Source organism: Streptomyces sp. NPDC052225, assembly GCF_040679615.1.
Taxonomy (GTDB): domain Bacteria; phylum Actinomycetota; class Actinomycetes; order Streptomycetales; family Streptomycetaceae; genus Streptomyces.
Genome location: NZ_JBFAVD010000027.1, coordinates 1 through 55,196, shown reverse-complemented (window position 1 = coordinate 55,196; position 55,196 = coordinate 1). Strand labels below are relative to the sequence as shown.

54 protein-coding genes (1 of these 54 running past the window's edge) are annotated in these 55,196 nt (G+C 73.0%); 24 read left to right on the top strand and 30 right to left on the bottom strand.

The features are described 5' to 3' along the window. A protein-coding gene (locus AB0L37_RS31110) for an enoyl-CoA hydratase/isomerase family protein (protein WP_365512836.1) crosses the window boundary here: on the top strand, positions 1 to 946 show its 3' portion. The gene continues 68 nt to the left of window position 1, outside the view; 946 of the gene's 1,014 nt are visible here — the last part of the coding sequence; its start codon lies beyond the left edge, outside the window; the stop codon is at positions 944 to 946. Here the strand turns inward: AB0L37_RS31110 and AB0L37_RS31105 are convergent. Both AB0L37_RS31105 and AB0L37_RS31100 read right to left on the bottom strand, forming a co-directional pair. After that, positions 869 to 1,825 carry an SGNH/GDSL hydrolase family protein gene (locus AB0L37_RS31105; RefSeq protein WP_365512833.1) on the bottom strand — a complete coding sequence of 319 codons (957 nt, stop codon included), beginning with the start codon at positions 1,823 to 1,825 and terminating at the stop codon, positions 869 to 871. The genes AB0L37_RS31110 and AB0L37_RS31105 overlap by 78 nt on opposite strands. Before the next feature lie 109 nt (positions 1,826 to 1,934). After that, on the bottom strand, positions 1,935 to 2,897 hold the full coding sequence (locus tag AB0L37_RS31100) for a LysR family transcriptional regulator (protein ID WP_365512831.1): 963 nt from the start codon (positions 2,895 to 2,897) through the stop codon (positions 1,935 to 1,937). A gap of 93 nt (positions 2,898 to 2,990) precedes the next feature. Here AB0L37_RS31100 and AB0L37_RS31095 point away from each other — a divergent pair, with 93 nt between their 5' ends. From AB0L37_RS31095 to AB0L37_RS31080, 4 genes are all read left to right on the top strand, one after another. Beyond that, positions 2,991 to 3,686, top strand: a complete 696-nt coding sequence (locus AB0L37_RS31095; protein WP_365512828.1) for a type 1 glutamine amidotransferase domain-containing protein — start codon at positions 2,991 to 2,993, stop codon at positions 3,684 to 3,686. A 90-nt stretch (positions 3,687 to 3,776) separates the two neighbouring features. Next, positions 3,777 to 4,010: a hypothetical protein gene (locus AB0L37_RS31090; protein WP_365512826.1), complete on the top strand. Its 234-nt coding sequence runs from the start codon at positions 3,777 to 3,779 to the stop codon at positions 4,008 to 4,010. 44 nt (positions 4,011 to 4,054) lie between these two features. Next, on the top strand, positions 4,055 to 4,612 hold the full coding sequence (locus tag AB0L37_RS31085) for a DNA starvation/stationary phase protection protein (protein ID WP_365512824.1): 558 nt from the start codon (positions 4,055 to 4,057) through the stop codon (positions 4,610 to 4,612). Between the two features lie 182 nt (positions 4,613 to 4,794). Beyond that, entirely contained in the window at positions 4,795 to 5,313 is a 519-nt protein-coding gene (locus AB0L37_RS31080; protein WP_365512821.1) for a DUF4232 domain-containing protein, read from the top strand. A gap of 5 nt (positions 5,314 to 5,318) precedes the next feature. On the opposite strand, the gene AB0L37_RS31075 is transcribed toward AB0L37_RS31080, so the two are convergent. The 10 genes from AB0L37_RS31075 to AB0L37_RS31030 all read right to left on the bottom strand — a co-directional run bounded on the left by AB0L37_RS31075 (position 5,319) and on the right by AB0L37_RS31030 (position 13,867). Then, complete coding sequence (locus AB0L37_RS31075; protein ID WP_365512818.1) at positions 5,319 to 6,056, bottom strand: nitroreductase family protein; 738 nt, start codon at positions 6,054 to 6,056, stop codon at positions 5,319 to 5,321. Between the two features lie 66 nt (positions 6,057 to 6,122). Beyond that, positions 6,123 to 7,490, bottom strand: a complete 1,368-nt coding sequence (locus tag AB0L37_RS31070; protein WP_365512815.1) for a diaminopimelate decarboxylase — start codon at positions 7,488 to 7,490, stop codon at positions 6,123 to 6,125. A 100-nt stretch (positions 7,491 to 7,590) separates the two neighbouring features. Then, positions 7,591 to 9,216 carry a helix-turn-helix domain-containing protein gene (locus AB0L37_RS31065; RefSeq protein ID WP_365512812.1) on the bottom strand — a complete coding sequence of 542 codons (1,626 nt, stop codon included), beginning with the start codon at positions 9,214 to 9,216 and terminating at the stop codon, positions 7,591 to 7,593. A 73-nt stretch (positions 9,217 to 9,289) separates the two neighbouring features. After that, the gene (locus AB0L37_RS31060; RefSeq protein WP_365512809.1) at positions 9,290 to 9,709 is read right to left on the bottom strand and encodes a hypothetical protein; all 420 of its coding nucleotides are present in this window, start codon (positions 9,707 to 9,709) and stop codon (positions 9,290 to 9,292) included. 244 nt (positions 9,710 to 9,953) lie between these two features. Then, positions 9,954 to 10,358, bottom strand: a complete 405-nt coding sequence (locus AB0L37_RS31055; RefSeq protein WP_365512806.1) for a hypothetical protein — start codon at positions 10,356 to 10,358, stop codon at positions 9,954 to 9,956. Positions 10,359 to 10,422: 64 nt separating this feature from the next. Beyond that, positions 10,423 to 10,686, bottom strand: a complete 264-nt coding sequence (locus AB0L37_RS31050) for a GlsB/YeaQ/YmgE family stress response membrane protein (protein WP_365512803.1) — start codon at positions 10,684 to 10,686, stop codon at positions 10,423 to 10,425. 174 nt (positions 10,687 to 10,860) lie between these two features. Next, positions 10,861 to 11,208, bottom strand: a complete 348-nt coding sequence (locus AB0L37_RS31045; protein ID WP_365512800.1) for a hypothetical protein — start codon at positions 11,206 to 11,208, stop codon at positions 10,861 to 10,863. A 296-nt stretch (positions 11,209 to 11,504) separates the two neighbouring features. Then, on the bottom strand, positions 11,505 to 12,503 hold the full coding sequence (gene gap, locus AB0L37_RS31040; protein WP_365512797.1) for a type I glyceraldehyde-3-phosphate dehydrogenase: 999 nt from the start codon (positions 12,501 to 12,503) through the stop codon (positions 11,505 to 11,507). A gap of 109 nt (positions 12,504 to 12,612) precedes the next feature. Then, a complete protein-coding gene (locus AB0L37_RS31035; RefSeq protein ID WP_365512794.1) occupies positions 12,613 to 13,569 on the bottom strand; it encodes a helix-turn-helix domain-containing protein in 957 nt (318 codons plus the stop codon). Between the two features lie 25 nt (positions 13,570 to 13,594). Continuing rightward, positions 13,595 to 13,867 (bottom strand): hypothetical protein, encoded by a 273-nt coding sequence (locus tag AB0L37_RS31030; RefSeq protein WP_365512791.1) that lies wholly within the window; start codon positions 13,865 to 13,867, stop codon positions 13,595 to 13,597. 130 nt (positions 13,868 to 13,997) lie between these two features. Here AB0L37_RS31030 and AB0L37_RS31025 point away from each other — a divergent pair, with 130 nt between their 5' ends. Further along, complete coding sequence (locus tag AB0L37_RS31025; RefSeq protein WP_365512788.1) at positions 13,998 to 14,408, top strand: SseB family protein; 411 nt, start codon at positions 13,998 to 14,000, stop codon at positions 14,406 to 14,408. Here AB0L37_RS31025 and AB0L37_RS31020 read toward each other — a convergent pair. From AB0L37_RS31020 to AB0L37_RS31010, 3 genes are all read right to left on the bottom strand, one after another. Next, entirely contained in the window at positions 14,368 to 17,472 is a 3,105-nt protein-coding gene (locus AB0L37_RS31020) for an FAD-linked oxidase C-terminal domain-containing protein (protein WP_365512785.1), read from the bottom strand. The two genes, AB0L37_RS31025 and AB0L37_RS31020, sit on opposite strands and share 41 nt — an antisense overlap. Before the next feature lie 229 nt (positions 17,473 to 17,701). After that, on the bottom strand, positions 17,702 to 18,055 hold the full coding sequence (locus AB0L37_RS31015; RefSeq protein ID WP_365512782.1) for an ANTAR domain-containing protein: 354 nt from the start codon (positions 18,053 to 18,055) through the stop codon (positions 17,702 to 17,704). A gap of 134 nt (positions 18,056 to 18,189) precedes the next feature. After that, positions 18,190 to 19,212, bottom strand: coding sequence for a LacI family DNA-binding transcriptional regulator (locus tag AB0L37_RS31010; protein ID WP_365512779.1), 1,023 nt, complete (start codon positions 19,210 to 19,212; stop codon positions 18,190 to 18,192). Between the two features lie 187 nt (positions 19,213 to 19,399). Between AB0L37_RS31010 and AB0L37_RS31005 the strand changes: the two genes are divergently transcribed. The 5 genes from AB0L37_RS31005 to AB0L37_RS30985 are packed head-to-tail and all read left to right on the top strand — an operon-like array spanning position 19,400 to position 26,010. Next, positions 19,400 to 21,238 (top strand): sugar-binding domain-containing protein, encoded by a 1,839-nt coding sequence (locus AB0L37_RS31005; protein ID WP_365512776.1) that lies wholly within the window; start codon positions 19,400 to 19,402, stop codon positions 21,236 to 21,238. Positions 21,239 to 21,292: 54 nt separating this feature from the next. Next, on the top strand, positions 21,293 to 22,636 hold the full coding sequence (locus AB0L37_RS31000; RefSeq protein ID WP_365512773.1) for an extracellular solute-binding protein: 1,344 nt from the start codon (positions 21,293 to 21,295) through the stop codon (positions 22,634 to 22,636). 50 nt (positions 22,637 to 22,686) lie between these two features. Then, the gene (locus tag AB0L37_RS30995) at positions 22,687 to 23,586 is read left to right on the top strand and encodes a sugar ABC transporter permease (RefSeq protein ID WP_365512770.1); all 900 of its coding nucleotides are present in this window, start codon (positions 22,687 to 22,689) and stop codon (positions 23,584 to 23,586) included. Positions 23,587 to 23,588: 2 nt separating this feature from the next. Then, positions 23,589 to 24,530, top strand: a complete 942-nt coding sequence (locus AB0L37_RS30990) for a carbohydrate ABC transporter permease (protein ID WP_365512768.1) — start codon at positions 23,589 to 23,591, stop codon at positions 24,528 to 24,530. A gap of 43 nt (positions 24,531 to 24,573) precedes the next feature. Continuing rightward, positions 24,574 to 26,010, top strand: a complete 1,437-nt coding sequence (locus tag AB0L37_RS30985) for a family 43 glycosylhydrolase (protein ID WP_365512765.1) — start codon at positions 24,574 to 24,576, stop codon at positions 26,008 to 26,010. Here AB0L37_RS30985 and AB0L37_RS30980 read toward each other — a convergent pair. Further along, positions 25,998 to 26,822, bottom strand: coding sequence for a methyltransferase domain-containing protein (locus tag AB0L37_RS30980; protein ID WP_365512762.1), 825 nt, complete (start codon positions 26,820 to 26,822; stop codon positions 25,998 to 26,000). The two genes, AB0L37_RS30985 and AB0L37_RS30980, sit on opposite strands and share 13 nt — an antisense overlap. A gap of 79 nt (positions 26,823 to 26,901) precedes the next feature. On the opposite strand from AB0L37_RS30980, the gene AB0L37_RS30975 reads away from it, so the two are divergent. Both AB0L37_RS30975 and AB0L37_RS30970 read left to right on the top strand, forming a co-directional pair. Then, positions 26,902 to 27,483, top strand: coding sequence for a TetR/AcrR family transcriptional regulator (locus AB0L37_RS30975; RefSeq protein ID WP_365512759.1), 582 nt, complete (start codon positions 26,902 to 26,904; stop codon positions 27,481 to 27,483). Positions 27,484 to 27,842: 359 nt separating this feature from the next. Continuing rightward, positions 27,843 to 28,088 (top strand): hypothetical protein, encoded by a 246-nt coding sequence (locus tag AB0L37_RS30970; RefSeq protein WP_365512756.1) that lies wholly within the window; start codon positions 27,843 to 27,845, stop codon positions 28,086 to 28,088. A 72-nt stretch (positions 28,089 to 28,160) separates the two neighbouring features. Here the strand turns inward: AB0L37_RS30970 and AB0L37_RS30965 are convergent, their stop codons facing one another. Beyond that, the gene (locus AB0L37_RS30965; protein WP_365512753.1) at positions 28,161 to 30,371 is read right to left on the bottom strand and encodes an MMPL family transporter; all 2,211 of its coding nucleotides are present in this window, start codon (positions 30,369 to 30,371) and stop codon (positions 28,161 to 28,163) included. Between the two features lie 467 nt (positions 30,372 to 30,838). On the opposite strand from AB0L37_RS30965, the gene AB0L37_RS30960 reads away from it, so the two are divergent. Beyond that, the gene (locus AB0L37_RS30960; RefSeq protein WP_365512751.1) at positions 30,839 to 32,119 is read left to right on the top strand and encodes a phytase; all 1,281 of its coding nucleotides are present in this window, start codon (positions 30,839 to 30,841) and stop codon (positions 32,117 to 32,119) included. Here the strand turns inward: AB0L37_RS30960 and AB0L37_RS30955 are convergent. Next, on the bottom strand, positions 32,097 to 32,546 hold the full coding sequence (locus AB0L37_RS30955) for a helix-turn-helix domain-containing protein (protein ID WP_365512748.1): 450 nt from the start codon (positions 32,544 to 32,546) through the stop codon (positions 32,097 to 32,099). The two genes, AB0L37_RS30960 and AB0L37_RS30955, sit on opposite strands and share 23 nt — an antisense overlap. A 114-nt stretch (positions 32,547 to 32,660) precedes the next feature. Here AB0L37_RS30955 and AB0L37_RS30950 point away from each other — a divergent pair, with 114 nt between their 5' ends. From AB0L37_RS30950 to AB0L37_RS30940, 3 genes are all read left to right on the top strand, one after another. Next, a complete protein-coding gene (locus tag AB0L37_RS30950) occupies positions 32,661 to 33,218 on the top strand; it encodes a quercetin 2,3-dioxygenase (protein ID WP_365512745.1) in 558 nt (185 codons plus the stop codon). After that, the gene (locus AB0L37_RS30945; protein ID WP_365512742.1) at positions 33,215 to 34,108 is read left to right on the top strand and encodes an alpha/beta hydrolase; all 894 of its coding nucleotides are present in this window, start codon (positions 33,215 to 33,217) and stop codon (positions 34,106 to 34,108) included. Before AB0L37_RS30950 ends, AB0L37_RS30945 begins: the two co-directional genes overlap by 4 nt. Before the next feature lie 75 nt (positions 34,109 to 34,183). Further along, complete coding sequence (locus tag AB0L37_RS30940; RefSeq protein WP_365512739.1) at positions 34,184 to 35,347, top strand: alpha-hydroxy-acid oxidizing protein; 1,164 nt, start codon at positions 34,184 to 34,186, stop codon at positions 35,345 to 35,347. Here the strand turns inward: AB0L37_RS30940 and AB0L37_RS30935 are convergent. The 5 genes from AB0L37_RS30935 to AB0L37_RS30915 form a co-directional block, all read right to left on the bottom strand. Beyond that, complete coding sequence (locus AB0L37_RS30935; protein ID WP_365512736.1) at positions 35,328 to 36,128, bottom strand: SGNH/GDSL hydrolase family protein; 801 nt, start codon at positions 36,126 to 36,128, stop codon at positions 35,328 to 35,330. The two genes, AB0L37_RS30940 and AB0L37_RS30935, sit on opposite strands and share 20 nt — an antisense overlap. Positions 36,129 to 36,133: 5 nt before the next feature. Beyond that, positions 36,134 to 37,243 (bottom strand): hypothetical protein, encoded by a 1,110-nt coding sequence (locus AB0L37_RS30930; RefSeq protein ID WP_365512733.1) that lies wholly within the window; start codon positions 37,241 to 37,243, stop codon positions 36,134 to 36,136. Further along, positions 37,234 to 38,442 (bottom strand): hypothetical protein, encoded by a 1,209-nt coding sequence (locus AB0L37_RS30925; protein ID WP_365512731.1) that lies wholly within the window; start codon positions 38,440 to 38,442, stop codon positions 37,234 to 37,236. Before AB0L37_RS30925 ends, AB0L37_RS30930 begins: the two co-directional genes overlap by 10 nt. 71 nt (positions 38,443 to 38,513) lie before the next feature. Next, entirely contained in the window at positions 38,514 to 39,017 is a 504-nt protein-coding gene (locus AB0L37_RS30920) for a flavoprotein (RefSeq protein WP_365512728.1), read from the bottom strand. Continuing rightward, positions 39,010 to 39,819: an N-formylglutamate amidohydrolase gene (locus tag AB0L37_RS30915; protein ID WP_365512725.1), complete on the bottom strand. Its 810-nt coding sequence runs from the start codon at positions 39,817 to 39,819 to the stop codon at positions 39,010 to 39,012. Before AB0L37_RS30915 ends, AB0L37_RS30920 begins: the two co-directional genes overlap by 8 nt. A 190-nt stretch (positions 39,820 to 40,009) precedes the next feature. Between AB0L37_RS30915 and AB0L37_RS30910 the strand changes: the two genes are divergently transcribed. Further along, positions 40,010 to 40,330, top strand: coding sequence for a hypothetical protein (locus AB0L37_RS30910; protein WP_365512722.1), 321 nt, complete (start codon positions 40,010 to 40,012; stop codon positions 40,328 to 40,330). Between the two features lie 183 nt (positions 40,331 to 40,513). Here AB0L37_RS30910 and AB0L37_RS30905 read toward each other — a convergent pair whose 3' ends face one another. Then, positions 40,514 to 43,696 carry an amidohydrolase family protein gene (locus tag AB0L37_RS30905; protein ID WP_365512720.1) on the bottom strand — a complete coding sequence of 1,061 codons (3,183 nt, stop codon included), beginning with the start codon at positions 43,694 to 43,696 and terminating at the stop codon, positions 40,514 to 40,516. A gap of 288 nt (positions 43,697 to 43,984) precedes the next feature. Between AB0L37_RS30905 and AB0L37_RS30900 the strand changes: the two genes are divergently transcribed. From AB0L37_RS30900 to AB0L37_RS30880, 5 genes are all read left to right on the top strand, one after another. After that, positions 43,985 to 44,809 carry a hypothetical protein gene (locus tag AB0L37_RS30900; protein ID WP_365512717.1) on the top strand — a complete coding sequence of 275 codons (825 nt, stop codon included), beginning with the start codon at positions 43,985 to 43,987 and terminating at the stop codon, positions 44,807 to 44,809. Positions 44,810 to 44,874: 65 nt separating this feature from the next. Continuing rightward, positions 44,875 to 45,615 carry a hypothetical protein gene (locus AB0L37_RS30895; RefSeq protein ID WP_365512714.1) on the top strand — a complete coding sequence of 247 codons (741 nt, stop codon included), beginning with the start codon at positions 44,875 to 44,877 and terminating at the stop codon, positions 45,613 to 45,615. 50 nt (positions 45,616 to 45,665) lie between these two features. Continuing rightward, complete coding sequence (locus AB0L37_RS30890; RefSeq protein ID WP_365512711.1) at positions 45,666 to 47,102, top strand: GDSL-type esterase/lipase family protein; 1,437 nt, start codon at positions 45,666 to 45,668, stop codon at positions 47,100 to 47,102. 72 nt (positions 47,103 to 47,174) lie between these two features. Beyond that, on the top strand, positions 47,175 to 47,522 hold the full coding sequence (locus AB0L37_RS30885; protein WP_365512708.1) for a tetratricopeptide repeat protein: 348 nt from the start codon (positions 47,175 to 47,177) through the stop codon (positions 47,520 to 47,522). Positions 47,523 to 47,642: 120 nt separating this feature from the next. Then, positions 47,643 to 48,788 carry a methyltransferase gene (locus AB0L37_RS30880; RefSeq protein WP_365513021.1) on the top strand — a complete coding sequence of 382 codons (1,146 nt, stop codon included), beginning with the start codon at positions 47,643 to 47,645 and terminating at the stop codon, positions 48,786 to 48,788. 117 nt (positions 48,789 to 48,905) lie between these two features. On the opposite strand, the gene AB0L37_RS30875 is transcribed toward AB0L37_RS30880, so the two are convergent. Continuing rightward, positions 48,906 to 49,319: a VOC family protein gene (locus AB0L37_RS30875; RefSeq protein WP_365512705.1), complete on the bottom strand. Its 414-nt coding sequence runs from the start codon at positions 49,317 to 49,319 to the stop codon at positions 48,906 to 48,908. Continuing rightward, on the bottom strand, positions 49,316 to 49,900 hold the full coding sequence (locus AB0L37_RS30870) for a dihydrofolate reductase family protein (protein WP_365512702.1): 585 nt from the start codon (positions 49,898 to 49,900) through the stop codon (positions 49,316 to 49,318). The genes AB0L37_RS30875 and AB0L37_RS30870 overlap by 4 nt, the downstream gene beginning before the upstream one ends. 146 nt (positions 49,901 to 50,046) lie before the next feature. On the opposite strand from AB0L37_RS30870, the gene AB0L37_RS30865 reads away from it, so the two are divergent. Continuing rightward, positions 50,047 to 50,724, top strand: a complete 678-nt coding sequence (locus AB0L37_RS30865) for an AIM24 family protein (RefSeq protein ID WP_365512699.1) — start codon at positions 50,047 to 50,049, stop codon at positions 50,722 to 50,724. A 15-nt stretch (positions 50,725 to 50,739) separates the two neighbouring features. Here the strand turns inward: AB0L37_RS30865 and AB0L37_RS30860 are convergent, their stop codons facing one another. The 4 genes from AB0L37_RS30860 to AB0L37_RS30845 all read right to left on the bottom strand — a co-directional run. Next, positions 50,740 to 51,183: an SRPBCC family protein gene (locus tag AB0L37_RS30860; protein ID WP_365512696.1), complete on the bottom strand. Its 444-nt coding sequence runs from the start codon at positions 51,181 to 51,183 to the stop codon at positions 50,740 to 50,742. A gap of 90 nt (positions 51,184 to 51,273) precedes the next feature. Beyond that, on the bottom strand, positions 51,274 to 53,652 hold the full coding sequence (gene treY, locus AB0L37_RS30855; RefSeq protein WP_365512693.1) for a malto-oligosyltrehalose synthase: 2,379 nt from the start codon (positions 53,650 to 53,652) through the stop codon (positions 51,274 to 51,276). Positions 53,653 to 53,710: 58 nt separating this feature from the next. Next, positions 53,711 to 54,529 (bottom strand): VOC family protein, encoded by an 819-nt coding sequence (locus AB0L37_RS30850; protein WP_365512690.1) that lies wholly within the window; start codon positions 54,527 to 54,529, stop codon positions 53,711 to 53,713. Between the two features lie 76 nt (positions 54,530 to 54,605). After that, positions 54,606 to 55,196 (bottom strand): alpha amylase C-terminal domain-containing protein (locus tag AB0L37_RS30845; protein ID WP_365512686.1); only part of this gene is annotated, 591 nt, incomplete at its 5' end.

Sequence of the window (55,196 nt, the reverse complement as noted above, 5' to 3'; positions counted from 1 at the left end):
GGACCGGCCGTCGGCGCTCAACGCCCTCGACCTGACCATGGTCGAGCTCCTGACGCGGGCCCTCGAAGGGTGGCGGGACGACCCGGCCGTGCGCTCGGTCGTCGTGCGCAGCTCGTCACCGAAGGCGTTCTGCGCGGGCGGCGACATCCGGGCGGTGCGCGCGGCGGCGCTGGCCGGGGACGACGCGGCGGTACGGGGGTACTTCGCCGCGGAGTACGCGCTCAACGCCCTGATCGCCGCGTACCCGAAGCCGTACACCGCGGTCATCGACGGCTACGCGATGGGCGGCGGGCTGGGCATCTCCGTGCACGGCTCCGCGCGGGTGGTCAGCGACCGGGCGACGCTGTCCATGCCGGAGACGTCGATCGGTTTCTTCCCCGACATCGGCGCGAGCTTCTTCCTGCCGCGGCTGCCCGGCGCCGTCGGCCGCTACCTGGGCCTGACGGGGGCGCGGATCTCCGGGGCGGCGGCGGTCGAGTGCGGCCTTGCCACGCATTACGTCGCCGCCACCGAACTGCCCGTACTCGTCGAAGAATTGCTCGCCGGGGCGGTGCCGGAGCCGCGGCCCGCGGGCCACTCGGAGCTCACCGGCCTGTACGAGGCGATCGACCGCTGCTTCGCCCCCGGAAGCCTCGACGAGGTCGCGGCGCGGCTGCTCGCCGAGGACAGCGCCTGGGCCCGGGAGACCCTGCGCACCCTGCGCGAGGTCTCCCCCATGAGCCTGGCCGTCACGGACGAACTCCTGCGCACGGGCGCCGAGTTGTCGCTGACCGAGTGCCTGGCGCACGAACTGGAGCTGGCCTGCGAGGTGAGCCGCTCGCACGACTTCGCCGAAGGCGTGCGAGCGGCCCTCGTGGACCGCGACAGGTCACCGCGGTGGGAGCGCCGCGGCGACGGCGGCCGCCATCCCTTCATGCCCGACGGCGTTGGGGTGGAAGGGAGTTGAGGGGTTCACACCCTCGACCCAGCGCCCCGTGGGCTGACAGGCGTCGTGCCCGACGCTCGGCCCGTACACGTCCACGTACCGCGCGCCGTTCCTGCCCGCCTGGGCGGCGATCATCGCGTTGAGCCGCTTCTGCGTGTCGCGCAGATACGGTGCGTCGCCCATCGCGACGGGCACGGTGGGGAAGCAGCCGACGCCGCTGTCCGGCAGGATCGCCGGGTAGCCGAGGACGAGGATCCGCGCGTGCGGCGCCCGCCACCGGATGCCGCGCACGACGGACGCCACCTTGGCGGCGGTGGCGTCGATGCGGCCGGCGAGCTGGTCGGTGCCGCCTGCCGTGTACAGCTTGTGGCAGGGGTCGCCGAACGGGTCGGACGCGCTGACCGACGCGCACGTGCCGATGATCTCGCCGAAGCCGATGTCGTTGCCGCCGATCTGCAGCGTCACCACGGAGGTGTCGGCGGTGACGGCGTTCAGCTGCGCCGGGTTGACCCCGCCCGTCACCGTCTGCGGCTGCGTCATGTCCACGGTCTTCGCGCCGCCGCAGGTGACGTCGGTGAACCGGGCGAAGCCGATCCCCTTCGCGGTGAGCGACGCGTAGTTGTGGTTCGAGCGGCCGCAGCCCGCGGGCATCCCCACGTTGTCGGGGATGCCGATGCCCGCGGCGTACGAGTCGCCGAGGGCCACGTACTTGTGCGTGTTCAGGTGCGGGTGCCGGTGCGGTGCCGTACGGCCGTCGTGGTGCCCGCCCGGCGCGGCTGCGGCGCTCCCGGACCCCGCCGCGAGGGCGAGCGGGAGGACGAGGGCGGCGGACAGCGCGAGGGCGGCGCCGCGGGCCCGGCGGGCGGGTCTTGCGCCTGTAGGTACGTGGGGCTCTGGCACGGGGAACGTCCCTTCCCGACATGGAACTTCACGGTCCACACCGGTGTGGACCGGTACTGGTTTGTACCGGTGCCGACTGGTCGGTAACAAGAGGCGTGCACCGAGTGGTTCAAGCGGATCGCGCTGCCCGGATCAGATGGTCGCGTACGAGGGTGACGTGCGGGTTGGCCGACGATCCCGGGCGCTGCACGAGGAACCCGGTGTTGATCGGGGCGTCGTCCGGGTCATTGAGGAGGACCAGGCTGCCCGCGGCCAGCGCGTCCTCGCACAGGTAGCGGGGCAGCACGCTGAAGCCGCAGCCGCCCTCGACGGCCCGCCGCACGGCGCGCAGATCGGGCACCGTGACGGCGGGGGTGCAGGTCAGCCGGGTGCCGAAGACATGACGCCAGTAGCGGCGGACGATCGGCAGGTCCTCCGCGTACGCGACGAGGGGGACGCCGTGCAGCGCGGCGGCACCCTCCGTGGCGACCCGCGCGCCGATCCGGTCGGCCCACACGGGCGCGGCGACGAGCACGAACTCCTCGTCCTCCAGCGGGACCGCGGCAAGGGTGCCGCCGCGCGGCCGGGCCGTCGCGACGACCAGGTCGTGGCGTCCGGCGCGCAGCGCGTCGAGCAGCGGATCGGTGAGCCCGCAGACGATGCGCAGCCGTACGCCACGGTCGAGGAGCGGGGCGAGCGTCGGCAGGACGCGGTGCGCGAGGTACTCGGCGGGGCCCGCCAGGTGGACGGGGTCGGCCTCGCCCTCGCCGAGCAGGCCGCCGGGGCCGCTGACGGCGCCGAGGGCGTCCATCGGCTCCACGATCCGGGCGGCCAGCTCGTCGGCGAACGGGGTCGGGGCGACACCGCGCGGCAGCCGCTCGAACAGGTCCCGGCCCAACTGCCCCTCCAGGGCGCGGATCTGGGTGGTGACCGTGGGCTGCGACAGACCGAGCATGCGGGCGCCCGCGGTGAAGGCACCGGAGCGGTACACGGCGAGGAACGTGCGCAGCAGGTTCAGATCGGGCGGGCCGCCGCCCGCGCCCCCGTGCGGTGCGCCTCTTCCCGAGGTCCCATTGGGTTGCCTATCTCTCACATGGCCGAGCCTATTGGATTCCTATGGGTGCGTCGTCCTACGGTCGAGGCCATCGCCGTACTCCGGCCGTCCCCCTCGAAGAGAGCACTCACCATGTCGAAGATCCTTTTCGTTCTCACCGGCGCCGACCACTGGACGCTCGCCGACGGCACCGAGCACCCCACCGGCTTCTGGGCCGAGGAGGCCGTCGCCCCGTACGAGGCCTTCAAGGCCGCCGGGCACGAGGTCGTCGTCGCCACCCCCGGCGGTGTCGTACCGACCGTCGACCGGGGCAGCCTCGCACCGCAGTTCAACGGCGGCCAGGAAGGCGCCGACAAGGTCGCCGCCGCCCTCGACTCCTTCACCGAGTTGCAGTCGCCGCTGAAGCTGACGGACGTCGACCTCGGTGACTACGCGGCCGTCTTCTACCCCGGCGGCCACGGGCCCATGGAGGACCTCGCCGTCGACGAGACGTCCGGTCGCCTGCTCACCCTGGCGCTGGAGTCCGGCAAGCCGCTCGGCGTGGTCTGCCACGGCCCGGCCGCGCTGCTCGCCGCCACCGGCGCCGACGGCACCAACTCCTTCAAGGGCTACGACGTGGCCGCGTTCACCAACGAGGAGGAGATCCAGGGCGGCCTCGCCGACAAGGCGAAGTGGCTGCTCCAGGACCGGCTCACCGAGGCCGGCGTGCGGGTGAAGCCGGCCGAGCCGTGGGCGCCGCACGTCGTCGTCGACCGCAATCTGATCACCGGCCAGAACCCGGCCTCCTCCGCGCCGCTCGCCGCCGAGCTCCTGAAGAAGCTGGCCTGACGTGTGACTCCGCGGGCGGCGGGTACCTGACCGCCGCCCCGGGTTCCGGGCCGAAGGATCCCGCGGGCCACAACACCGAGGAGGTCCACGATGACGCACACGACCGAGACCGGTGAGGTCACCGGCACGCTGGACAAGGACTACAACCTGGTCTGGTTCGTCGAGTCGTGTCTCAGCAACACGCTGCGCCTGGGCACCTGCATCCAGGACGCGGAGCGCGAGAAGGACACCGAGCTCGCCGAACTGTTCCGCAAGGCGCAGGCCGACAGCCGCAAGGGCGCCGAGCTCGGCAAGGCCCTGCTGCGCGCGCGGCTGCACGACTGACGGCCGGAAGGAACCGTCGAAGCCGCCGAAGGGAGACAGAGAGCATGCCGCTGCAGAGCACCCCGAAGTACACCGTCCCCGGCCTCACCGTGGAGCAGGCCGGAGAGCTGATCGACATCCTCCAGATGCGCCTCCACACGCTCAACGACCTGCATCTGACGCTGAAGCACATCCACTGGAACGTCGTGGGACCGCACTTCATCGCCGTGCACGAGATGATCGACCCGCAGGTCGACAAGGTCCGCGCCATGGCGGACGACGTGGCGGAGCGGGCCGCGGCGCTCGGCGGGGTCAGCGTGGGCACGCCCGGCGCGCTGGTGACCGCGCGGACGTGGGAGGACTACAGCGTCGGCCGCGCCGACGCGATCGCCCACCTCGGAGCGCTCGACGTCGTGTACACGGGCGTGATCGAGGACTACCGCAAGGCGGTCGAGCAGACCGGGCGGATCGACCCGGCGACGCAGGACCTGCTGATCGGCCAGCTGCGCGACCTCGAGCAGTTCCAGTGGTTCGTCCGCGCCCATCTGGAGACCGCGGGCGGCACGCTGCGCACCGGCGGCGCCGACTCGGAGGCCGAGGCGGCCCACCGGGCCGTGCGGTAGCGGTGCGCCACGCATCGCCGCGATTCGGATGTCCGTTCGCGGGAACGCGGTGACACATGAAGCCGTCAGTCTCAGCAGATTCAGTCTCGACAGATTCGGACTCGGCAGATTCCGGCGCAGCGTTCACGGTCGACGCCGCAGGGACCCGCGGCGGACGCGGCAGGCCCGCGGCGGCCGCCGCCGTGGCCCTCGCGGGGACCGCCCTCCTGGCGCTCTCCGCCTGCGGCGGCGGTCCCTCGCGGAGCGCCGCCCCGCACGCCTCACCGGTCGGCCACGCCGTTCAACAGCAGGCGGCCGGCCGGTGCACGGCCGCGCACCTCAGGCCCGCCGTCGCCGGGAGCGAGGGCGCGGCGGGCAGCGTCTACTACGACCTGACGCTGACGAACACGGGCAGCGCCGCCTGCGTCCTGAAGGGCTACCCGGGGGTGTCCCTGATCCAGCGCGACGGCAGCACTGTCGGCGCGCCCGCCACCCGCGAGGGCGGCAAGGGCGCGCCGGTCACGCTCGCGCCCGGCCGGGCCGCGCACACCACGCTGCACACCCTCAACGAGGGTGTCAGCGACGCCGGTTGCTGGAGGGGGCACGACCTGATCAAGATCTACCCGCCCGGCTCCTACGACCCGCTGACGCTGCGCGACAGCCACGTGCGGGTGTGCGGCGGCCGGTTCACCGTCACAGCGATGACGGTGTCGCGCGCATAACCGTCCTACCAGCGGTCGCGGTGCACGACCTCGGCGACGGTCCTGCGGCGCACCGGACCGAACCTGCCGAGCGGCAGGCCGACCGGGATCGCCGCGAACGTCCGCATGTCGGCGGGTATGCCGAGCGCCGCCTTCCACTCGTCCTCGAGCATCAGGTGCCAGATGGTGATGTTCGCGGCGAGGCCGAGGCCGCGGGCGGCGAGCAGCAGGTTCTGCACGCCCGGGTACACGCAGGACCCTTCCGCCAGTGCCATGAAGCGCTCCTGCGTGCTCCCCAGCGCGGCGGTCGCCTCCGGGCCGAGCGCGGCCGCCGACGCGGCGAGCCCCTCCGGCTCGATCCGCGGCGGCGGGAACTGGTAGCAGGGGATGATCAGCGCCGGGGTGTCGGCGAAGTGGTCGCGCTGGTACTCGATGGCCGCGACCATCCGCCCGTACGCCGCCTCGTCCATGCCCTCCGGCGCGTACTTGCCGGTGGTGGCCAGGTACGCGTCGACGCAGCGCCGCCACAGCGGGGCGAGTTCGGCCATCACGGCACGGTCGGTGACGACCACGTACTCGTAGCGCTGCATGTTGCCGCCGCTGGGGCCCCACACCGCCGCCTGCACCAGCTGGTCGAGGAGTTCGTCGGGTACGGGGTCGGGGCGCAGCCGGCGCATGGCCCGCATCGTGGACATGGTGGCGAAGAGCGCGGGATCGCCGGACGGGGCGTCGGCGGCACGGGTGTCCGTGGTCGTCTCGGTCATGATCGCGAGTGTAGAGGCGGCGTTCCGGACCGAACCACCGCCCCCTGAACAGCAGATGACGAGCCGTCAGCCGGCGGCCGGTTCCGGTACGAGGCCGAGCAGGCGGTCGGCGTGCCGGGCGCCGGACTCCGCGGCGATCTCGTCGAGCGTCTGCGCGTCGCGGACCGGCGCGCAGCGCACCGTGTCGCCGTCGAGGGCGTAGCCGTGAACTGCCGGGCGGGGCAGGCTGTTGTACGCCCACGGGGTGGAGAAGTAGTAGGCGCCGGTGTCGTACAGGACGACGAAGTCCCCCTCGTCCAGGGGCGGCAGCTCACGCGCCTCGGCGACGACATCGCCCGCGAAGCAGCACGGTCCGGCGACGTCCTGCACCTCGGGCGCACCGGTCTTGGGGCGTCCGTCGGCGTCGAAGGCGCCGACGCGCAGCGGCCAGGAGCCGGGCATGAGGACGGTGCGGGTCGCGGTCTGCGCCCCGGCGTGGGTGATGGCGATCCGGCGGCCGCCCGACCGCTTGGCGTACTCGACGCGGGCGGCGATGAACCCGTTCTTGGCCAGGAGCGAGCGGCCGAACTCGGTGACCAGGCCGTAGCGCCCGTCGAACAGTCCGGGCACGGCGGTGCGCAGGGCACCGACGTAGTCGTCGTACGTGGGGCGCACGGTGTCGTCGCCGAAGTTGACGGGCAGGCCCCCGCCGATGTCGAGGCTGGTGATCTGCCGCCTGCCGAGCCGGGCGTTGATCTCCTCGGCGAGCCGGTACGTCTCCGCGATGCCCTCGGCGATCAGCTCCAACGGGCAGCCCTGCGAGCCGACATGGGCGTGCAGCCGGGTCAGCCACGGCCGCTCGGCGAACGCTTGGTGCACGCGCTCGCGCCCGCCCTCGTCGCGCAGCGCGACGCCGAACTTGGAGGTCTTCGTGGCGGTGCTCATCGCGCCGATGGAGCCGCCGCCGACCTGCGGGTTGACGCGCAGCCCGATCACGGACGCGCTGCCGGCGGGCCGCAGGGCGTCGATCCGGTCGAGTTCGTCGAGGTTGTCGGCGTTGAGGGCGACGCCGAGGGCGAGGGCTTCGGCGATCTCCTCGCGGGTCTTGGCGGGTGAGTCGAGGACGATGCGCGAGGGCGCGCACCCGGCGTCGAGGGCGAGCCGCAGCTCCCCCGGGCTGGCCACCTCGCAGCCCATGCCGAGCCCCGTGAGCAGGCGGAGGACCGGAACGAGCGAGGAGGCTTTCACGGCGAAGGTGTGCAGGACGTCGGGGACCGGCTCGAACGCCGTGTGCAGGGCGCTGACCGTGTCCCGGATCCCCTCGGTGTCGAGGAATCCGGCCACCGGCTGAGCCGTGCCGAGCAGGTCGTGGTCGAGGGCGTGGCGCAGCACGCGGCCGGCGCGGTCGGCGGCGGGGCGGGGTGCGGCAGGGGCGTCATCGTCATACGAGGTCACGTACCGAGCCTGCGCGCGGGGCCGCCGCGGCGTCTTCGTCGGCCCGGCCAAAAGCGCGACGCCGATTGGTCCGCGAGGCACAACACCCGGACGAACCAGGTCAGATCGCGCTCTCGGCGAGACGGACGGCGAGCATTACGGCGAGCCGGGTGTCCGGGTCGTCCAGGTCCACGCCGAAGCGCTCGCGCACCCGCCGCAGCCGGTAGCGCAGGGTGTTGGGGTGCAGGACGAGAAGCTGTGCGGCGCGCGGGACGTCGCCGCCCGCGTCCAAGTAGGCGCCGAGCGAGCGGACGAGGTCGCCTCCGGCGGCGAGGTCGGCGCGGACCATGTCCTGGACCGCTCCCCCGTGCCGGTCCCACAGCGGCCGGATCGCGTCGAGGGCGCTCAGCACGGTCACGGTCTCGGCCACGTCGCCGGGGCCCGCGCACCGGACCGGCGGGGCCGGCTCCGCGTCCGCGGGCGTGCGGGCGGCGCGTGCCGCGCGGTCCCGCAGGGCGCGCACGACGAGCCGGGCCCGCCCGAAGGACTCGGCCGCCTCCAGCGGCGAAGAGACCTGGTGGCCCGCGCCGATCCAGACGGCGGGTGCGGCGGCCGGGGAGTCGAGTTCACGGGCGAGGGACCGCGCCTCCCGCTCACCGTCGGCGGCGACGGGCAGCAGCAGCGTGACGCGGTCGCTCTCGCGCAGCACGCGCACGGTCGAACGGAGGGCCGTCGCCTGCAACGCGAGCGTCTGGAGGCTGCGTTCACCGGCGCCTTCGCGCGCGCCGTCCCGCTCCACGACCAGGACGACACACGGCTCTTCCGGTGCGAGGCCCAAGGACCAGACGTGGGCGTTGAGGTCGCCCTCGCCGCGCAGCAGGGCGCGCAGCGCGTGCTCCTCGCGGCGCCGGCTGCCGCTCGTGCGCAGCCGGTCGCGCAGCAGGTGCGGGACGGCGAGATCGGCCGCTGCCCGCAGCGCCTCGGCGGCGTCCGGCGCGAAGCTGCGCCCGTCGGCCGCCGCCCAGATCGAGCCGAGGATCTCGCCGCCGCTGCGGATGGCGACGATCAGGCGTTCCGGATCGTCGCCGTCGGCCGCCCGGTGGATGACGTCGCGGGAGGCCCACAGGGCGCGCAGCAGGCCGCTGCGCCGCAGGTGGGCCACGCGCCCGTCGGGCACCTTGCCGCTGAGGATCGTCGAGCGGCGCACCGGGTCGGCGTCGGGGCTGGTGTCGGAGTGGGCGAGGACCCGGAACCGGGTGTCCTCCACCGTGATCGAGGCCTGGCAGTGCCGTGCGGTCTCCTCGGCGAGCGCGGCGAGGCCGCCGTCAGCGAGGTCCTCCGCGGGCCCGGGTCCGGTGCCGGCGCGGGCGAACGCCGTGGCCGAGCGGAGCAGTTCGAGCGTGTCGGACCAGTCCGCCCAGGCGGCCCTGGCCAGCACGGCGATCCCGGACTCCTGGGCCGCGGCGACGACGTCGGCGGGCGGCTGTTCGTGCTCCGTGCAGCGCACCACGACCGCGGCGGCGCCCCGCCGGGCGGCCTCGCGGACCGCCGCGCCCCAGTCGGCCGACAGCCCCGTCACGAGCACGATCCGTCCGTCGTACGGCCGCCCCGCGTCCTCGTCGCCGATGACCAGGCCGCGCACGGCGACGTCCGGTCCGGCCGGGGCGAGCACCAGGCGCAGGATGCCCTCGTCGTCGTAGGCGAGGAGTCTGCGCAGGGTGACGTCGTGCGCGGCGCCGGGGCTCACGCGGTCCCGGCCGTGCGGAGGGTGCCTGCGATCATCGCCCCAGCATACGAACCGCGCCCCGGCCCGGCGCCGGTCAGCCCGCCGTGCTGTCGATGCGCAAGGCGCGCACGAAGGCGTCCTCCGTCTCCGCGCTGAAGAACCCCGAGATGCCGCGCAGGAGTTGCAGTGCCGTGCGCACCCCGGAGGGCAGGGGGCGGGGCATGTCGGTGGCGGGGACGGCGAGCTTGTCGGGGGCCGAGCGGGCCGCTTCGAGATGGGCCTGGGCGCGCGACAGATCGCCGCTGCACGCGTGGCGGACGGCGCAGGTCACGTCGTAGGAGGCGCTGCGCGAGACCTCGAGCAGCGACTGGATCCCGGCGGCGTGACCGTCGTCGGGAGGCGCGGGCGTCAGGCCGCGCTCGTGGACCGCGGCGCTGAGATGGCCGCCGGCCCGGTCCAGGATCTTCGCTATGGCGGACAGCCGCCCGGCTTCCAGAGTCGCCTCGTGTGCCATGCCGAGTCCTTTCATCACCCCGTCCGGTGAGCCCGTGTCTCCAGCGTTATCACCGGGCCGCACCCGCGGCGAACCCCTTCGCGGGGGCGCACAGCACGCGCAGAGGGAGAGGCGACGGCGCGGGGAGCGGAGGTTGATGCACGGGGCGGCGCACGCGGTCGGCAGCGGCGGGGCGCACGGGAGCGCCCCGCCGGATGGTCCGGCGGGGCGCTCCCGTGTCGTGCTGTCGCTCTGTCCCTGCTGGTCAGACCCGGCCACCGGTGAGGCGGGTGAGGGGGCCCTGGGTGCCGCGTTCCGCGCGGCGTCCTGCCGCGTACGACGCCGCGGTCAGCGCGGCCATGGAGGCCGTCGCCCCCGCGGCGACGATCTTGCGGTTCTTCAGTACGGTCCACGCCGTGGTGGCCGCCGTGGCCACCTGTCCCGCCGTCGCGACCACGCCCTCACGGGCGCTGGTGAGCGCGGCGCCGGTCGTCGTCGCCGCGCGCCCCACGGCCTCGCCCGCGCCGGTCGCGGCACGCGCTCCTTCGGCGCCCGCGGACCGCGCCTTGGCCGCCGCGTTCCGTCCGGCCCCGGCCGCGCGGCCGGCTCCTTCCTTGACGTCCGTGGTGTCCTTGACGTCCTTGACGTCCTTGTCCTGTGAGTTCGCCATAGTGGCCGGTTAGCCGCATCCGGCCGCCACAAACACATCCGCGGGACGGCCTTCGACCGCGAGGTCAGCGGCGCCCCTTCGCCTGCTCCACTCCCACGACGCCGAGCGCGGCCAGACCGATCTGGATGGCGAGTTCGATCCAGTCGATGCCGGCGGTGTCGGCCACGTCGAACGCGGACGCGACGGCGGTTCCGACGAAGGCGGCCGCGATGCCGACCAGGATCGTCCACAGGATGCCGATGCGCTGCCGGCCGGGGATGACGAGGCGTCCGAGGACGCCGATGATCACGCCGATGACGATCGCGCTGATGATTCCGGAGATGTCCATGCCTGTTCGTCCCTCCAGACCTCTCGGCCTATTCCGGGACGGCCTCTCCAGGACCCTTCCGGGAGACGGCCGTCGCAGCACAAGTTCCCCGGTCCCGACCGAGCACTCCCCGGGACGACCCTGAGACGCCCCTGAGATCCGTCCACGGAAGGGGAGTTGACCGCTCCGGACGGCTCACAGGGACGGCGGTGCGACCGGTGGCGGCGGGACGGCCGGGGCGGCCGGCTGCTGTGCGGTGTCGTGGACGACGCGGGAGAGGGAGAACCGGTACTCGAAGGTCTGCGTCATCCCCTCGGCGATCAGCAGATACCCCTCGCCCTCCTCGTACACCGTGCGCCGTACGAGGTTGAGCGGCTTCCTCGGTTCGAAGGCGAGCACATGCCGGTACAGGGCGTTCCGCGCCTCGCGCCGCGTCCCGCTCACATGGCCTTCGGCCCGGGTCCCCCAGTGCAGTCCGCCGACCCCGCCGTGCAGACACGACATCATCAGTCCCCACGTGGCCCTGCTCTCGTCCTGCGTCACCGCTCCCCCGTAACCCACAGCTCGGTACTCCGTTCTTCGTTCCGTGACTCACGCCACGGTATCCCCCGTGTTCACGTGGGTAGGCGGCACCGTGCTCACCTGGGCTCCCCTCGCCGGGAAGCTCCACACAACCCACATCACCTGGGAGGTAACGATGTCCTCGAAGCGACGCCGTAAGAAGAGGGCCCGTCGTAAGAACGGCGCGAACCACGGCAGCCGTCCCCAGTCCTGAGGGCGCACAGACGGCAGCGGGGCGGCACCCGAGGGTGCCGCCCCGCTCGTGTGCGCGGACGCGGTCAGTGTCCGGCGAGGAGTTCCAGGGTGTCGATGACGCGGTTCGAGAAGCCCCACTCGTTGTCGTACCAGGCGACGACCTTGATGTGGCGGCCGTCGACGCGGGTGAGCTCCGAGTCGAAGATCGACGAGGCCGGGTTGCCGGTGATGTCGGAGGAGACCAGCGCGTCCTCCGAGTACTCCAGGACGCCCTTGAGCGGGCCGTCGGCGGCCGCACGGTAGGCGGCCAGGACCTCTTCGCGGGTCACGTCGCGGGCCACCGTCGTGTTCAGCTCGACGATCGAGCCGACCGGGACGGGCACGCGGATGGAGTCGCCGGAGAGCTTGCCGTCCAGTCCGGGCAGCACCTTGCCGATCGCCTTGGCTGCGCCGGTCGTCGTCGGCACGATGTTGATCGCGGCGTTGCGGGCGCGGCGCGGGTCGCGGTGCGGGCCGTCCTGGAGGTTCTGCTCCTGGGTGTAGGCGTGCACCGTGGTCATGAACCCGTGCTCGATCCCGGCGAGTTCGTCCAGGACGGCGGCGAGCGGCGCGAGCGCGTTCGTGGTGCACGACGCGTTCGAGATGATCGTGTGCGCGGCCGGGTCGTAGGCGTCGTTGTTCACGCCGTAGGCGAGGGTCACGTCGGCGCCGTCGGACGGGGCGCCGACCAGGACCTTCTTCGCGCCCGCGTCGAGGTGCGCGCGGGCGGCCTCGGCGGAGGTGAAGCGGCCGGTGGCCTCCAGGACGAGGTCGACGCCGAGTTCGGCCCACGGCAGCTTGGCCGGCTCGCGCTCGGCGAGGACCTTGATGCGGTGTCCGTCGACGACGAGGGTGTCGCCGTCGACCGTGACCGGGCGCCCCAGGCGTCCTGCGGTGGAGTCGAAGGAGAGCAGCCGGGCCAGGGCGGCGGGCTCCGTGAGGTCGTTGACGGCCACGATCTCCAGCGCGGTGTCGCGCTCCAGCAGGGCGCGCAGCACGTTGCGTCCGATGCGGCCGAATCCGTTGATGGCGATGCGAGTCATGAGTGGTGTCCCTTCCGTTCGCCCTTCAAGGCTCGCGCGCGGCGACCGCCGTCGACAGTGGCGTGATCGCCACGATCCGCAAGGATCCCGACACCCTCTTGCGCCGGCTCTACTCGCCCTGGGTGAAGGTGCGTCGGTACTCGCTGGGGGTGGTGCCGAGGATGCGCTGGAAGTGGAGGCGCAGATTCGCCCCGGTGCCCAGGCCGACGTCGGCGGCGATCTGCTCGACGCTGCGCTCCGACCGCTCCAGGAGTTCACGGGCCATGTCGACGCGGGCCCGCATCACCCACTGCATCGGCGTGCAGCCCGTCTCTTTGACGAACCGTCGGGAGAACGTGCGCTCGGAGACCGCCGCGTGCTGGGCCAGGAGCTCCAGGGTGAGGGGTTCGCCGAGCCGGTGCAGGGCCCACTCCCGGGTGTCGGCGAACCGTTCGCCGAGCGGTTCGGGCACGCTGTGCGGGACGTACTGGGCCTGGCCGCCGCTGCGGTAGGGCGCCGCGACCAGGCGCCGGGCCGCGTGGTTGGAGGCGGCGACGCCGAGGTCGCCGCGGAGGATGTGCAGGCACAGGTCGATGCCGGAGGCGGCCCCCGCCGATGTCAGGACCCGGCCCTCGTCGACGAACAGCACGTTCTCGTCGACCCGGATGTGCGGGTGCCTGGCGGCGAGGGCGCGGGTGTAGTGCCAGTGCGTCGTGGCGCGGCGGCCGTCGAGCAGGCCGGTCGCGGCGAGGGCGAAGGCTCCGGTCGAGATGGCGGCGAGGCGCGCGCCCCGGTCGTGGGCGGCGATCAGCGCGTCGACGACGGGCTTCGGCGGGTCGTCGCGGTCCGGGAGGCGGTACCCCGGGATGAAGACGATCTCCGCCCACTCCAGCGCCTCCAGGCCGTGGGCGACGGCGTACGAGAGTCCGTCCCCGCCCGTCACGAGTCCGGCGGCCGCGCCGCACACCCGCACCTCGTACGGCATGCTCGCGCGGGTCGTGAACACCTGCGCGGGGATGCCGACATCGAGCGGTTTCGCTCCTTCGAGGACGAGGACGGCGACGCGGCGCAGGCGAGTGTCGGACACGGGCCCGAGCCTACGCGGCCGCCGGTCAGGGGGTGTCCCCGCGCCACACGAACCGGCCGCGCCCCGCTCCCCCGTCGACCGGCCCGTACAGCGCGCGCCCGCCCGCGCCGAAGGCGCCCAACTCCGTGGGCAGCGCGACCTCCCGCGGCCCGTCCGCACCGTCGGCGTCGGTGACGTCGAGCAGCAGGCCGTCGAGCGGGCCGCCCACCAGTTCCGCGTAGCGGCGCCCCGGGCGCGGGGCCGCGTCGTCGTGATCGGCTCCGTAGACCCTGCCCTGCAAGAACTCCTGTTCGTCCATGGGTTCAGCCTCGCAGCCACCACTGACAGCGGGCCGCGCATGTCCCCGTACACCCTGGGTACGCGACCCGCTTCCCGGCCTGTGGGACGACCCCGGCCGGATCCCGACGAGAAGCGAGGAACAGATCACCATGGACATCAACGGAACCCCGGACGCGTCGGGCAACCCCCCGTCCCCCGCGCAGCAGGCGCTCAGCGCGCTGGCCGAGAACACCGGGGACCAGAACGCGCTCGACACCCTGGCGGGCAGCGAGGTGCTCGTGCCCGTGCCCGACGAAGCCCGCGCGGAGCAGGGGCCCGACGACCGGAGCCTCGCGCTGCCCGTGATCGAGCAGCCGGGCGGCGAGCAGCTCGTGCCGGTCTTCACGTCCGAGCTGCGGATGGCGGAACTGCTGCCGTTCATCTCGGAGTGCCGCCCGGTGCCGCTGGGCGCGCTGGCGGCGGGCTGGCCCGCGGAGCTGTCCCTCACCATCGACGGGGGCTCGCCGGACGCCCTGACCCTCAGCGGCGACGGCGTACGGTCCCTGCTGGCCCGGACCTGAGCCCGCGCAGCCGCCAGGCCCCCAGGCAGGCGGCGCCCGCCGCCGCGACCGCCGCCGTCCTCGTCAGCGCCCGTGCCGCCTTCCCGGGCGGTTCGGGGCGGGCGCCCGGTGCGGTCGCGTAGGCGCTGCCCGTTCCCTGCGCGAGGCCGGTCGCCAGGAGTTCCGCGAGGTGGACGCCCTCGTGGCCGCCGCTGTCGAGGCCGTGGATCTGGGTACGGCAGCTGAAGCCGTCGGCGAGGACGACGGTCCCGGCGGGGGCCTCGCGCAGCCGGGGCAGCAGGACCCGCTCGGCGCACGCCTCGCTGACGTCCTCGTGGCCCCGCTCGAAGCCGAAGTTGCCGGCCAGACCGCAGCACCCGGAATCCAGGTGTTCGGCGTCGACGCCGGCCCGGCGCAGCAGTTCCTGGTCGGCGTCCCAGCCGAGCACGGCGTGCTGGTGGCAGTGCACCTGGGCGAGCGCGCCGGCCGCGTGGTCGGGCACCCGCGGGGGCGTGTAGCCGGGCGTGTGCTCGGTGAGGAGTTCGGCGAGGGTGACGGTCTGCCGCCGCAGGCGCCGTACGTCGAGATCACCCGGGAACAGCTCGGCGGCGTCGGAGCGGAAGACGGTGGTGCAGCTCGGCTCCAGGCCGACGACGAGGCCGCCCGCGCGCAGATGCCCGGCGAGATGCCGGACGGTGCGGCGCACCACCCTTTTCGCGGTGGCGAGTTGGCCGGTGGAGATCCAGGTGAGTCCGCAGCACAGCGGTTCGCCGGGCAGGACGACCCGCCAGCCGGCGTCCTCCATCACCTGGACCGCGGCCTGCCCGACGTGCGGGTGGAAGGCGTCGGTGAAGGTGTCGGGCCACAGCAGGACCGTGCCGCGCGCCCCGTCCCCTCGCGGCTCGTGCCGGGCGAACCACTGCCGGAGCGTCTGCCCGGCGAAGAGCGGCAGCTCGCGCCGGGCCAGCCCGGCGACGGCCGCCGCGGCACGGTCGAACGGCCGGGTGTGGGTGAGGGTGTTGACGAGCGGTGCGAGCCGGGCGTGTCCGACGAACTGGGCTGCGGCCGGGAGCCATCCCATGGCCAGGTCCGAGCGGGGCCTGCGCCACTGGCGGCCTTCGTAGTGGTGGGCCAGGAACTCCGCCTTGTACGTCGCCATGTCGACATCGGCGGGGCAGTCGCTCTTGCAGCCCTTGCAGGCGAGGCAGAGGTCGAGGGCTTCCTTGACCTCCGTGGAGCGCCAGCCGTCCTTGATCGCACTGTCGCCGTGACCGTCGAGCATCTCGAAGAGCAGCCGGGCGCGGCCGCGCGTGGAGTGCTCCTCCTCACCGGTGACCTGGTACGAGGGGCACATCACCGAGCCGCCCTCGGTGGTCCGCTGCCGGCATTTGCCCACGCCCACACAGCGGTTGGCGGCCTCGGCGAACGAGCCGCCGTCGTGCGGGTAGTGGAAGTGCAGGTCCTGGGGGTCGGCGGGGGCCCAGTCGGCGCCGAGCCGCAGGTGCTCGTCGAGGCGGGCGGGCGCGACGACCTTGCCGGGGTTCATCAGGTGGTCCGGGTCGAAGGCTGCCTTCACCTCGCCGAAGGCGGCGACGAGCCACTCGCCGAACATGCGCGGCAGCAGCTCTCCCCGGCTCTGCCCGTCGCCGTGTTCGCCGGAGAGCGAGCCGCCGAACTCGACGACCAGGTCGGCCGCCCGTTCCATGAAGCGCCGGTAGGTGGCGACGCCGTCGGCGGAGTACAGGTCGAAGGGGATCCGGGTGTGCACGCAGCCCTGCCCGAAGTGTCCGTACAGGCTGGGTCCGGTGTCGCTGAGGTAGCCGAACTCCTCGTACAGGGCGTGCAGCCGGCGCAGATAGTCGCCGAGCCGTTCGGGGGCGACGGCGGAGTCCTCCCAGCCCTCGAAGGTGTCGGCGCGGCCCGGTATGTGCGCGGTGGCGCCGAGGCCCGCCTCGCGGACCTGCCAGAGCTCCGCCTCGCGGGCCGCGTCGTCGAGGAAGGCGACCTCCGGGTCGTGCGGGGACTCGTCGAGCGCCGCGAGCATCCGCCGGGCGCGGGCGTCGGACTCGTCGAGGGTCGCGCCGCCGAACTGGGCCATCAAGAAGGCCCGCCCCTGCGGGAGTCGGTCCAGTGCCTTCGGGTTGAGGTGTTTGAGTCGCTCGTCGTGGACCAGGCGCGCGTCGACGCCTTCCAGGGCGATCGGCTCGTGCGGCAGGATCGCGGGCACGGCGTCCGCGGCCGCCTCGATGCTCGGGAAGCCGAGCACGACGAGGGTCTGCTCCTGGACCACGGGGACGAGGTCGAGTTCGGCCCGCAGGACGGTGACGAGCGTGGATTCGCTGCCGACGAGCAGCCCGGCGACGTCGAAGCCGTGCTCGGGCAGCAGCGAGTCGAGGTTGTAGCCCGAGACCCGGCGCGGGATGTCGGGGTAGCGGCGGCGGATCTCGTCGGCGTACGTGTCGCGCAGGGACCGCAGCCGCCGGTACAGGGACGCCCGGAGGTCGCCGCGGGACTCGATCCGGGCGTACTCCTCGTCGTCGGTGGGGCCGCACCAGAACCGGGTGCCGTCGTGCAGGAGGACCTCGAGGCGGCGGATGTTGTCGACGACCTTGCCGGTGCGCTGGGCGGTGGCGCCGCACGAGTTGTTGCCGATCATGCCGCCGATGGTGCAGTTGGCGTGGGTGGCCGGTTCGGGTCCGAAACACAGACCGGTGGGGGCCAGCCGGCGGTTGAGCTCGTCGAGCACGATGCCGGGCTGCACGACGCACGTGCGGGCGTCCGCGTCGACCGACTCGATGCGCGTGCAGTATTTGGACCAGTCGAGGACCACGGCGGTGTTGGTGCACTGTCCGGCCAGGCTGGTGCCGCCGCCGCGCGAGAGGACGGGCGCGCCGTGCTCGTGCGCGACGGCCACGGCGTCGGCGGCGGCCTCGGGCGTGCGCGGGACGACGACGCCGATCGGCGTCCGGCGGAAGTTCGAGGCGTCCGTCGCGTACGCGGCCCTGCTCCCGGCGTCGAAGCGGACCTCCCCGTCGACCCGCTCGCGCAGCGCGGTCTCCAGCCCGCGTGACCCGTCGGCCCCCATGTGTCCTCCTCGCGGCGTCGGCGATCGTCACCGGCGGGTACCCCGGGAGGCGGGGCCAATCGTGGGCCTCAGCGCGAGGCGGCGTAAAGATTCCGAGGATCTTGCGTTTGCCTGCGGCTCAGGGTGTTACTCCGACAGCATGGACGGCCGACCCTAGATGCGGCGGGTTCGGCAGTGAGCCCGCCCTCCGCTCCTCGGTCACCCGGGGAGCGGAGACTCACAAAGAAGCTCAGGACTTCTCCGGCAGGGCCTCGGCGGCCGCCTCGGCCTTGCGGAGCACGAACTGGCGCTCGATCTCGCTGCGGATCTCCTGGTCCAGGTCTCCGGTCCGCGCCCAGACGATGACCTGCGCGGCGACGGTACGCAGCCGGGTGTTGGTGCGCATCGACACCTCGCGCAGGACGTCCCACGCCTCGGCAGGAGGGATGCGCCCCACGGCGGCGACGACACCCATCGCCTGGTCGATCTCGGCGTGCGAGTTCACCGCCTGCTTCAGCTGCTCCACCTGCTTCTCGAGCTCGACGACGCGCGCCGCGTCGTCCCCTGCGGGCGACGCGTGCGGGCGAGGTGTCGCGGGTGCCACTGCCCACCTCCGCACAACGGATTCCGGTCCTCTCTCAGCGTCCATGCCCTGCTTGGTCGACGCAACACACTGCGTGGCCGAGATGTTCCGGTTGTTGGCCGAAGCCGAGGCGGTCGTGCGGCACGGCGGAGGGGTCAGCCTCCGGTGCTCTCCCGCACGATCAGCTCGTGCCCGACGACATGGTCCTGGAGCGGGCCGTGCGCCGACTCGTCGATACGGTCGAGGAGCAGCGCCACGGCGGCCCGGGCGATCTCCGTCTTGTCCGGGGCGATCGTCGTCAGGCTGGGGACGCTGAACCGGGAGGCCTCGATGTCGTCGAAGCCGACCACGTCCAGGTCACCGGGGACGTGCAGCTCCCGCTCGTGCAGGGAGCGCAGTGCGCCGAGCGCGAGGTGGTCGTTGAGGCAGAGCAGGGCGTCGGGGCGCGGCCCTTCGTCCAAGAGCGCGCCGGCCGCCCGGGCTCCGTCCCGCCAGTGGTACGCGTCCACGGGGACCACGAGGTCGGCGTCGAAGGGCACACCGGCCTCCTTCAGCGCCTCGCGGTAACCCTCGGTGCGCAGCCGGTCGGTGCCCTGACGGCCCCGCACACTGCCGCCGACGACGGCGATCCGGCGCCGTCCGCGCGCCAGCAGGTGGCGGGTCGCCTCGCGCGCGGCCGCCACGTTGTCGATGGCCACGTGGTCGGTGCTGCCCTCGGCGGGGCGCTCGCCGAGCAGGACCACCGGGAGCCGGCGGTCCCGGGTGGCCAGGTCGCGGGGGTGGAGGGCGAGCGGGCTGAGGATCACGCCGTCGGTGAACTGCGCGTCGAAGCCGTGCAGCGCGGCGAGTTCACGTTCGCGGACCCCGCCGGTCTGGTGCAGCAGGACGGTCTGCCCGCGGCGGTCCGCCTCCGTCATCACGTGCTTGGCCAGCTCGGAGAAGTAGGCGACGTCGAGTTCGGGCACGGCGAGGGTGATCATGCCGGTACGACCCTGCCGGAGCTGGCGGCCGGCCATGTTGACGCGGTAGCCGAGGGCGTCGATCGCCTCCTGGACCGCCTCCCGGGTGCGGTCGGAGACGTGCTCGAAGTTGTTGATCACGTTGGAGACCGTCTTGGGCGAGACGCCCGCGTACTCCGCCACGTCCTTGATCCTGGGTCTGGCCGCCACGCTGTTCATTCCTTCCGTCTGCCGTCTGTGATCGTACCCAGCGTCACGAATCGGTTTCGGGCCGGATCCTTGACCGTCCCAGGGATTTACATCGATGTAATCGTCATGGTGCCATGAGCCTCGCGCCGCCCGGAACGCCCTTCGCGCCGGACCGGCCGACCATGATCACGCACAGCACCGACACGCGAGGAGCACCATGCCCGTCCCGTCCCTCCCGGCTCAGCCCCGCCCCGAGTACCCGCGGCCGCAGTTCGCCCGCGCGGACTGGCTGAATCTCAACGGCGTATGGGAGTTCGAGATCGACCGCGCCGACACCGGGCTCGAACGGGGCCTGCGCGAGCGCCCGCTGACCGACCGGATCACCGTTCCGTACTGCCCGGAGTCCGAGCTGTCGGGGATCGGCGAGACGGACTTCCTGGAGGCCGTCTGGTACCGCCGCACCGTGACGGTGCCGGCCGCGTGGACGGACGCCCGGGTGCTGCTGCACTTCGGCGCCGTGGACCACGACACGACCGTGTGGGCGAACGGGGTCGAGGTGGCACGCCACCGCGGCGGCTTCACGCCGTTCACCGCCGACCTGGGCGACGTGGCCGAGGCCGGGCGGGAGTTGACGATCGTCGTGCGGGCCCGCGACAGCCGGCACGGGCCGCAGGCGCGCGGCAAGCAGGCCACCTGGTACGCCAACTCGCACTGCCACTACACCCGCACGACGGGCATCTGGCAGACGGTGTGGCTGGAGCCGGTGCCGCGCACCGTGGCCCTCAAGCGGCCGCGCATCACGCCCGACCTGGCCTCAGGCTCGTTCTTCCTGGAGTTGCCGCTGACCGGCAACGCCCCCGGTCACCGGGTGCGCGCCACGCTCCGCGACGCGCGGGGCACGGTGGTCGCCGCCGAGGCGCGCGCCGACCTCGACCTCGTGCCCCGGCTCGCCCTCGCCGTGCCCGAGGACCGGCTGCGGGTGTGGTCGCCGGGGGACCCGCACCTGTACGACCTCCTGCTCGACGTCGTCGGCCCCGACGGCGAGCCGGTCGACAGCGTGACGTCGTACGCCGGTCTGCGCTCGGTGTCGGTCGACGGCAAGCGGCTGCTCCTGAACGGCGAGCCCGTCTTCCAGCGGCTCGTGCTCGACCAGGGCTACTACCCGGACGGCCTGATGACCGCGCCGAGCGACGCGGACCTCGTACGCGACATCGAACTCGGCCTCGCGGCGGGCTTCAACGGCGCCCGGCTGCACCAGAAGGTCTTCGAGGAGCGCTACCTGTACCACGCGGACCGGCTCGGCTACCTGGTGTGGGGCGAGTTCGGCGACTGGGGCTGCGAGGTCGGCGTGCGCGACGACAACCAGCGGCCCGACGCCTCGTACGTCACGCAGTGGCTGGAGGCGGTCGAGCGGGACTACTCGCACCCGTCGGTCATCGGCTGGTGCCCGCTCAACGAGACGTACCAGACCCTGCACGACCGGATCACGCAGCTCGACGACGTCACACGGGCGATGTTCCTGGCGACCAAGCAGGCCGACGGCACCCGGCCCGTCATCGACGCGTCCGGCTACGCGCACCGCGTCCCGGAGACGGACGTGTACGACTCGCACTGCTACGAGCAGGACCCGGCGGCCTTCGCCAAGACGATGCACGGCCTCGCGGAGGACAAGCCGTTCGTCAACTCCGGTCCGGACGGGCGTACTTGGTCAGTCCCCTACCGCGGGCAGCCGTACTTCTGCAGCGAGTTCGGTGGCATCTGGTGGGATCCGCGGGCGGCGGCCGACGTCGCCGGGTCCGAGCGGGACGCGTCGTGGGGGTACGGCGAACGGCCGCGCACAGCCGAGGAGTTCGTCGACCGGTTCACCGGTCTGACGGGCGTGCTCCTCGACGACCCGGACATGTTCGGCTACTGCTACACGCAGCTCACGGACGTCTTCCAGGAGCGCAACGGCGTCTATCTCTTCGACCGCGGCGAGAAGGTCGACACCGCTCTGCTGCGCGCCGCCCAGCTGCGCCCGGCCGCCTTCGAGTCCGGGCGGCGCGACCAGGACTGATCCCGCCACCACCCAGCCATGCCCGCTCTTTACATCGATGCATGAAGGAGAACCATGACCGGCACATCCGTCCCCGTCGGTCGCCCCGCGCTCACCCGGCGCCGCGCGCTGACGGCGGCCCTCGCCACCGGCGCCTCGGCCCTCGGCGCCGGAGCGCTGAGCGGCTGCGGCAGCGCGCTGGCGTCCGACGAGTCGACCGTCCGCCTGTGGGATCCGTTCAGCGGGGCCGACGGCGGCCTGTTCAACGAGATGGCGCGCGCGGCGCGGCCCGACATGCCGGGCACCCGTATCGAACGCACCGTCCTGGAGTGGGGCACCCCGTACTACACGAAGCTCGCCATGGCCTCGGCCGGCGGGCGCGGCCCCGACGTCGCGATCGCGCACATGTCGCGCCTGGCCGGGTACGCGCCGACGGGCCTGGTGGACCCGTGGGACCTGGACCTGCTGGCCGAATTCGGCGTGCGCCAGGGCGACTTCACCGATGCGGTGTGGTCCCGTACGCAGTACAAGGGCGCCACGTACGCCGTCCCGCTCGACACCCACCCGTTCATCGTGTTCTTCCACCCGGAGCCGGTGAAGAAGGCCGGGCTGCTCACGAAGGACGGCACGCTCGACGCGGAGGCGTTCTCGTCCCCGGAGCGCTTCCTCGACGCCGGCCGCGAACTGGCGAAGGCGTCGGGCCAGCAGGGCGTCGCGTTCGGGTACGCCACCGACACCGCGCAGGGCTGGCGGCTGTTCTACGGCCTGTACCGGCAGACCGGCGGCGCGTTCACGCTCCCGGAGGGCGGTCCGGCCGAGGTCGATCCGGACCGGATGGCCGAAGTCATCGCGTTCATGGCCAAGTTGGTGGACGGCACGGTGAACCCGAAGCGGCTCGACTACGCGGCGGCGATCGCCTCGTTCACCAACCGGCAGACGGCCATGATCCTTTCCGGCGAGTGGGAGCTGGGCACCTTCAGGGCCGCGGACAAGAACGTGGGCGCGGCGCCGATGCCCACCGTGTTCGGGACGCCGGCGGTGTACGCGGACTCGCACTCGTTCGTGCTGCCGCACCGCGCGCACCCCGACGAGGAGCACCGCCGCCGCACGCACCGCACGGTGGCCGCGCTCCTGAAGGCCGGTCAGATCTGGGCGGGCGCCGGGCACATCCCCGCGTACGGGCCGGTCACCCGCACCCGCGCGTACGCCGGTCTGCTGCCGCAGGCGCACTACAAGTCGGCCCAGGACCATGTCGTGCTCGACCCGTCGGTCTGGTTCGCGGGCGCGGGCTCCGACTTCCAGAACGCCATGTCACAGGTGCTCCAGCAGGCTCTCCTCAACGGCCTGTCCCCGGACCGTGCGGCGCGCGCGATGGTGCGGCGCCTGAACACCTTCCTCGCCAAGCCGAGCCCGGCCTGACCGGCCGCCGCCGCTTCGGACCCTTCGGACCCTTCCCAGGAGGAACGACGATGTCCTCTCCCCTCGCCCGGCCCCGGGCCCTGGCGGTGCGACGGCTGGTCTCCCCCGGCCTGCTGTTCGCGCTGCCGTTCCTCGCCCTGTTCGCCGTCTTCATGCTCTGGCCGCTGGGCCAGGGGCTGTGGATGAGCCTGACCGACGCGTCCCTGTCGGCGCACTCCCCGTCCTTCGTCGGCGCCGGCAACTTCACGGAGGCGTTCCGGGACGCGGAGATGTGGCGGGCGCTCGGCCACACGGTCTGGTTCACCGCGATCTCGACGGTGCCGCTCGTCGTCGTGGCGCTCGGCATGGCGCTGCTCGTGCACACCGGCCTGCCCGGCCAGTGGGTGTGGCGGCTCGCGTTCTTCGCGCCGTATCTGTTGCCGGTCGGCGTGGTGAGCCTGCTGTGGCTGTGGCTCTACCAGCCCGATCTGGGCCTGTACAACCACCTCCTCGACGCGCTGGGCCTCGGTCAACTCGCCTGGCTGAGCGACGAGTCGGTGGCCATGTGGGCGGTCGCCCTGACGACGCTGTGGTGGACGGTCGGCTTCAACTTCCTGCTCTACCTCGCCGCGCTCCAGTCGATCCCCGACCACCTGTACGAGGCCGCCGCCATCGACGGCGCGGGGGCGTGGCGGCGCCTGTGGTCGATCACGCTGCCGCAGCTCAGCCGGATCACGGTCGTGATCACGGTGCTCCAGATCCTGGCGTCCCTGAAGGTCTTCGACCAGGTGTACCTGCTCACCAAGGGCGGGCCGAACAACTCGACGCGGCCGGTCGTCGAGTACGTCTACGACGTCGGCTTCACCGGCTACCGGCTCGGTTACGCGTCGGCGATCAGCTACATCTTCTTCGCCCTCGTCGTCCTCGCCTCCGCCGTCCAGTTCGCCGCACTCCGCCGCCGGGAGAAGTGACCATGACCTCCACCCAAGTCCCCGCCCCTCCCGCGCCGGCCCGTCACACACCCCGCTCCGTACGCCCGTTGAAGGTGCCGCGGCGTCCGGACCGGTCGCGGACGAATCTGACGCTCGGCGAGAACCGCACCGCGCGCGTGCTCGCCCTGACCGTGCTCACGATCGCCGCGCTGGTATGGCTGCTGCCGATGGCGTGGGCGGTCCTCACGGCGTTCAAGTCCGAGCAGGACGCGAGCAATCCGCTGAAGTGGCTGTGGCCCGAACACGGGTTCACGCTCCAGGGGTTCAGCAGTGTGTGGGAGCGCGGCGACCTGCCGCTGTGGATGCTGAACAGCCTCCTCATCTCGGCGGCCGTCACGGCGATCACGGTGCTGGTGTCGGCGATGGCGGGATACGCCTTCTCGCGCACGGTGTTCGCCGGACGCCGCGGACTGTTCGTCCTCACGATCGCGGCGGTCCTGGTGCCTCCGCAGATCCTGATCGTGCCGTGGTTCCGGCAGATGCTGACGCTGCACCTGCTCGACACGTACTGGGCGGTGATCCTGCCGCAGACGGTGGCGCCGGTGATGGTCTTCATCCTGAAGAAGCACTTCGACTCCCTTCCACGGGAGCTGGAGGAGGCGGCGCGGATCGACGGCGCCGGGCACTGGCGGATCTTCTGGTCGGTGCTGCTGCCGCTGTCGCGGCCGATGCTCGCCGCCGTGGCGATCTTCGTGTTCATCGGGGCGTGGAACAACTTCCTGTGGCCGTTCGTCTCCACGTCCGACCCGGACCTGATGACGCTGCCCGTCGGCATCACGTCGGTGAAGGACGCGTACGGCGTCCAGTACGCGCAGACGATGTCGTCGGCCGTGCTCGCCGCGCTGCCGCTGGTCGTCGTGTTCGTCTTCTTCCAGCGGCACATCGTCAAGTCGGTCGCGACGACGGGCCTCGGCGGCCAGTGACCCGAACGCACCGTGCCCATTACATCGATGTAAGGAGCTGATCATGCGCACCCTGCCCCGTTCCGCCCTGCTCGCCGCACTGTTCGCCCTGCTCGTCGGTCTCGTCGCGGCCCCGCAGGCCGCCGCCGAGAGACCCGCGGCGGCCGCCGCGGGCACCTTCCGCAATCCGCTGAACTCAGGGCCCGACCCGTTCCTCGCCTACGCGAACGGGGCCTACCACCTCACCACCACCCAGGGTGACAGCATCAAGATGTGGCGCTCGCCGTCGCTCGGCACGCTGCTCGACACCGACCCGATCACGGTGTGGACCGACAGCGACGCGTCGCGCAACCAGCACATCTGGGCCCCGGAGTTCTACCGCTTCGGCGACCGCTGGTACCTCTACTACACCGCCGACGACGGCACGGACGACCATCACCGCCTGTACGTCCTGGAATCGGAGCGGGACGACCCGGCGGGCCCGTACCACTTCAAGGCGAAGCTCACCCCGCCCAACCACCCGAACGACTTCGCGATCGACCCCGGCATCCTCCGGCACAACGGCCGGCTCTACCTCGCCTACAGCGGCATCAACCCGTACCAGCACAACGGGCTCAACATCGCGCCGCTGTCGAACCCGTACACCGTCTCCGGCGACGCGGTCGCGATCGACGCGGCGGGCGGCTGCCCCGAGGTCCGCGAGGGCCCGGAGTTCCTCAACCGCAACGGCCGTACGTGGATGACGTACTCGACCTGCGACACCGGCAAGCCCGACTACCAGGTGTGGATGATGTCCCTGGCGAACGGCGCCGATCCGCTGGTGCCGGGCAACTGGAAGCAGCACGCCGGGCCGGTCTTCTCGCGCGCCGACGACCGCGGCGTCTTCGGCCCCGGCCACCACGCCTTCTTCACCTCCCCCGACGGCACCGAGGACTGGCTGATCTACCACGCCAAGACCACGTCGGCGTACACGTACACCAACCGCACCACCCGCGCCCAGAAGATCAGCTGGAACGCGGACGGCAGCCCGGACCTGGGCACGCCGCTCGCGATGGGCGCGACCCAGAACCTGCCGTCCGGCGACCCCGGCTCGGGCAACCACTGGGTCAACGACGACGGCCGCTCCAGCGGCGACGCCACCCTCGCGTACACGGGCACCTGGAACTCCGGTACGGGCTGCGGCACGCAGTGCTTCTGGGGCGACGACCACTGGAGCGACCGGGCGGGCGCCACGGCGACGTTCGGCTTCACCGGGACGCGGATCGCGCTGCTCTCCGTACGGGACACGGGCAACGGCATCGCGGCGATCAGTGTCGACGGCGGCCCCGAGCAGCGCGTCGACTTCTACGGCGCGATCCGCACCGGGGAGACCGTGCAGTACCTCAGTCCCCGGCTGCCGAGCGGCCGGCACACGCTGCGGGTCCGGGTGACCGGGGAGCACAACGCGTCGTCCGGCGCGTCGTTCGTGAGCGTGGACCGGGCGGAGGTCTACACGGACTGACGGGCCTGACGTGCCGCCGTCACCGCCACCGTCGTGTACGGCATCGTGAAGGCGCCGCCGACCGCGTCGACCGCGGCGCCCATGCCCTCCAGGAGCCGGGCGAGTTGCTCCGGTGTGTGCTGCCCCGCCTCGCCGCTGGTGCGGATCTCCTCCAGCCAGGCGTCGCGGGTGCGATGCCGCTCCCAGTCGACGCGCCACTCCTCCGGTTCGCCGAAGGCGCCGGTGTCGCGGATCGCGCCGGACACCGTGCCGAAGATGGTTCCGTACGCGTCGATGACGGATCGCGACCAGGGGTTGCGCGGGGCGTCGGGCAGCGCCCGCATGTAGGCGGCCGAGAACGCCTCGGCGAGCTCGGGGCCGGGCCGGGTGGTGTTCCAGAACAGGGCGAGACGGCCGCCGGGGCGCAGCACCTCGGCGGCCTTCGCGGCGCCCGCGACGGGGTCGACCCAGTGCCAGGTCTGCCCGGCAACGACCGCGTCGAAGGTGCGCCCCCGGGCGTCCCAGATCTCGAACGGGGCGACCTCGACGGTGACTCCGCGCTCCCTCGCGAAGTCGGCCATGCGCGGGTCGACGTCGACGCCGAGCACCGTGCAGCCCGCCGCCTGGAGGGCGCGGGCGGCGATGCCGGTGCCGCAGCCGACATCGAGGACATCGGGTCCGGGCGCCGCGGCGGCGATCCGCTCGATCAGGGCGTCGGGGTAGCGCGGGCGGGTGCGGTCGTAGCGTGCGGCGTCGGCGCCGAAGGACTCCGCCATGGCCCGCGCCTTGTGCGGTTCGTTCGGCTCGTCTGCCGGTACGGGGTGAGTGGGCATGCGCCCACCCTAGTGGGCAGGTGCCCACTCGTCTACGGTTGGCCCAGTCGACGAAGGAGACGTGCAGGTGCCGACGGGTGTGGCCATTCAGGATGTGCGCGCGCAGCTCTTCGACGCGGCCGAGCGCGTTCTGCTCCGCGATGGCGCGGAGGCGCTGACGAGCCGGGCCGTCACCACGGAGGCGGGCTGCGCCAAGGGCGTGCTCCACCGGCACTTCGCGGACTTCGACACCTTCCTCGCGGAACTCGTCCTCGACCGGGTCGGCCGGATCGCCGACCGCTCCGCGGCCCTGGGGGCGGCGGCCGGCTCGGGGTCCGTGATCGAGCACCTCACGGAAGCCCTGACCGACTTCTTCGGCCCGGTCGCCCTGTCGATGGTCGGCCTGATCACCTTCCGCGACGGGCTACGGGCCCGGCTGCGCGCGGCCGGCCAGCCGGGCATCCCGGTCCTGACGCAGGCGTCGGCGACGGTCACCGCATACCTGGGCAGGGAACGGGAGTTGGGCCGCATCGCGCCGACCGCCGACGTCGACACCCTCGCCCTCACCCTGATCGGCACGGGCCACTTGCTGTTCGCCGGCCGCGACGAGGGCCGCCCCGCGGCCGAGGACGTACGCAAGGTCGTCACTTCGGTGCTCACGGGCGTCCTCACCGGGGCCTGAACCCCCGCCCTGGCACAGGCGATCGACCGGACAACCGTTTGAGGGGGTTCGGGCCGATGCCCGTCACCCCGGCACGAGCCCGTCGGTTGAGGTCGGTGACGCGCCCCGACCCGACTGCGGGAGTGCGTCCTGGCGGCGGTCACGACACTGTGCGGGTGTGTTCGACGTGACCGCCGCCTCACTTGTTCCCCGCCGCGTCGAAGCTCGACATGCCGTGCTCCAGCCCGAGCGGACGCCGACCGCAGCGGAGGACTGGCAGATCGGACACCACATGTCGCCGTTCCGACCCGAGGGCGGGGGGCGACCGCCTCCACGGGGTGCCCTTCGAAGCGTGACCGCTCCGGCGTAGCCTCCCGTGCATGAACGGACTGCTCCCCCTGCTCGTGGTCTTCGGCGGGTTCGCCGCTGTGCTCGTGGGTTTCGTGTGGCTGGCGCGCCGGGTGCGGCGGCGGGGGACGGCCGGTGGGGCGGTCGGGGCGGCGCTGGCCTCGTGGGAGGAGGCGTTCCGGGTGACCGCTCATGAGGCGCACGTCGAGGTGCAGGCGCAGGCGCGCAGGCAGGCCCCGGTTCTCTCCCCCGACGGGAAGTGGCGGCCCACTCGCTGACCTGTGTGCCACGACGGCGCGGGCCCCCTCCGGTGGTCGGAGGGGGCCCGCGCCGTCGTGAAGGGGCTGGGATCAGCCGCGTACGGGCTCCAGTTCGCGGTCGTCCTCGGTGGGCGACACGGTCGAGAGGTTCTTCTGGAGCTTCTCGCCCTCGACGTCGACGTTCGGCAGGGCCTTGTCGAGCCAGCGGGGCAGCCACCAGGCCGACTTGCCGAGCAGGGCCATGACCGCGGGCACGAGGGCCATGCGGACGACCCAGGCGTCGAAGAGGACGGCGACGGCGAGGCCGAAGCCCATCATCTTGATCATGTCGTTGTTCTCCATGATGAAGCCGGAGAAGACGCTCATCATGATGATCGCGGCGGCGCCGACGACCCGGCCGCCGTGCCTGAAGCCGGTCACGATGGCCTCGCCGGGGCGCGCCCCGTGCACGTAGGCCTCTCGCATGCGGGTCACGAGGAAGACCTCGTAGTCCATGGCGAGACCGAAGACCACGCCGATCATGAAGATCGGCATCATCGACATGATCGGGCCCGGCTGGTCGACGCCGAAGACGTCCGCGAGCCAGCCCCACTGGAAGACCGCGACCACGGCGCCGAGCGCCGCCGCCACCGACAGGAGGAAGCCGAGCGCCGCCTTGAGCGGGACCAGGATCGAGCGGAAGACCAGCATCAGGAGGAGGAAGGCGAGGCCGACGACCAGGAGCAGATACGGGACGAGCGCGTCGTTCAGGGTCTGCGAGAAGTCGATCGTCATGGCCGTCTGGCCGGTGACCAGGACCTCGGAGTCGGTCTGCTCGCCCAGCGTCTTCGCCTCGCCGCGGATCGTCTTGACGATCTCCTCGGTCTTGTGGTCGCTCGGCCCGGAGGTCGGGACGACCGTCATGATGGCGGTGTCACCGGCCGGGTTGACCTGGGCCGGGGCGACCGCGGCGACGCCGTCGACCTTCTTCAGCGACGCGGCGACCGTCTTGGCGGCGCCCTCCGCGCCCTTGCCGTCGACGGTGACCATCAGCGGGCCGTTGAAGCCCGCGCCGAACGACTCGGACAGCATGTCGTACGCCTTGCGCTGCGTGCTGTCCGGCGCCGAAGTGCCCTCGTCCGGCAGGCCGAGTTCGAGGCTCGCGGCCGGGACCGCGATCGCGCCGAGGCCCAGCACACCGACGACGAGGACCGCGAGCGGGCGGCGCAGCACGAAGCGGGACCAGCGGGTGCCGAGGTTCGGCTTGCCCTCCGGGGCGGTCTGCCCGGAAGCGGACTTCTTGCGGTCCTTGCGGCGCAACACCTTCTTGCCGGCGAAGCCGAGCAGCGCCGGGATCATGGTGAGCGCGATGACCACGGCGATGGCGACGGTCGCCGCGGCGGCCAGGCCCATCTTCGTGAGGATCGGGATGTTGACGACGGACAGGCCGGTGAGGGCGACGATGACGGTGAGGCCCGCGAAGACGACCGCCGAGCCGGCCGTGCCGGTGGCGCGGCCCGCCGCCTCCTCGGGTTCGCGGCCCTCGGCGATCTCCGCGCGGTAGCGGGAGACGATGAACAGGGCGTAGTCGATGCCGACCGCGAGGCCGATCATCGAGGCCAGCGTGGACGTGGTGCTGGACAGGTTCAGGACGCTGCCGAGCGCCGCGATGCCGGAGACGCCGATGCCGACGCCGATGATGGCGGTCAGCAGCGGCATGCCCGCCGCGATCATCGAGCCGAAGGTGATGACGAGGACGATCGCCGAGATGGCGATGCCGATCATCTCGGCGCTGCCGCCCATCTCCTGCTCGGCCTCGACGGCGTCGCCGCCGGTCTCGACCGTGAAGCCGGCGGCGCGCGCGTCGTCGGTGGCCTTCGTCAGGGCCTCGTGGGCCTCGTCGGACAGCTCGGTGCCGGCGACCTTGTACGTCACGGACGCGTAGGCGGTGGTGCCGTCCTTGCTGACGGCGTTCGCCTTGTACGGGTCGGCGACCGAGGCGACCTCGGGGCCGTCGCCGAGCGCGGTCACCAGCTTCTTGACGTCGGTCTTCTGCGCCGGATCCGTGAGCTTCTCGCCCTCGGGGGCGCGTATGACGACGCGGGCGGTGGCGCCCTCGGCGCTGGCCGCGGGGAACTTCTGCTCGAGGAGGTCGAAGGCCTTCTGCGACTCCGTGCCCGGCATGGAGAAGGAGTCGGCGGGCGGGGCCGGCGCGGCCGACGACGCGTAGCCGATCCCGCCGAGCAGCAGCACCCACAGCAGGGCCACATAGCGGCGGCGTCGGAAGGACAGCCGCCCGAGTTTGTAGAGGAACGTAGCCACGGCGAAAGGGGCTCCCGTCGGGGTCGAAGGCAGGATCGACCACCCGGCGGTGCGTCGTCGCACGTCAGGGAGGTCGGCAGGATCGTGCCTCTATCGTCTCCGCTCCGATGCGCCCCCAGGTCAGCCTGAGAGCCGGACTCCGCGCCCGTGTCTGATGTAGTCGGCGGCACGCGGTGTCATACCTGGGGAGGAGCCGTGTCGGATACGTGTAGACCCCCGGGTGGAAGGATCCCCCCAGGGGGCACCGGGGTCGGGCCGTCACGGCAGGGCCGCACGTGCCGGTCGGCCGGCTCCCTTGCCGACCGTGACCACGCGCACGCGCGATCCGTGGTCGCGGACGCCCTCCCGCGCTCCGGCAGCCGCGAGTTCACCTTCCGTACGGGGCCGGGTCACCCGCCGCACCCCTCGCACTCACACCAAGATCACAGGATGCCTTCGCCATGTTCCCGACACGAAGGAGTCCGTACGTGGCCCCGCACCGGACCTCCCTGCTCGCCCTCGCGACGGCCGTCGCCGCGCTCGCCGTGACCGCCGCGGCGCCCGCCCAGGCCGCCTCGTCGCTGCCCTCCGTGACTCCGCGCGCCGAGACGCCCGCGCTGCACGACGACGAAGCGGGCGGCGACGCCGATGCCGACGACCCGGCGATCTGGCGCGACGCCGCCGACCCGGACCGCAGCCTGGTCATCGCCACCGCCAAGAAGGGCGGCCTGCGCGTGTACGACCTGGACGCCCGCGAGGTGCAGTCCCTGCCGGCGCCGGCCGCGCCGGGTGCGGACGACGCACCGGGCCGGTTCAACAACGTCGACCTGGTGCGCAGCGCGCGCCTCGCCGACCTCGCGGTCACCAGCGACCGCGGCAGCGACCGGCTGCGCGTCTACCGCATCGACCGCGACCGCCCCGGCGGTCCGCTGACCGACGTGACCGACCCGAAGGCGCCGACGATCTTCTCCGCCTCGCAGGACGAGGTGAACGAGCAGCGCACGGCGTACGGGCTCGCCACCTGGACGGATCCGGCGTCGGGCCGCTCGTTCGCGATCGTGAGCCAGCGCGAGCGCACGCGCCTGGCCGTGCTGGAGCTGACGGCCCGCCAGGACGGCACGGTCGGCTACGCGAAGGTCCGCACCCTCGACCTGCCCGACACCTTCCGTCTCCCGAACGGCACCTCGTGGACCCCCTGCAACGAACCCGGTGAACTCCCCCAGGTCGAGGGCATGGTGGTCGACCCGGGGACCGGCACCCTGTACGCGGGCCAGGAGGACATCGGCATCTGGCGGCTGCGCGCCGACCTCACCGGGACGCCCCAACTGATCGACAAGGTCAAGGAGTTCGGGGTCCCCGGCACCTACGACGAGGCCACGGAGGAGTGCACGGCGGGTGCCGACCCGGGCTACGGCGGCTCCCACCTCACCGCCGACGTCGAGGGGCTGACCCTGGTCACCGAGAAGGACGGCGACGGGCTGCTGCTCGCCTCCAGCCAGGGCGACAACACCTTCGCCGCGTACGACCGCGAGGTCTCCGACGACAACGAGTACGAGGGCGGCTTCCGCGTCACCCCGGCCTCGGCCACGCTCGACGGGTCCGAGGAGTGCGACGGCGCCGCCGCGCTGAACCAGCCGCTCGGCCGGCGCTACCCGCACGGCCTCCTGGTCGTCCAGGACGGGCACGACGCCCCCGGTGACGCCGACCGCCCGTCCACGAACTTCAAGTTCGTCGACCTCGGCACGGTCACCTCGGCGATCGACGACTGACCACCGGTTCACCCCACGGCGCTTCGAGCGCGGCCCGGAGCGCGGTGACCGCCTCCGGGCCGATGCGCTCGGCGAGGTGCGCCTCCAGCCGGTCGAGGGCGCGGCGCGCCCGGTCGTGGGCCCGGCGTCCCGCGGCGGTGCGGCGGATCAGCCGCTGCCGCGCCGACGCGGGGTCCGGCCCCTGCTCCAGCAGCCCGGCGGCGACCAGCGCGTGCACGGCCTGGTGCACGGTCTGCCGGGTGACGCCCATACGGCGGGCCAGCTCCGAGACGGTGGTGCCGTCCTCGTCGAGCGCGGCGAACAGCTGCATCTGCGCCGGTGTCACCGCCGGTTCCCCACCGTCCTCCATGGCCGCGAGCAGGCCCTCCTCGAACCAGCGCCGGGCCTCACCCAGGAGCTGCGGCAGATCACGTCGCGTCTCGGTCATGCGTTCCTCGCTGTACGGCCGCCGCTCGTCCGGCACTTGCCCATCCCTCGTTCCGCGTGTCAGGGTACCTGACGTACATAGTCAGGCAGCCTGACAAAGCGAGGGTGAGCAGTCATGACCATGGAGTACGCGACCCGGTGGCGCAGCGCCTCCCGTATCCCCGCCGATCCCACGAAGCCGTACGTCATCGAGAAGGGCGAGGGCGACCGGGCGCATCTGTTCGGGGATCTGATCACCGTCTACGCGGGCGGCGAGCAGACCGAGAACTGCTTCAACTTCTTCACCGTGGAGGGGCCGCGGGGCGACATCATCCCGGCGCATCTGCACGCGGACACGTACGAGGTGTTCTACGTGACGCAGGGCGCCGTGCGGCTCTTCGTGGAGGACACCGAGGGCGAGCAGCTGGAACGGGTGCTCACACCCGGCGACTTCGGGTTCGTGCCGAAGAACTGCCCGCACGCCTACCGCATCGAGCGCCACCACAGCCAGATCGTCGGCGTCGCCGCGGGCCCCGGCGGGACCTTCGAGCGGTTCTTCGAGACGCTGGGCACACCGGTGGAGGGTCTCGGCCTGCCGGCCGAGCCGTTCGTGCCGGAGCCGCGGAAGTTCGGCACAGTGCCGGACGCGTACGACGTGCGCTTCCTGCCCGGTCACCAGTGGCGGACGGCATGACGCCGGGCGGGCTGCGGGACCTGATCGCGGCGCCGCACCCGGACATCGCGCCGCTGCCGTTCGCGGCCGAACGGCCGGGCGGCATACGGGTGTTGCGTGGTGTCCCGTACGCGGAGCCGGCGGGCGCCCGGCCGTTGGAGCTCGACCTGTGGCTACCGGCACGGGCGCCGGGGCTCCCCTGCCCGCTGGTGCTGTTCGTGCACGGCGGGGCGTGGCGGCGCGGGCGGCGCGACGACATGGGGATGCATACGCGGGCGTGGCAGCCGGGGCCCTTCGAGCGGCTCGCGGCGGCCGGGATCGCGGTGGCCTGCGCCGACTACCGGCTGAGCGGCGAGGCGACGTTTCCCGCGCCCCTGGACGATCTGCGGGCGGCGCTGGACTGGCTGACACTGCGCTCGGCCGAGGTCGGGATCGATCCGGGGCGCGTGGTCGTGTGGGGCGAGTCCGCGGGCGGGCATCTGGCGTCACTGCTCGCACTGGCGCGGGGCGGGCCGCGAGTCGCGGGGGCCGTCGTCTGGTACGGGCCCGCCGATCTCACGACGGCGCGGCCGCCCTTCGATCCGGCCGACCCGGCGACGCCGGAGGCGCTGCTGCTGGGCGCCGCACCCGCCGAGGTGCCCGAACTGGCCTTCGCGGCAAGCCCGTTGCGGCAGGCGCATGCGGACGCGCCGCCGTTCCTCGTCGTGCACGGGGAGGCCGACTCCATGGTGCCGTGCTCGCACGGGCGGGATCTGGCGGCGGCGCTGCGGGCCGCGGGCGTGCCGGTGGAGCTGCGGACGGCGCCGGGCGCTGATCACGGATGGCACGGGGCGGGCGAGGCCCGGGTGCGGGAGATCTTCGAGGCGTCCCTGGAATTCGTGCGGCGGTCGGCCTTTGCGGGGCGGCGCTGAGCTGGCAGATTGGGGTGCGCGCCGCCCGGAATCCGGATCCGGCGTCAACTTCAAGGTCCGGTGCGAAGGAGCGCGATGAGCCCGCAGTTCGGCGACTACCAGTTTGAGATCTACCTCGACGGGCTGCGCGGGGTCGTCCCCACGCAGCCGATGGGGTTCGCCGAGCTGGAGGAGCGGGCGCGGGTGGCGCTGCCCGCGTCCGTGTGGTCGTACGTCGCGGGCGGCGCGGGCGACGAGCACACGCAGCGGGCCAATGTGCGGGCGTTCGAGCGGTACGGACTGATGCCCCGCATGATGGTCGGCGCGGCCCAACGGGACCTGTGCGTCGACCTGTTCGGGCTGCGCCTCGCCTCTCCCCTGTTCATGGCGCCGGTCGGCGTGATCGGCCTGTGCGCGCTGGACGGGCACGGGGACCTGGCCACCGCGCGGGCCGCGGCGCGCACCGGTGTGCCGATGGTGGCGTCGACGCTGTCGGTCGACCCCATGGAGGACGTGGCGGCGCGGTTCGGGGACACCCCCGGCTTCTTCCAGCTGTACACGCCGACCGACCGCGACCTCGCCGAGAGCCTGGTGAAGCGGGCGGAGGCGGCGGGCTTCAAGGGCATCGTCGTCACGCTCGACACCTGGGTCACGGGCTGGCGCCCACGGGACCTGTCAACCGCCAACTTCCCCCAGCTGCGCGGCCATTGCCTCGCCAACTACACATCGGACCCGCGCTTTCGCGACCTGGCCGGCTCCACCGCCCCCGACGACGTGGTGCGCACCTGGGCCGGTGTCTTCGGCAACCCGCTCACCTGGGACGACCTCCCCTGGCTGCGCTCGCTCACCGATCTGCCGCTGATCCTGAAGGGCCTGTGCCACCCGGAGGACGTGCGCCGGGCGCGGGACGGCGGCGTGGACGGCATCTACTGCTCGAACCACGGCGGCCGCCAGGCCAACGGTGGGCTGCCCGCGCTGGACGCGCTACCGGGGGTCGTCGAGGCGGCGGACGGCCTTCCGGTCCTCTTCGACTCGGGGGTCCGCTCGGGCGCGGATGTCGTCAAGGCGCTCGCCCTCGGCGCGACGGCGGTGGGCGTCGGCCGCCCGTACGCGTACGGGCTCGCGGTCGGCGGCGAGGACGGTCTCGTCCACGTCCTGCGCTCGCTGCTCGCCGAGGCGGATCTGATCATGGGCGTGGACGGCTATCCGACGCTCGCGGATCTGACGCCGGAGGCGCTCGTCACGCTTCCGCGGGCCTGACGGGCGTCAGCTCGGGCCGTTTGGCGGCGCGGCCGTCGCCCGACGAGCGGCCGCGCAGCCGGCGCCCGAGCCACGGCCCGAGGAAGGTGCCGACCCAGCGCGCCTCGGCCGCGACCATCCGCAGCCCCGCGGGCACGGGCGTGTCGGGCGGCGGCAGCGGCCGGGTCCAACTGTCGTCGCTGCCCGGCAGGTTGAGCGCGTCGGCGAGGGCGGCGGCGATCCGGTCGTGGCCGAGCGGGCTGGCGTGCAGCCGGTCGGCGCACCACAGCCGCGGGTCGGTGACGACGGCGACGTCCGCGGTGTCGGCGAGGACGACGCCGTGGCGGTGGGCGGCGGCGCGGATCCGGGAGTTGAGGTCGACGACACGCCGCGCGAGCGGCCGCGCGAGGGGAACGAGCCGGCCGACGTCGGGGAACGTCACCCCCACGACGGTCGCTCCCGCCTGGGCGAGTTGGGCGTACATCGCCTCCAGGTGGCCCGCGACGGCGGCGGCGTCGAAGGACGGCCGCATCAGGTCGTTGACGCCCGCGACGACGGTGACCAGGTCGGGCTTGAGCGCGAGTGCGGGGGCGAGCTGCTCGGCGTGCACGTCCGCGGCGAGGCGGCCGCGCACGGCGAGATTGGCGTAGCGCACCTCCGGGTTCACCGCCGCGAGGCGCTCGGCGAGCCGGTCGGCGAAGCCGCGCAGGCCAGTGGCGTCGTCGCCGTCGCCGTCGCCGACACCTTCGGTCTGGCTGTCGCCGAGTGCGACATACCGCAGGTACGTACCGCTGTCCGTCATGGCGTTCACCGCTTCGTGTTCGGGATCGCGTGCGGGGGCTCGCAGCCGTGGGCCTTCGCGGAGCGTGCGGCGAAGGCGGTGAGCGCGGCGCGTTCCGCGCTCAGCTCCGCGGGGTCCGTCGACGGCTTCTTCGTGCTGCGATCGTACGAGGAGGAGAGCTCGAACAGGGCTTGTCCGTCAGGGCACTTGGCAGTGGTCCAGGTCGATCCGCGCACCGAGCCCCGCAGTCGCGCGGGCCGGTCCGGGTCGGGGACGTCGCCCTCGTCCTCGTACGACCTCGCGTACTCGGCGAACCGCTGCTGCGCGTACGTCCCGAAGGACGCGGTCAGGACGCTGCGTTCGGCGCCCGCGCCGCTGAGGGCGCACACCTCGTACGGGGCGCCGCTTCGGGCGGTCTCCGTGGCACGGGTCAGCGTGCGGGTGCCGGGGACGCCTGCGCAGGTTCCGGACGCCGTGCGCAGCGGTTCGTACTCGTCGTCGCGGAGCACGGGCAGGTCCAACGAGCGTACGGGGCCGCCGAGTCGGGTGTCACAGTCGCGCGCCTTCGCGGCCTTGGCGGCCGTGGTGGTGGCGATGCGGGCGTACGCGGGGCGGTTCGCCGGGTCGTCGAGCGTTCCGGGGAGCTCGCTGGTGACGGTGACGGACAAGCTCTTGGTGGGCCCTGAGCCCGCGCAGCGCAGCAGGAGGGCGACTCCCGCCTCGGCGTCGCCGGTGGGGACGCGGGCGGGCCGGGACTCGCGGGCGCCGGTCCAGAACAGGCCCGACCAGCCGTGGCCGACGGGCACCGGCAGGGTGGCTCCGTTGGCGTGCCCGAAGTAACCGCCGAACTCCGGTCCGCCCGCGCGCGTGGTGTCGTCGACGGTGATCTCGGCGCTGCCCGCGATACTCACCCGGCAGTGGGCCAGGCCCCCGTCCCGTGTGTCGACGTCGACCTGCCCGCCGCCCAGGACGGCGCGCACCGCGTCGCGGTCGAGGAGTCCGCCGCACGCCGCGTCGAGGGCGGCGTTGTCGCGCCACCGCTGGAAGTCGCCGTGGAACAGCAGGAATCCGGCGACGAGCACGACCGCGGCCAGAGGCGCGCCGATCGCGACGCGCACCGTGCGGCTCACTGCCATTCCTCCACCTCCCCGATCAGTTTCGTGTCGTGGCAGCGCTGCTGCCGGGGCCAGGCGGCGGGGTCGTCGAGGTAGGCGTCGAGGACTTTCCGTACGGCGGTGGAGAGTTCGGCGCGCCGGGCCTTGCTCACGTCGATGTCGAAGCCGTGGCCGTCGACAGCGAAGCGCGCCGTGACACGGTGGTACGTCGGCCCCGCCGCGCACTGCGCGCGGGCCCACAGGTCGAGGGCCGCTCCCCCGTCCTCCTGCGGGACGGTGGTGTCGCGCCGGCCGTCCTGGAAGTCGGGGGTGTCGCCCGAGCTGCGGTACTGGTCGTAGGCGCTGTCGCCGACCTCGCCCGCCCAGCTGGCGGCGGTGATGTCGGTGACGTCCCAGTCGGCCGGGTCCTCGGTGTCCGCGGAGGCGGTGCACACGCTCAGCAGCCGGGAGCCCTGGAGGTCGCCACCGGCGGTCCATTTGCCGGGGAAGCCGGTCCGCGCGCCGAGGCCGCGGCACTTGGGCTGGTCGCGGCCCGGCTCGTCGACCGAGGTGACCTTGTAGTCCTTGGTGACATGGGCCTCGTACGGGTCGACGACCTCGTCCGGCTTCTTCAACGGGGACCCGCCGCACTTCTGCCGTGCGGTGATCTTGTTGGCGACGTGCACGGCGGTACGGAAGTCGGCGAGTGTCCCGGCGCGCGGCAGGTCGACAGCGGCGTCCACGTGCAGGAGCCCGGTCGGCCGCACCTGGCCGCGCAGGCCCGCCGGGCATTCGGCCAGGAGCCAGACGCCGCCCTGCTTCGCTGTTGTGCCGGTGAGGCCGGGCGCCTCGCGCTCGGGTCCGTACTCACCGGGCGCGAGGTCCTCCACCTCGACGGAATCGGGCAGTTCCGACAGGACCGGCACGGCGGTCACGCGAACCTCTCCGTGCCCGGGCCACGCCACGGTGCAGTGGGCCGCCGAGCGGCTCTGCTCTCCGGGTTCGAGCTCGGTGCCGTACTCGTCGACGCGTCCGGCGACCGCGTCCGGGACGAAGGGGCGCAGCTCCTCGTACGGAAGCATGCCGGCGCACGCACGCTTCAACTGGGCGCGGTTCGCGGCGAGATGGCCGCCTTCGTCGCCGCCGACCGCGAGGGCTGTGGCCGCTCCCGCGATGAGCACCATGGCCAGTGCGGCGAGCGCGATCACGCGCCGACGCGGCACAAGACGTCGTTCAGCCACGTCTCCCCGTCCCCCGTTTCCCGATCCCCGTTCCCCCGTGATGTACGGCAGCGGAACCTATCAGCCGCCGCTCACCCGTCGGCGAGCAGGTCCGTCGCCGCCTCCCACCGGAACTCCCCCTCGGCGAAGCGCACCCCCATTCCGCGCAGCCGCAGCAGGCTCTCCTGGTAGGCGGGATGCCGCCCCAACTCCTCGTTCACACGCGGCAGTACGACGACGGGGACGCCGGCCCCGTACGCCTCGCAGAGCGTCGCCACGGCGAGGGTGTCCGCGATGCCACCGGCCCACTTGTTGATCGTGTTGAACGTGGCGGGCGCGACGACCATCGCGTCGGCGGGCGGGAACGGGCGCGGATCGGCAGGCATACGCCAAGCCGAGCGCACCATGCGTCCCGTCTGCGTCTCGACCGCGTCGACGTCGAAGAAGCGGCCCTGGACGGCGGTCGGCGTCGCGATCACACCGACCTCCCAGCCCTGGTCCTGCGCCTCGGCGATCAACTTGCCGACACCGTCCGCGATCCCGGCCGCACACACGACGACGTACAGGAAGGGCTTGACCGTGGCGCTGTCAGCCATGGGACACCGCCTCGATCAGACCGGCGAGCGCGGCCGCGGTCTTCGCGAGACCGTCGTGGGGCGTGACCGGCTCGTCGAGGTAGACGTCGCGGCGCACCTCCAGCATGAGGGCGCTGACCCGGGCGTCCCTGCCGTAGTGCCGCAGCGGGACGTACGTCCCGGCGAACGGGGTGTTCAGGGCGCTCTCCCCGAGCGGCGCGAACGCCTCGCGGGCGGCGGCGAGGAGAGCGTCCGGCGTGTGGAAGGGGTCGGTGCCGAGGCAGACGGGCGGGCGCGGGTCGTCGCCGTGGAGTTCGTACGGCAGCGCGCGGCTGGGATAGGAGTGCACGTCGATGATGACGGCGCGGCCGGTCGCCGCGAGCCGGTCATCGACGGCGCGCGTCATCGCCTCGGCGTACGGATCGAAGTACGTGGCGAGCAAGTGCGCCTCGTCGGCGGCCGGTTCGGCGCGCAGCGGGGCGCGCTGCGTGGTCCGCGTGTAGACGGCGCCCATGCCGACCGCGCGCATCTCCTCCCGCTCGTCGGGGAACCGCTCCGGGTCGACGACGAGCCGCGACAGCTCGTTGACGAACCGCCACGGCGTGAGACCCGCCGCCTGCGCGGCCTGTTCGGCGATCTCCCGGGTGTGCGCGTCGGTGATGAGGTCCAACTCCCGCTCCAGCGCGGCGTCGTCGAGCACGATGCCGCGGCGCACGTCCGAGGGGATGACGCGGGCGCCGTGCGGCACGTGGAGCAGAACCGGCGACTCCGGACTGCCGGGGAGCAGCCGGTGGCCGGGCGGGGCGGTGGGCGTGGTGTTCATGGGCCTACTCTGCCCCGGGCGTCCCGTGGGGCGAAAGCCGCGGTTGCGGCGCGCGGACCGCGCCCGGCCTGCCCCGCCCGGCGGAGCGAGACCACGGGTCGGCGGAGAACACGGCCTTGGCTTTCCCGTGGGGCTTGTCGAGTTCCCCTCGCCCCGGTGGAGCCGTGGCAGTGGCCTCCACGTCGGGGGGATGAGGCCGGGGCAGGACTTCGCTCACTTCGCGTTCGGCGTCGGCGAGCGGCTGAGCGGAGACGCGGCCTGCCGCAGTGACGAACGGTTCCGGCCGGTGGCGGACGGTCTCGCGCTGCGGGCGGCGTGCCACGTGCGCCGGCTCCGGGACCGGTTCCCCGACCTCGAGGCCCTGTCGGCCTGCTCGGCTCTCCAGGGGACAGGGCGCGGCTGGTCCTGGGACACGTGGAACGCCGGGGTCGCGACGGCACTCGCCGGTGACACCTCCGAGGCACGTCAGCGCCCCACCGCCATCCTCGACGAGGAGCCCATCGCTCCCTAAAGGGAAGAGGCCCAGCAGACCACGCGCGCACTCCTGTCCGTGGTGGAGGACAAGGCTGCCGTACGGGCCTGGGCACGGAGCCGCGTCGCCTCGCGCCGCAGCAGGCTGAACCTGCCCCGAGACCGCACGGTTCGCACCCAGCCCCCTTCTTGCCGTCCTGCCCGCACGGGAGTCCGGGCGATCTCAGTAACCGGGGTCGCAGCAGCCTTCGCGGCGCATCAGGCGTCCCACTTCCAGCCAGTCCTCCTCGGGCCGGGCCTCGCGCGTGCTGGGGGTCTGCGGGGTGAAGGCGGCGACCAGGTCGGCCTGGTGGAAGGGGGTGCCGCCGCGCAGGACCGCCGTCGTGCGGATCAGGTCGTCGAAGTCCGTGAACGGGTCGCCGTCGACGAGTGTCAGGTCGGCGAGTTTTCCCTCCTGCACGGTGCCGAGGTCGGTGTCGGCGCCGAAGACGCGGGCGGGCAGCAGGGTCGCGGTGTGCAGGGCCTGGGCCGGGGTGAGGCCGCCGCGGTGCAGGGCGCGCAGGGCCAGGTGCAGATGCAGGCCGACCGGGACGAGGGGCTGGTCCGTGCCGAGGGCGATCAGGCCGCCGGCCTCCAGGATGCGCCGGTAGACGGCGATCTCCCGGTCCAGGGTGGCGAGTTGGGCGCCGGTCGGCGCGGTGGCGGCGGCCTTCACGACGAGCGCGGTGTCCCAGGGCGGCATCAGGGTGGTGACGCGGGGGTCGTCGGCGATCGAGGGGTCCGCGCCGGTGAGGGGCTGCGCCGTGAACGGTGTCGCCACGAGATGGAAGTCGCCGGTGCGGTGGTAGATCTCGTCGACGTCCCGTCCGGCGCGCCCGGTGGCCGTCGTCGCGTGCCCGAACTCAAGGCGCTGGGTGGCCTGGAGATGGGTCGTCAGGTCCTGGCCGACCTGGATGCCCGGGGTGCACAGGTGGCTGCCGCTGCGGACGCCGAGCCGTTCGTGGGCGAAGCGGGCGGCTTCCCGCATCACCCAACCGGGCGCGCGGACATAGGTCTTGACGAAGTCCCAGTCGAGGGCGGCCGCCCGGTCGAGGGAGCGGCGCAGGCCCGCGCGGGTGCGGTGGGCGCGGCCCATGCTGTACGCGACGCGGGCGCCGTCCAGGAGTTCGCCGGTGGCGAGGAGGCGGGGCCCGGCGAGCGCGCCGGCGTTGACGGCCTCCCGGATGCGGGCCTGTTCGTAGGCGAAGCCGCCGAGGGAGACGGCGGTGGTGATCCCGTACGCGAGTTGCAGGGCGGTCTGCCGACCGCCGTAGGTGGACTGCCAGGGGTGCGTGTGGGCGTCCCAGAGTCCGGGGAGCACCGTACGGTCGGAGGCGTCGACGTGCCGGGCGGCGGGTCTGCGGCCGGAGCGGTGCGCGGAGACATCGGTGATCCGGCCGCGTTCGACGGTGATGTCGACGTCCTCGCGGACCGTGCTCCCGGTGCCGTCCCAGAGGCGGCCGGCGTGCACGACGGTGTCGGCGGGGCGCGGGCGACGGTGGTCGAGGGGGACGCGGACGGTGCGGGCGGTGCCGTCGGTCACGTCCAGGAGGCGGAAACGTCCAGCGGCGAGATAGAGGACGCGGCGGCTGTCCGCGGACCAACTGGGGTGATCGGCGGCCTCGTCGGTGACCTGGTGGGGTGCGCCCTCGGGGGTGCCGTCGGGGCGGACGGGCAGCAGCCACAGCGCGGACTCGACGATCACGGCCATGGTGCGGCCGTCCGGTGACCAGACGGGTCCCGAGTCGTAGCGGTCGGCGAGCGAGACGTGCGGGGCGACGGGGTGCAGCGTCGCGTCGCCGGTGGCGGTGTCGACGACGCGGATCAGGTTGTGGCCCTCGCGGAACCGCTGGTTGAGGCGGCCGCGGTCGCACAGGGCGATGCGGCGTCCGTCGGCCGACCAGGTGGGCCTGCCGGGCAGACCGCCGCTGCCGAGCGGCTTCGCGAGGACTTCCTCCGTGCCCGTGGCGAGGTCGCGGACCACGAGGTTGCCCGTCATGTCGAGGCAGGCGAGCCGGGCGCCGTCGGGCGACAGCGCGGGGAAGACCCGGCCGCCCTCGGCGAGGACGGTCTCCTTGCCGGAGGCCAGGTCGTGGCGGCGTACGGAGAACAGGCCCGCGCGGTCGTCCGCGTAGACGAGGGCCTTGCCGTCGGGTGTCCAAGCCGGGGCGAGGACGTAGCGGGTGGGCGGGGCCTGCACGACCCGCCGCGGGGAACGCCCGCCCGATGTGGCGGCGATCCAGAGGGAGTTGAGCGCGGCGAACGCGATCCGCTCGCCGTCGGGCGACAGGGCGGGCAGGTGCGGGGCGCGCACGGGCCGTACGCCGCCGCTGTCGAAGTCGTAGGACTTCACGCGGTAGCGCGGCCGGTCGACGGTCAACTCGGCTCTGAAGGGGATGAGTTCGGGGTCGGCGGGAGCGGCGGGGCGCACGATGCGGAACGTGCCGTCGACGGTGAGGAGCAGCGCGTCGGCGCCGGTCCAGCGCGGCGGGACGGGCGCGACGTCCCCGGCGACGGCCACCGGGGCGCCGTCCACGACGAGCGTGCAGCTCGCGGTGGGCGCGGGGGTCGTCCGCAGATACGCGAGCCGTCCGTCCGGGGAGACGGCCGGGGTCATGACCTGGGCGCCGGAGCCGTCGGTGCGCTCGACGGTCACAGGCCCCGAACCGTCGGCGGCGACGGCCGCGACGGTCGACGCCTGGAGGGTTCCGGCCGCGGTGACGACGCCGCGCACGAACAGCACCCGCGAGCCGTCCGGCGACCAGGCCGGGTCGAAGTCCTCCCAGGCGCCGTCCTGTCCGGGCCCCGACTGCCCTTCCCTGCCGGTGAGTCGGGTCAGCGAGCCGTCGCGTACGTCCACGACCCAGATCCGGTACGGGCTGCCCGCGACGGGGTCACCGCCGCGCTCGGAGGCGAACGCGATGCGCGTGCCGTCCGGCGACCAGGCGGGGCCGCGGTCGTCCCACGGCCCGTCCGTCAGCTGCCGGGGCCTCCCGCCGTCCGCGTCGAGGAGCCAGAGGTGAAAGCCTCCGCCCTGGTAGGCGCTGACGACGAGCCGGTCGCCGGAGGGCGCGAACTGGGGCCTGGTGGGCTCCAGTTCGGGCGCGGTGAGCCGGGTCGCGGTGCCGCCCTCGCGCGGGACGGACCACAGCACGTTCTGGATCTCGGCGACGATCCGGTCGCCGGACGGGGCAAGGGTCGCCGCGCCGTTCGTGGCCGTGGTGAAGGAAAGGCCGGCGGGGCGGCTCGCGGCCGCCGCGGGCAGGTCGAGCACGGCGCCCGCGGCGATGGCGCCGGCCGTGACGGTGGTGGTCCGCAGGAATCGACGACGCGAGAAGGACGGGCCGGTGACCGGGGTGGTGTCCATGGGGCTCCCAAGGCGCTGAGGTGGACGCAGGACCGGAGGTGCCGGAGGTCGGAGAGGTGCGCGAGTCGGGGATGGGGCGGGACGCACAGCAACATACGGCGCGGGACGACGGATCGGTCCCGACGCGCGTCACCGAGGCCGGATCAGGTCCCCATGGGGCCGACGGATGCTGGTCGCCCACGGGCTCCCGGCGCGCCCGTCGCCCAATCGGAGGAAGATCCACTCCTCGCGCGCCCCTGCCTTCCGTGTCGGCCCGGGTCGACCGGCGGGGCCTGTGAGCATGCCGGGGTGCTGCCAGAAGCGAGCTCCCCGTCCACGAACACTCGCCGCCCGGGCGCGCGGCTGCGCGCCGCTCTCCGGCTCGGCGTGCTCGCGGCCTCGCTCGTCTCCACGGCGGCGGGCCCGGCCGCCGCGGTCGGCGGCGCGATCACGGACGTACCGCCCGGACCTGAGGCGCATGTCGCCCTGCGCCTCAGGGGTGAGGTGGGCGTGGGCGCACTGCTGCACGTCTCGCTGTCCGCGCGGCTGACGTACCCGCGGCTGTCGGCGACCACGACCGGCCGGCTGAACTGCGCCGAGGCCGAGCAGACGCCGCCGACCGCACAGCATCCGCCGGTGCCTCCGGCTGCGGTGGTGCCGCACGAGCCGGTGGTGCCGCGCAAGCCCGAGCCGGTGGTGCCGCCGGCTGCGACGGTGCCGAAGGCCCCCGTGGCTCCTGTCGGGCCGGCGCGCCCGCGACCCCAGGTCCCCCCGGTTCCCCGGCCGCCGCTCCCCCAGCGTCCCGTCGTCCCCGCCACCCCTGCGGACCCGCCGGCGGCGAATCAGCCGGCCGCCCCTGCGCCGGGCGACGCGCCCGCCCTGGCCCCCGCCGTCCCCGCAGCGCCTCCCGCGCCTCCCGCCGCCGCGGACGAAGCCGTGCCCGTATCCCCGGCCGCACGTCCACGGAAGCGGCCGGTCGACCCGTCGCCGCCCCGTCGCCACCACCGGCTGGTCGCCGCCCCCGCGAGCGGACTCGGTGGCGGGCCGAGCGGTCCGTCCACCGCCGCCGTGGTGCTGCTCATCATCGTCCCGGCCACGGCCGGCGCCGCCGCCCTCGGTTCGCGGCGCCGCTAGCCCTCGCGGCCGAAGGCGCTGCCGGTTCCCCTCGTCACCGATCCCCCTCGTCGCTAGGTGTCTCCATGCTCGAAACCCTTGCCATCGTCCTCGGGGCGGCGCTCCTCGCCGTCGCCTGTGTGGGCCTCAAAGTCCGGTTCTGGCCGTCCTCCGACTCGGAGGAGCGCGAGGACGTCGCCGAGTACATCTCGATGATGGTCGGCGTGTTCTACGCGCTGATTCTCGGCGTGTCCCTGGTCTCCGTCTGGGAGGTGCGCAGCGCGGCGCAGGACGCGGTGCAGACGGAGGCGAACGCCGCGCACCAGATCAGCGTGCTGGCCGACGACCTGGCCCCGCGCCAGACCGTGGGCGTGGGGCCGGGCATCGACGCGTACGCCTCGTACGTCCAGGACGTGGAGTGGCCGGAGATGGCGGCGGGGGACCCGATCGGCGACCGCGGCTGGGAGCTGCTCTCCGTGGTCCGCAAGGCCGACGCCCAGCTTCCTGACAACGCGACCACCACGCAGGAGATGGCCACGCAGGAGGTCCTCTCCCAACTGGGCACGCTCGGCGACGCGCGCAGCGACCGGGAGGAGGTGCCGGACCGGACGATGCCCGGGCCGCTGTGGCTCGGACTGATCATCGGCGGTGTGCTCTCGGTCGCGTTCATGTTCGTCTTCGAGGTGCGGCGCAGCTTCACGCACGGGGTGATGGTGATGGGCCTGGTCGGTCTGATCGCGTTCCTGATCGTGCTGATCACGCAGCTCGACTCGCCGTTCAGCGGCCCGTTCGCCGTGGACGCGACGCCGTTCAGCAGGTACTTCTAGCCGCTGCGGCTCGCCGCGCGGACCGGCGCGCGGCTCCGTAGCCTGATCGCGTGGCGCCGATCACGGGACGTGCCTCCCGTCTCACCCAGGGTGTCCGCCGAGGCGGCCGCTCGCTCGGCGGCGCCGTGGTGCGCCGGACCTGGGCGTGGGCCGAGCGGATCGGGGCGATCACCTCCGACGCGCCGCACGGGCACCGGTTCGCCCACCTCGGTGCGGGCGTCCGGATCGGCTTCCCGGTCGGCTGCCTGTACGGCACGGAGTGGATCTGTCTCGGCGACGGCACGCTCGTCGGGAGCCAGGTGACCATGACGGCCGGGATGTTCCCCGGCCTGGATCTCGGCCCCGACCCGGTGCTGCGCGTCGGGCGGGGCTGCGTCGTCGGACGCGGCACGCACATCGTCGCCCACGAGTCGGTGACCATCGGTGACCACGTCTTCATCGCGCCGCACGTGTACATCACCGACCAGAACCACGGGTACGCGGATCCGCACGCCCCGATCGGCGGGCAGCCGCCCCGCAACCGGCCGGTGTCCGTCGGCGACGGCTGCTGGATCGGAGCGGGCGCCGTCATCCTGCCCGGCGCCCGCCTCGGCCGGAACGTGGCGGTGGCCGCCGGCGCCGTGGTGCGCGGCGAGTTCCCCGACCACTGCCTGATCGGGGGTGTGCCGGCCCGCGTGCTGCGCCGGTACGTGCCCGGATCGGGCTGGCACAGCACATCGAACCCCGAGGAGGACGCCGTGACCGCGAACGACCAGGTAATCCCCATCATGATCGTGGGCGACTCGATCAGTCACGGCAGCAGCGGCGACTGGACCTGGCGCTACCGGCTGTGGCGCCACCTGCGCCACCAGGCCGTGGACCTCGACCTCGTCGGCCCCAAGGACACCCTGGACAACATCCGTACGGAGGAGGTGGGGGACGACGACGACACGTACGCCGACCCCGACTTCGACCGCGACCACGACGCGCAGTGGGGCCGCCCGTACGTGACCGAGAAGGACGAAATCGAGGCGAAGACGCGCGAGCACGACCCCGCGTATCTGCTGGTCCTGCTCGGGATCAACGACCTGTTCTGGTACGGCGTGGAGCCGCCGCAGTTCGAGGCGAACCTGCGCGAGTTCATCGCCAACGCCCGGCGCGGCAGGCCGGGGGTGGCCATCGCCCTGGGCACGGTCCTGCAGTGCCAGAAGGCGGTGGACGACGCGGCGTTCGGTGCGCGCGTCGCCGGGTCCAACGAGCGCCTGCGGGCGGTGGCCGCCGACCTCGACAGCCCGGCGGAGCCGGTGGTGGTCGCCGAGACCGCGGCCGAGTTCGTCGCCGGTGAGCACACCTGGGACGGCACCCATCCGAACCCGAACGGCGAGATCCGGATCGCGTCCGCGTTCGCCGACGTGCTCGCGGACCGCTTCGGCATCGGCGCGCGCTACCCGCGGCCGTACCCGGACCTCCCGCCCGTGGCGCCCCACGCGAAGGCGAGCATCGACTGAGGTCCTGTGCCCGGCGGCCTGGGAATATGCCGAGCGCCGTCCCGGTTGAGCGCCGTGAAGGAGGCACCACCGATGGAGCAGAAGTACTACACGCACGGGACGGCCGCGGAGCGCTGGGAGCGGGCGCGGATGTTCTTCGACGCGAAGGAGTACGCGACCGCCGCGCGGATCCTCGACGATCTCGTCGAGGAGGTCCCTGAGCAGGTGGGTCCGCGACTGCTGCTCGCGCGCTCCTACTACCACTCGGCCCAACTGCGGCGCGCCGAGGCCGAGTTGCGCACGATCGTGGAGCGTGACCCGGTGGAGCACTACGCCCGCCTGATGCTCGGCCGGACGCTGGAGCGGCAGGGCAGGAGCGCCGAGGCGGCGCCTCATCTGCGGATGGCGGCGGCGTTCGCCGGTGACTTCCAGGAGAGCTGAGAACCCCCGCAGGGGTCGGTGCGGCCGGAGCGTGACGCCCGGCCGCACCGTTGTGAGCTGGGGCTCCGTTAGCCTTGCGGAACGATGAACCGTACCGATCAGCCCGCCCCGGCCCCCCGTCTGACCACCCCCTGGGGGGAGGTCGGCCTCACCCGCTACCCCGTGGACCCCCGCGACCAGCTGCGCGCGTGGGATGCCGCGGACACGTATCTCCTCAAGCACCTCGCGGAGTCCGGCACCGATCTGACGGGCGCGGTCGCGGTCGTCGGCGACCGGTGGGGCGCGCTGGGCACGGCGCTCACCGGCAGCGCCGGGTGTGCACCGACGCTGATCTCGGACTCGTACCTCGGGCAGCAGGCGACGTACGCGAATCTGGAGCGGAACGGGCACGGCGGCGCGACGCTGCTCACGACGCGGGAGGCGCCGCCCGAGCGCGTCGACGTCCTTCTCGTACGGGTTCCGAAGAGCCTCGCCCTGCTGGAGGACCAGCTGCACCGGCTGCGTCCGGCCGTGCACGAGGGCACCGTGGTCGTCGGCACCGGCATGGTCAAGGAGATCCACACCTCGACGCTGAACCTCTTCGAGCGGATCATCGGCCCGACCCGGACCTCGCTCGCGGAGCGCAAGGCGCGGCTGATCTTCGCGACGCCGGACCGGAGCCGGACGCCCGGCCCGAACCCGTGGCCGCACCGCTACGAACTCCCGGACGACATCGGCGTGTTGGCCGGTCGTACGGTCGTCAACCACGCGGGGGTCTTCTGCGCGGAGCGGCTCGACATCGGCACCCGGTTCCTCCTGGGGCACCTGCCGCCGCGCACCGGTGCCGCGCGCATCGTCGACCTGGGCTGCGGCAACGGTGTGGTCGGGACGAGCGCGGCGCTCACCGAGCCGGACGCGGAGGTCGTCTTCACGGACGAGTCGTTCCAGGCGGTGGCGTCGGCGGAGGCCACGTACGCGGCGAACGCGGGCGAGCGGCCGGGCAAGGCCGACTTCCGGATCGGGGACGGCCTGGCGGGACTCGCGCCGGGCAGCGTGGACCTGGTGCTGAACAACCCGCCGTTCCACTCCCATCAGGCGACGACGGACGCGACGGCGTTCCGCATGTTCACCCAGGCACGCGAGGCGCTGCGCCCGGGCGGCGAGCTGTGGGTCGTCGGGAACCGCCATCTCGGCTATCACCTGAAGCTGCGCCGTCTGTTCGGGAACAGTGAACTGGTCGCGAGCGACCCGAAGTTCGTGGTCCTGAAGGCTGTGAAGCGCTCCTGAAGGCTGTGAGGCGGGAGACGTCAGAACGGCATGGCGCGCAGCGCCGGTGACGCGGCGAGGGTCGCGGCCAGCAGGCACACTTCGGGCCCATCACGCACATCCGGCGTATCAGGCGTATCAGGCGAAGTCCGCCGCGGTGATGCCCTCGGCATGGCCGGGCGGCCATTGCACCAACTCGATCCGGTAGCCGTCCGGGTCGGTGAGCCATGATGTCGCCGGGCCGTGCGGGCCGCCCGGGTGCTGGATCGGTTCGGGGCTCAGGCCGGAAGCGGTCAGGGTCTTCAGGGTGAGGGCCAGCTGGTCCACCTGGATGGCGAGGTGGTCGAAACCGCTGCCCACGTCGACGGGGCCGGCGCCGGGGCGGTGGACCAGTTCGAGCGAAGCCGCCGGTTCCTCGGGGAACTTGAGGAGGGCGAGGCGGGTGCCGTCGCCGGTCTCGACCCTGCCCAGTTCGGCGTAGCCCAAGGCCCCGTAGAAGGCGAGGGAGCGGTCCAGGTCCGTGACGCGGTAGGAGACGAAGAGTGTTTTCACGCGGCCTCCTCCGGACGGCGCACCCGGTAGCGAAGATGCGTCACGTCCCGGGCCTCCAGGCGTCGGACGAGGTCGAGTTCGATGTGGTCGCCGCCCAGGTGGTCGAAGAGCCGTCGCCCCTCCCCGAGCAGGACGGGGACCAGGTGGATCTCCATCTCGTCGAGCTGTCCGGCACGGAGCAGCGCTTGGGCCGCCCCCGCCCCGTGCACCATGACCGGCCGGTCCCCCGCGGCCGCGCGGGCCTGCCGGGCGCAGTCCTCGACATCGGTGACGTATCGCGCGTGGCCGGGCGGCACGTCCCCCTCGTCCACCCGGTGGGTGAGGACGAAGATCGGCACGCCGTCGTGGTGGTCGCCCTGCCAGCGCCCGGCGAGTTCGAAGGTCCGGCGCCCGGAGATCAACGCGCCGGTCGCCAGCGCCTCGCGGTAGACCTCGCCGCTCGGGCCGTCGGAGTTGCGGTCGTCGAGCCAGTTGAAGAGCCGCCCTCCGTCGCGCCCGAGTTCCTGTCCCGGCTTGTCGTCCGGACCGGCGACAAAACCGTCGAGCGACATCGACATGTAGAGCCGAATCGGGTTGCTCATCCCGGCCTCCCTCTCTGTTCTCTCCGCTTCCGGACCGCCGACCGGGCCCGCCCGTCACAAAGGAGACCGCGGCCCGCCGCCGAACTCATCGGCCGGCACGGTTCCGCTCCTTGTCGGAACGAATCCCTCCGGGCGACGATGCCGGGATGAAGGGTGATCTTTTCGCAAGTGAGTTCATGGTCCAGGCCGCCGTGGCGCCGGGCATGTCCGTGCAGAACGCCAAGTCGATCCGGTACGTGGTCAACGGCGAGATGCTGGCGCGGCAGGGGGCGATGATCGCCTACCGGGGGAATCTGCAGTTCGAACGGAAGGGGCAGGGGGTCGGCGGCATGCTGAAGCGTGCCGTCACCGGGGAGGGGCTCGCGCTGATGAAGGTGCGCGGGCAGGGCGAGGCCTGGTTCGCGCAGGAGGCGCAGAACGTGTTCGTCGTGGACATCGAGCCCGGCGACGTGTTCACGGTCAACGGCCGCAACGTCTTGTGCTTCGACGCGACGCTCTCGTACGACATCAAGACCGTGAAGGGCGCCGGCATCACCGGTGGCGGTCTGTTCAACTCCGTGTTCACCGGGCACGGCAAGCTCGGCCTGGTCTGCGAGGGCAATCCGCTGGTGCTGCCCGTGTCGCCGCAGCAGCCGGTGTACGTCGACACCGACGCGATAGTGGGGTGGACCGCCAACCTCCGTACGTCGCTGCACCGTTCGCAGTCGCTCGGGTCGATGATCCGGGGTGGTTCCGGTGAGGCCGTGCAGTTGATGCTGGAGGGTGAGGGGTTCGTCGTGGTACGGCCCAGTGAGACGACTCCTCAGAAGCCTCAGCAGCATTAGAGGCGTTCGCGAGCACTAGAGCCGTTCGCGCTCCTGGACCGCGATCCTCGCCAGTTTCGTCAGCATCATCCCGTTGCGCACCTTGACCAGGTAGTCCACCGGCAGCCCGTGCATCCGGGTGCCGGGGCCGCGCAGCGGGTGCCAGTCGAGGACGAAGAGGGTGTGCTCGCCCCAGGGGACGAGGTTCATGGCGACGCGGGCGGCCCCGAACGGCTCCGCCTTCGCCTCCAGTTCGAGTCGGCGCTCCGGCTCGCAGATCCGTACGACGCTCTTGTCGTCCAGGGTCAGCGGGCCGAGCCCGACGCGGAACGTGATGGTCGAGCCCACCGCGGGCCAGTGCGGGTCCTCGGCGAGGACGGCCTGGTTCCCCGTGACCCATTCCCCGTACCGATGCCCGTCGGACAGCAGGCGCCACACTGCGGACGGCGGGCTCAGGATCAGACGGCGGTTTCGGGCCACGGGATCACGCTCCTTCTCAGGACCAGTGTTCAGCCCCTGAACCTCTCCAGCAACCGCCGTCACGTGCGAGCCTCCCGTGGCCGATCGTGCTCAGCCCTCCTCGGTGCGGACGAGGAGTGCCACGGGGAGGCGTGCGAAAAGCTCGGCGACGCGTACATGCCCGCCGAACCGGCGGTCCGGCGGCTGCGGGGCGAGCACGTCCGTCCACTCACCCGCGGGCAGCGCGAGCTCCGTCGACCGCCAGCCGCCCGCCTCGGCGAGCCGCAGGGAGAGCCGGGTCACCGCGACGACGACACGCTCCGCGCGCGCGTAGGCGACACAGTGCGCCTCGCCGGGGCCCCGGGCCGACACCGGTACGTACGTGGCCCCGCCGCCGAACCACTGCGGGTGTGCGCGGCGCAGCCGAAGCGCCACCGTGGTGAGCGCGGCCTTCACACTGTCGGGGTCCGGGGCGAGCCGGGCGGGGGCGCGGTTGTCGGGGTCGACCAGGGCGCGGTACTCGTGCTCCGTGTCCTGGTAGAGGTCCGGGACGCCCGGCATGGTGAGGTGGAGAAGGGCCGCGCCGAGGGTGTTCGCGTGCACATGGGGCCGCAGGCCGTCCATGAAGCGCAGCACCTTGTCGCCGGGCGGCCCGCAGGGGCCGGACGTCACGAACTCCGACACCGCGCGCTCGTAGTCGGCGTTCGGCTCGGTCCAGGTGGTGAACAGGCCTGCCTCGCGCGCGTGCTTGAGCATCGTCTCCCGCAGGCGTGCCGGTTCGGCGGGACCGAGGCCGGCCGCAGACTGCCAGGCGGCCCAGGCCAGTCGGGGGTCGGGCGCGGTTGCGGCGCCGTCTCGCGCGATGTGCTCGGTGACGTCCGTGAGCAGCGCCTCCCAGCGCTCGGGGCACTGCGTCAGGACGGAGATCGCGGCCCGTACGTCGGCGCTGCGCTTGGTGTCGTGCGTCGACAGGGCCGTCGAGGTGCTCGGCCAGTCGCGCTGCACGCGCGCGCAGTACGCGTGGAACCTCGCCACGGACACCGCCGGGCGGCCGGGTGAGCCGCCCACCTCCAGGGCCGACAGCAGCGGCGTGTACCGGTAGAACGCGCTGTCCTCCACCGACTTGGCCCGCAGCGCGGAGGAGGTCTGCGCGAACCGGGCCCGGAACGCCAGGTGTCGCGGACTCCCGCCCCGGTGTCCGAGTGCCAGGTCCCGTACGGTGTCGACGGCGCGGGCCTCCTCGGGCACCGTGAACGCGTCCTTCGCCTGCTGCGCCGCCGAAGCCGTCAGGACCGCCTCAGGAGGGTCGCCGCCGGTCACGTAGGGCCGGTACACCGGGACCCGTACCAGAAGTTCGCACAGGGCTGTACGCAGCGCCCACGGGGCGTGGTCGCGCAGGTCGGGCTCCTCGTCGCACAGCGCGGCGGCCTCCCGGGTGAGCCGGTCCACCTCGGTGGCCAGTTCGTGCGTGACGACGCGGTACGCGGCCCGGCGCGCGGTCGCGGTCCAGTTCCCGCCGAGGTCCGCCGTGACCCCCGTGAACCGGCGGAACCGGCCCACGAGTTGATCGGCGCCCGCCGGATCCGTGAACAGCCCGTCGATGTGCCGCAGCGCGTCGTAGCCGGTGGTGCCGGCCACCGGCCAGGCGGCGGGCAGCCGCTCCCCGTCCTCCAGGATCTTCTCCACGACCGTCCACCGGCCCTCGGCGGCCTCGCCGAGACGCCGCAGGTAGGCGCCGGGGTCCGCGAGGCCGTCGGGGTGGTCGATGCGCAGCCCGTCGATCACGCCCTCGCGCAGCAACGCGAGCGTCTTGCCGTGCGTCGCCGCGAAGACCTCCGGGTCCTCCACCCGTACGGCGATGAGATCCGAGACCGTGAAGAAGCGCCGGTAGTTGAGTTCGGTGCGGGCCAGCCGCCACCACGCCAGGCGGTACCACTGCGCGTCGAGCAATCGGGGCAGCGGCAGTGTCTGCGTGCCCTCACGCAGCGGGAAGGCGTGCTCGTAGTACCGCAGTACGTCGCCGTCCACCTTCAGGTGCGGCAGTTCCTCGCCCAGCGGGCGGCCCAGGACCGGCAGCAGCACCCGGCCGCCCTGCGCCTGCCAGTCGATGTCGAACCAGCGCGCGTACGGGGACGCGGAGCCCTCGCGCAGCACCTCGTACAACGGCCGGTTGTGGGTGACGGCCGCCGCCATGTGGTTGGGCACCACGTCCACGACCAGGCCCAGACCGTGCGCGCGCGCCGTCCGGGCCAGCTCGCGCAGCCCCTCCTCGCCCCCCAGTTCGGCGCGCACGCGCGCGTGGTCCACCACGTCGTAGCCGTGCGTCGAGCCCGGCACCGCTTCCAGGACCGGCGACAGGTGCAGATGGGAGACCCCCAGGGAGGCCAGATACGGCACGGCGGCCGCCGCGGCGGCGAACCCGAAGTCCGGTTGCAACTGGAGCCGGTACGTCGCCGTGGGCGGCGTCATGGTGGGGGTCGCGGGCAGCATCGAGGGGAAGCTCCTTTCGGCCCGGCGCAGTGGGCCCTCGCCAGGGAGGCGAATGCGGTCACGCCCCCTGGCCCGACCGTGCGGTACGTACCGCCTCGTTCACCACGAACGCGGCGCCGGCCGGGTCCGTCAGGATCGCCTCGGGCGGGTCCGTTCCGCGTGAGAGGGCCCGGCCGCCGTGGGCTCGTGCCGCCTCCACGCACGCCGCCACGTCCTCCTCGAAGAAGTGGACCTGCCACCGGGGGCGGATCGCCGGATCCGGTGCGGAGTCGACCGCGCCCGAGTAGACGCGGGCCACCACATCACCGTGGTTCCGCAGAACGACTCGTTCTTCCTCGTAGCGGACGTCACAGCTTCCGGGTTCGTCTGATGCCCACCCCAGAACCTCCGCGTAGAACATCGTCGCGTCGAAAGCATTGCGCGTGTGCAACTCCACGAACGTCGGGGCCGCGCGGCGCCATTCCTCCCAGTCACTCACCAACTCGCCCTCCCAAACGCCGAAGACCGCCCCGTCCCGGTCGGCGAGCACGGCCGCCCTCCCCGGAGGAAAGGCCAGGGGGCCCACCGCGGTCGTCCCGCCGCGTTCGCGCGTGCGGGCCACGACGTCGTCGGCACTCGCCGCGGCGAAGAACGGCGTCCACACACCGGGCGAAGACACCATTTCCGTGGAGGAGAGTCCTGCCACCGGCACGCCGTGCACGCTCGCGAACCGGTAGTACTCGCCGAGCCTGCCCACACGCCAGTCCCATCCCAGCACCGCGTGGTAGAACTCCTCTGCCGCTCCCAGGTCGGGTGTGGACAGGTTGACCCAGCATGGAGCGCCCGGCACCGAGCTGCTGTGCGGACCTGCACCCCGAGCTGCGATGGACGTGTTCATCTCATACCCATCTGACGGGCCCGGCCGGCACCCGCAGCGCCGGCCGCGGACACGGAGGACAGGCTCGTGGAGCCGCTCATCGGACCGGGCGACCGCGAGCGTCCTGCTCCGCGTCCGCGTCCGTCGGAGCCAGCCACAGCGTGGACAGCGGCGGCAGGCACACCTCCAGCGACACGGGCAGACCGTGCCGGGCAACCGGCGTCTGGGGCAGCGAGGGGACGTTGCCGACCCCGCTGCCGCCGTACCGCTGCGCATCCGTGTTGATGACCTCCCGCCATACGCCGGAGGCCGTCCGCGGGACACCGAACCGGACGCCTTCCCGTATCACCGGCGAAAAGTTGCAGAGGGCCAGCAGAGGGCTGCCGTCGGCCGAGTAGCGCAGGAACGCGAGCACATTGTCGTCGGCGTCATCGGCGACGACCCAACGGAAGCCTGCCGGGTCGCAGTCTCTCTCCCACAGGGCGGGGGTGTCGCGGTAGACGGTGTTCAGGTCGCGGGTGAGGTCGCGTACGCCCCGGTGGTCGGCTTCGGCGCCGTAGCCGGGGTCGAGCAGCCACCAGTCGGGGCCGTGGGCCTCGGACCACTCGGCGCCCTGGGCGAACTCCTGGCCCATGAACAGGAGTTGTTTGCCGGGGTGGGCCCACATGAAGCCCAGGTAGGCGCGGTG

Bases quoted from the DNA above. Each gene is read 5' to 3' on its own strand.
- AB0L37_RS31095 (WP_365512828.1), top strand. From the start codon at position 2,991: ATGTCGAAGATCCTTTTCGTTCTCACCGGCGCCGACCACTGGACGCTC.
- AB0L37_RS31090 (WP_365512826.1), top strand. From the start codon at position 3,777: ATGACGCACACGACCGAGACCGGTGAGGTCACCGGCACGCTGGACAAG.
- AB0L37_RS31085 (WP_365512824.1), top strand. From the start codon at position 4,055: ATGCCGCTGCAGAGCACCCCGAAGTACACCGTCCCCGGCCTCACCGTG.
- AB0L37_RS31075 (WP_365512818.1), bottom strand. From the start codon at position 6,056: ATGACCGAGACGACCACGGACACCCGTGCCGCCGACGCCCCGTCCGGC.
- AB0L37_RS31060 (WP_365512809.1), bottom strand. From the start codon at position 9,709: ATGGCACACGAGGCGACTCTGGAAGCCGGGCGGCTGTCCGCCATAGCG.
- AB0L37_RS31055 (WP_365512806.1), bottom strand. From the start codon at position 10,358: ATGGCGAACTCACAGGACAAGGACGTCAAGGACGTCAAGGACACCACG.
- AB0L37_RS31050 (WP_365512803.1), bottom strand. From the start codon at position 10,686: ATGGACATCTCCGGAATCATCAGCGCGATCGTCATCGGCGTGATCATC.
- gap (WP_365512797.1), bottom strand. From the start codon at position 12,503: ATGACTCGCATCGCCATCAACGGATTCGGCCGCATCGGACGCAACGTG.
- AB0L37_RS31030 (WP_365512791.1), bottom strand. From the start codon at position 13,867: ATGGACGAACAGGAGTTCTTGCAGGGCAGGGTCTACGGAGCCGATCAC.
- AB0L37_RS31025 (WP_365512788.1), top strand. From the start codon at position 13,998: ATGGACATCAACGGAACCCCGGACGCGTCGGGCAACCCCCCGTCCCCC.
- AB0L37_RS31020 (WP_365512785.1), bottom strand. From the start codon at position 17,472: ATGGGGGCCGACGGGTCACGCGGGCTGGAGACCGCGCTGCGCGAGCGG.
- AB0L37_RS31010 (WP_365512779.1), bottom strand. From the start codon at position 19,212: ATGAACAGCGTGGCGGCCAGACCCAGGATCAAGGACGTGGCGGAGTAC.
- AB0L37_RS31005 (WP_365512776.1), top strand. From the start codon at position 19,400: ATGCCCGTCCCGTCCCTCCCGGCTCAGCCCCGCCCCGAGTACCCGCGG.
- AB0L37_RS31000 (WP_365512773.1), top strand. From the start codon at position 21,293: ATGACCGGCACATCCGTCCCCGTCGGTCGCCCCGCGCTCACCCGGCGC.
- AB0L37_RS30995 (WP_365512770.1), top strand. From the start codon at position 22,687: ATGTCCTCTCCCCTCGCCCGGCCCCGGGCCCTGGCGGTGCGACGGCTG.
- AB0L37_RS30990 (WP_365512768.1), top strand. From the start codon at position 23,589: ATGACCTCCACCCAAGTCCCCGCCCCTCCCGCGCCGGCCCGTCACACA.
- AB0L37_RS30985 (WP_365512765.1), top strand. From the start codon at position 24,574: ATGCGCACCCTGCCCCGTTCCGCCCTGCTCGCCGCACTGTTCGCCCTG.
- AB0L37_RS30980 (WP_365512762.1), bottom strand. From the start codon at position 26,822: ATGCCCACTCACCCCGTACCGGCAGACGAGCCGAACGAACCGCACAAG.
- AB0L37_RS30970 (WP_365512756.1), top strand. From the start codon at position 27,843: ATGAACGGACTGCTCCCCCTGCTCGTGGTCTTCGGCGGGTTCGCCGCT.
- AB0L37_RS30955 (WP_365512748.1), bottom strand. From the start codon at position 32,546: ATGACCGAGACGCGACGTGATCTGCCGCAGCTCCTGGGTGAGGCCCGG.
- AB0L37_RS30950 (WP_365512745.1), top strand. From the start codon at position 32,661: ATGACCATGGAGTACGCGACCCGGTGGCGCAGCGCCTCCCGTATCCCC.
- AB0L37_RS30945 (WP_365512742.1), top strand. From the start codon at position 33,215: ATGACGCCGGGCGGGCTGCGGGACCTGATCGCGGCGCCGCACCCGGAC.
- AB0L37_RS30940 (WP_365512739.1), top strand. From the start codon at position 34,184: ATGAGCCCGCAGTTCGGCGACTACCAGTTTGAGATCTACCTCGACGGG.
- AB0L37_RS30935 (WP_365512736.1), bottom strand. From the start codon at position 36,128: ATGACGGACAGCGGTACGTACCTGCGGTATGTCGCACTCGGCGACAGC.
- AB0L37_RS30930 (WP_365512733.1), bottom strand. From the start codon at position 37,243: ATGGCAGTGAGCCGCACGGTGCGCGTCGCGATCGGCGCGCCTCTGGCC.
- AB0L37_RS30920 (WP_365512728.1), bottom strand. From the start codon at position 39,017: ATGGCTGACAGCGCCACGGTCAAGCCCTTCCTGTACGTCGTCGTGTGT.
- AB0L37_RS30915 (WP_365512725.1), bottom strand. From the start codon at position 39,819: ATGAACACCACGCCCACCGCCCCGCCCGGCCACCGGCTGCTCCCCGGC.
- AB0L37_RS30910 (WP_365512722.1), top strand. From the start codon at position 40,010: ATGAGGCCGGGGCAGGACTTCGCTCACTTCGCGTTCGGCGTCGGCGAG.
- AB0L37_RS30905 (WP_365512720.1), bottom strand. From the start codon at position 43,696: ATGGACACCACCCCGGTCACCGGCCCGTCCTTCTCGCGTCGTCGATTC.
- AB0L37_RS30895 (WP_365512714.1), top strand. From the start codon at position 44,875: ATGCTCGAAACCCTTGCCATCGTCCTCGGGGCGGCGCTCCTCGCCGTC.
- AB0L37_RS30885 (WP_365512708.1), top strand. From the start codon at position 47,175: ATGGAGCAGAAGTACTACACGCACGGGACGGCCGCGGAGCGCTGGGAG.
- AB0L37_RS30870 (WP_365512702.1), bottom strand. From the start codon at position 49,900: ATGAGCAACCCGATTCGGCTCTACATGTCGATGTCGCTCGACGGTTTT.
- AB0L37_RS30865 (WP_365512699.1), top strand. From the start codon at position 50,047: ATGAAGGGTGATCTTTTCGCAAGTGAGTTCATGGTCCAGGCCGCCGTG.
- treY (WP_365512693.1), bottom strand. From the start codon at position 53,652: ATGCTGCCCGCGACCCCCACCATGACGCCGCCCACGGCGACGTACCGG.
- AB0L37_RS30850 (WP_365512690.1), bottom strand. From the start codon at position 54,529: ATGAACACGTCCATCGCAGCTCGGGGTGCAGGTCCGCACAGCAGCTCG.